This window comes from Rubinisphaera margarita (assembly GCF_022267515.1).
Classification (GTDB): Bacteria; Planctomycetota; Planctomycetia; order Planctomycetales; family Planctomycetaceae; genus Rubinisphaera; species Rubinisphaera margarita.
In genome coordinates, this window is the sequence record NZ_JAKFGB010000020.1 from 173,015 (window position 1) to 230,685 (window position 57,671).

At 58.5% G+C, this 57,671-nt stretch carries 43 protein-coding genes (2 of these 43 running past the window's edge); 25 read left to right on the forward strand and 18 right to left on the reverse strand.

Annotated features, from left to right (window positions below; all coding sequences use genetic code 11):
• Positions 1-1,249, reverse strand: partial view of an ATP-binding cassette domain-containing protein gene (locus L1A08_RS19355; protein WP_238758179.1) — the 5' portion only. It extends 557 nt beyond the left edge of the window; only the first 1,249 of its 1,806 coding nucleotides appear in the window; the start codon lies at positions 1,247-1,249; its stop codon lies beyond the left edge, outside the window.
• Positions 1,250-1,554: 305 nt separating this feature from the next.
• Here L1A08_RS19355 and L1A08_RS19360 point away from each other — a divergent pair, with 305 nt between their 5' ends.
• A complete protein-coding gene (locus tag L1A08_RS19360) occupies positions 1,555-1,956 on the forward strand; it encodes a hypothetical protein (RefSeq protein WP_238758180.1) in 402 nt (133 codons plus the stop codon).
• A 69-nt stretch (positions 1,957-2,025) separates the two neighbouring features.
• Here L1A08_RS19360 and L1A08_RS19365 read toward each other — a convergent pair whose 3' ends face one another.
• The 4 genes from L1A08_RS19365 to L1A08_RS19380 all read right to left on the reverse strand — a co-directional run bounded on the left by L1A08_RS19365 (position 2,026) and on the right by L1A08_RS19380 (position 5,168).
• Positions 2,026-3,039, reverse strand: a complete 1,014-nt coding sequence (locus L1A08_RS19365; protein ID WP_238758181.1) for an FHA domain-containing protein — start codon at positions 3,037-3,039, stop codon at positions 2,026-2,028.
• Between the two features lie 315 nt (positions 3,040-3,354).
• Positions 3,355-4,353, reverse strand: coding sequence for a hypothetical protein (locus tag L1A08_RS19370; protein WP_238758182.1), 999 nt, complete (start codon positions 4,351-4,353; stop codon positions 3,355-3,357).
• A gap of 180 nt (positions 4,354-4,533) precedes the next feature.
• Positions 4,534-4,833, reverse strand: a complete 300-nt coding sequence (gene gatC, locus L1A08_RS19375; protein WP_238758183.1) for an Asp-tRNA(Asn)/Glu-tRNA(Gln) amidotransferase subunit GatC — start codon at positions 4,831-4,833, stop codon at positions 4,534-4,536.
• Between the two features lie 26 nt (positions 4,834-4,859).
• Positions 4,860-5,168 (reverse strand): L28 family ribosomal protein, encoded by a 309-nt coding sequence (locus L1A08_RS19380; protein ID WP_238758184.1) that lies wholly within the window; start codon positions 5,166-5,168, stop codon positions 4,860-4,862.
• 460 nt (positions 5,169-5,628) lie between these two features.
• Between L1A08_RS19380 and L1A08_RS19385 the strand changes: the two genes are divergently transcribed.
• The 3 genes from L1A08_RS19385 (at position 5,629) to L1A08_RS19395 (ending at position 8,976) form a co-directional block, all read left to right on the forward strand.
• A complete protein-coding gene (locus L1A08_RS19385) occupies positions 5,629-5,943 on the forward strand; it encodes a carbon storage regulator (RefSeq protein WP_238758185.1) in 315 nt (104 codons plus the stop codon).
• Positions 5,944-6,391: 448 nt separating this feature from the next.
• Complete coding sequence (locus tag L1A08_RS19390; protein WP_238758186.1) at positions 6,392-6,673, forward strand: hypothetical protein; 282 nt, start codon at positions 6,392-6,394, stop codon at positions 6,671-6,673.
• Positions 6,670-8,976 (forward strand): BatA domain-containing protein, encoded by a 2,307-nt coding sequence (locus L1A08_RS19395; RefSeq protein WP_238758187.1) that lies wholly within the window; start codon positions 6,670-6,672, stop codon positions 8,974-8,976. Before L1A08_RS19390 ends, L1A08_RS19395 begins: the two co-directional genes overlap by 4 nt.
• Before the next feature lie 144 nt (positions 8,977-9,120).
• Here L1A08_RS19395 and L1A08_RS19400 read toward each other — a convergent pair whose 3' ends face one another.
• Entirely contained in the window at positions 9,121-9,924 is an 804-nt protein-coding gene (locus L1A08_RS19400; protein ID WP_238758188.1) for a biotin--[acetyl-CoA-carboxylase] ligase, read from the reverse strand.
• Positions 9,921-10,904, reverse strand: a complete 984-nt coding sequence (locus L1A08_RS19405) for a DMT family transporter (RefSeq protein ID WP_238758189.1) — start codon at positions 10,902-10,904, stop codon at positions 9,921-9,923. Before L1A08_RS19405 ends, L1A08_RS19400 begins: the two co-directional genes overlap by 4 nt.
• A 190-nt stretch (positions 10,905-11,094) precedes the next feature.
• Here L1A08_RS19405 and L1A08_RS19410 point away from each other — a divergent pair, with 190 nt between their 5' ends.
• The 3 genes from L1A08_RS19410 to L1A08_RS19420 all read left to right on the forward strand — a co-directional run bounded on the left by L1A08_RS19410 (position 11,095) and on the right by L1A08_RS19420 (position 14,698).
• Complete coding sequence (locus L1A08_RS19410) at positions 11,095-12,540, forward strand: bifunctional type I 3-dehydroquinate dehydratase/shikimate dehydrogenase (protein ID WP_238758190.1); 1,446 nt, start codon at positions 11,095-11,097, stop codon at positions 12,538-12,540.
• A 241-nt stretch (positions 12,541-12,781) separates the two neighbouring features.
• The gene (locus L1A08_RS19415) at positions 12,782-13,813 is read left to right on the forward strand and encodes a hypothetical protein (protein WP_238758191.1); all 1,032 of its coding nucleotides are present in this window, start codon (positions 12,782-12,784) and stop codon (positions 13,811-13,813) included.
• Between the two features lie 168 nt (positions 13,814-13,981).
• On the forward strand, positions 13,982-14,698 hold the full coding sequence (locus L1A08_RS19420) for a ZIP family metal transporter (protein ID WP_238758192.1): 717 nt from the start codon (positions 13,982-13,984) through the stop codon (positions 14,696-14,698).
• A 12-nt stretch (positions 14,699-14,710) separates the two neighbouring features.
• On the opposite strand, the gene L1A08_RS19425 is transcribed toward L1A08_RS19420, so the two are convergent.
• Entirely contained in the window at positions 14,711-15,367 is a 657-nt protein-coding gene (locus tag L1A08_RS19425) for an adenylate kinase family protein (RefSeq protein ID WP_238758193.1), read from the reverse strand.
• Between the two features lie 216 nt (positions 15,368-15,583).
• On the opposite strand from L1A08_RS19425, the gene L1A08_RS19430 reads away from it, so the two are divergent.
• From L1A08_RS19430 to L1A08_RS19440, 3 genes are all read left to right on the forward strand, one after another.
• Positions 15,584-18,637 (forward strand): PSD1 and planctomycete cytochrome C domain-containing protein, encoded by a 3,054-nt coding sequence (locus tag L1A08_RS19430; RefSeq protein ID WP_238758194.1) that lies wholly within the window; start codon positions 15,584-15,586, stop codon positions 18,635-18,637.
• A gap of 28 nt (positions 18,638-18,665) precedes the next feature.
• Positions 18,666-20,105 (forward strand): DUF1501 domain-containing protein, encoded by a 1,440-nt coding sequence (locus L1A08_RS19435; protein ID WP_238758195.1) that lies wholly within the window; start codon positions 18,666-18,668, stop codon positions 20,103-20,105.
• A gap of 81 nt (positions 20,106-20,186) precedes the next feature.
• A complete protein-coding gene (locus L1A08_RS19440) occupies positions 20,187-21,437 on the forward strand; it encodes a PDZ domain-containing protein (protein WP_238758196.1) in 1,251 nt (416 codons plus the stop codon).
• A 55-nt stretch (positions 21,438-21,492) separates the two neighbouring features.
• Here the strand turns inward: L1A08_RS19440 and L1A08_RS19445 are convergent, their stop codons facing one another.
• On the reverse strand, positions 21,493-22,578 hold the full coding sequence (locus L1A08_RS19445) for an acyl-CoA dehydrogenase family protein (RefSeq protein WP_238758197.1): 1,086 nt from the start codon (positions 22,576-22,578) through the stop codon (positions 21,493-21,495).
• Positions 22,579-22,952: 374 nt separating this feature from the next.
• Between L1A08_RS19445 and L1A08_RS19450 the strand changes: the two genes are divergently transcribed.
• The 3 genes from L1A08_RS19450 to L1A08_RS19460 all read left to right on the forward strand — a co-directional run bounded on the left by L1A08_RS19450 (position 22,953) and on the right by L1A08_RS19460 (position 25,767).
• Positions 22,953-23,507 carry a hypothetical protein gene (locus tag L1A08_RS19450; RefSeq protein WP_238758198.1) on the forward strand — a complete coding sequence of 185 codons (555 nt, stop codon included), beginning with the start codon at positions 22,953-22,955 and terminating at the stop codon, positions 23,505-23,507.
• A 13-nt stretch (positions 23,508-23,520) separates the two neighbouring features.
• On the forward strand, positions 23,521-24,231 hold the full coding sequence (gene bioD, locus L1A08_RS19455; protein WP_238758199.1) for a dethiobiotin synthase: 711 nt from the start codon (positions 23,521-23,523) through the stop codon (positions 24,229-24,231).
• 192 nt (positions 24,232-24,423) lie between these two features.
• Positions 24,424-25,767 carry a hypothetical protein gene (locus tag L1A08_RS19460; protein WP_238758200.1) on the forward strand — a complete coding sequence of 448 codons (1,344 nt, stop codon included), beginning with the start codon at positions 24,424-24,426 and terminating at the stop codon, positions 25,765-25,767.
• Here the strand turns inward: L1A08_RS19460 and L1A08_RS19465 are convergent.
• The 3 genes from L1A08_RS19465 to L1A08_RS19475 all read right to left on the reverse strand — a co-directional run bounded on the left by L1A08_RS19465 (position 25,755) and on the right by L1A08_RS19475 (position 29,591).
• Positions 25,755-26,597 carry a lysophospholipase gene (locus L1A08_RS19465; RefSeq protein WP_238758201.1) on the reverse strand — a complete coding sequence of 281 codons (843 nt, stop codon included), beginning with the start codon at positions 26,595-26,597 and terminating at the stop codon, positions 25,755-25,757. The genes L1A08_RS19460 and L1A08_RS19465 overlap by 13 nt on opposite strands.
• Before the next feature lie 56 nt (positions 26,598-26,653).
• Positions 26,654-28,693, reverse strand: a complete 2,040-nt coding sequence (locus L1A08_RS19470; protein ID WP_238758202.1) for a hypothetical protein — start codon at positions 28,691-28,693, stop codon at positions 26,654-26,656.
• A 184-nt stretch (positions 28,694-28,877) separates the two neighbouring features.
• Positions 28,878-29,591, reverse strand: coding sequence for a 3-keto-disaccharide hydrolase (locus L1A08_RS19475; RefSeq protein WP_238758203.1), 714 nt, complete (start codon positions 29,589-29,591; stop codon positions 28,878-28,880).
• Between the two features lie 446 nt (positions 29,592-30,037).
• On the opposite strand from L1A08_RS19475, the gene L1A08_RS19480 reads away from it, so the two are divergent.
• Positions 30,038-30,217, forward strand: a complete 180-nt coding sequence (locus L1A08_RS19480) for a hypothetical protein (protein WP_238758204.1) — start codon at positions 30,038-30,040, stop codon at positions 30,215-30,217.
• A 107-nt stretch (positions 30,218-30,324) separates the two neighbouring features.
• Here L1A08_RS19480 and L1A08_RS19485 read toward each other — a convergent pair whose 3' ends face one another.
• The 3 genes from L1A08_RS19485 to L1A08_RS19495 form a co-directional block, all read right to left on the reverse strand.
• Positions 30,325-33,078, reverse strand: a complete 2,754-nt coding sequence (locus tag L1A08_RS19485) for a c-type cytochrome domain-containing protein (protein WP_238758205.1) — start codon at positions 33,076-33,078, stop codon at positions 30,325-30,327.
• 51 nt (positions 33,079-33,129) lie between these two features.
• On the reverse strand, positions 33,130-36,093 hold the full coding sequence (locus L1A08_RS19490; protein WP_238758206.1) for a hypothetical protein: 2,964 nt from the start codon (positions 36,091-36,093) through the stop codon (positions 33,130-33,132).
• Between the two features lie 72 nt (positions 36,094-36,165).
• Positions 36,166-38,682 (reverse strand): DUF1549 and DUF1553 domain-containing protein, encoded by a 2,517-nt coding sequence (locus L1A08_RS19495; RefSeq protein ID WP_238758207.1) that lies wholly within the window; start codon positions 38,680-38,682, stop codon positions 36,166-36,168.
• Between the two features lie 471 nt (positions 38,683-39,153).
• Here L1A08_RS19495 and L1A08_RS19500 point away from each other — a divergent pair, with 471 nt between their 5' ends.
• From L1A08_RS19500 to L1A08_RS19520, 5 genes are all read left to right on the forward strand, one after another.
• Positions 39,154-39,609, forward strand: coding sequence for a hypothetical protein (locus L1A08_RS19500; RefSeq protein ID WP_238758208.1), 456 nt, complete (start codon positions 39,154-39,156; stop codon positions 39,607-39,609).
• A 103-nt stretch (positions 39,610-39,712) separates the two neighbouring features.
• The gene (locus L1A08_RS19505; protein WP_238758209.1) at positions 39,713-41,014 is read left to right on the forward strand and encodes an FG-GAP repeat domain-containing protein; all 1,302 of its coding nucleotides are present in this window, start codon (positions 39,713-39,715) and stop codon (positions 41,012-41,014) included.
• Entirely contained in the window at positions 41,011-42,399 is a 1,389-nt protein-coding gene (locus L1A08_RS19510; RefSeq protein ID WP_238758210.1) for a tetratricopeptide repeat protein, read from the forward strand. Before L1A08_RS19505 ends, L1A08_RS19510 begins: the two co-directional genes overlap by 4 nt.
• Before the next feature lie 174 nt (positions 42,400-42,573).
• On the forward strand, positions 42,574-42,987 hold the full coding sequence (locus tag L1A08_RS19515) for a carboxypeptidase-like regulatory domain-containing protein (RefSeq protein ID WP_238758211.1): 414 nt from the start codon (positions 42,574-42,576) through the stop codon (positions 42,985-42,987).
• A gap of 257 nt (positions 42,988-43,244) precedes the next feature.
• On the forward strand, positions 43,245-44,252 hold the full coding sequence (locus L1A08_RS19520; RefSeq protein ID WP_238758212.1) for a DUF1559 domain-containing protein: 1,008 nt from the start codon (positions 43,245-43,247) through the stop codon (positions 44,250-44,252).
• 385 nt (positions 44,253-44,637) lie between these two features.
• Here L1A08_RS19520 and L1A08_RS19525 read toward each other — a convergent pair whose 3' ends face one another.
• On the reverse strand, positions 44,638-46,167 hold the full coding sequence (locus L1A08_RS19525) for a YifB family Mg chelatase-like AAA ATPase (RefSeq protein WP_238758213.1): 1,530 nt from the start codon (positions 46,165-46,167) through the stop codon (positions 44,638-44,640).
• 172 nt (positions 46,168-46,339) lie between these two features.
• Positions 46,340-47,704, reverse strand: a complete 1,365-nt coding sequence (locus L1A08_RS19530) for an outer membrane protein assembly factor BamB family protein (RefSeq protein ID WP_238758214.1) — start codon at positions 47,702-47,704, stop codon at positions 46,340-46,342.
• Positions 47,705-47,984: 280 nt separating this feature from the next.
• On the opposite strand from L1A08_RS19530, the gene L1A08_RS19535 reads away from it, so the two are divergent.
• A complete protein-coding gene (locus L1A08_RS19535) occupies positions 47,985-51,428 on the forward strand; it encodes a pyruvate carboxylase (protein ID WP_238758215.1) in 3,444 nt (1,147 codons plus the stop codon).
• A gap of 127 nt (positions 51,429-51,555) precedes the next feature.
• Complete coding sequence (locus tag L1A08_RS19540) at positions 51,556-52,233, forward strand: DUF4328 domain-containing protein (RefSeq protein ID WP_238758216.1); 678 nt, start codon at positions 51,556-51,558, stop codon at positions 52,231-52,233.
• A gap of 5 nt (positions 52,234-52,238) precedes the next feature.
• On the opposite strand, the gene L1A08_RS19545 is transcribed toward L1A08_RS19540, so the two are convergent.
• A complete protein-coding gene (locus L1A08_RS19545) occupies positions 52,239-53,774 on the reverse strand; it encodes a hypothetical protein (RefSeq protein ID WP_238758217.1) in 1,536 nt (511 codons plus the stop codon).
• A 222-nt stretch (positions 53,775-53,996) separates the two neighbouring features.
• Between L1A08_RS19545 and L1A08_RS19550 the strand changes: the two genes are divergently transcribed.
• Positions 53,997-54,917, forward strand: coding sequence for an AraC family ligand binding domain-containing protein (locus tag L1A08_RS19550; protein ID WP_238758218.1), 921 nt, complete (start codon positions 53,997-53,999; stop codon positions 54,915-54,917).
• Between the two features lie 81 nt (positions 54,918-54,998).
• Entirely contained in the window at positions 54,999-56,672 is a 1,674-nt protein-coding gene (locus L1A08_RS19555) for an L-lactate permease (protein WP_238758219.1), read from the forward strand.
• A gap of 21 nt (positions 56,673-56,693) precedes the next feature.
• Positions 56,694-57,671 (forward strand): dihydrodipicolinate synthase family protein, encoded by a 978-nt coding sequence (locus tag L1A08_RS19560; RefSeq protein WP_238758220.1) that lies wholly within the window; start codon positions 56,694-56,696, stop codon positions 57,669-57,671.
• Positions 57,658-57,671 carry the 5' portion of a proline racemase family protein gene (locus tag L1A08_RS19565; RefSeq protein ID WP_238758221.1) on the forward strand. 940 nt of this gene lie beyond the right edge of the window, so 14 of the gene's 954 nt are visible here — the first part of the coding sequence; it begins with the start codon at positions 57,658-57,660; its stop codon lies beyond the right edge, outside the window. Before L1A08_RS19560 ends, L1A08_RS19565 begins: the two co-directional genes overlap by 14 nt.

Consider the following 57,671-nt stretch of genomic DNA (forward strand, 5'->3'; position numbering starts at 1 on the left):
GTTCGCCTCCCGAAAGATAACGGGCAGGGCGACGAGCTCGTTCCGGTGTGAACAGGAAATCCTGCAGATAGCCGTAGATGTGCCGCGAAGCCCCGTTGATGACCAGCTGTTCCTGACCCTCGCCGACATTCTCGATAACAGTCTTCTCTTCGTCGATCTGTTCCCGCAACTGGTCGAAGTAAAGCGTTTCCAGTTTGGTGCCGTAGCGAATCGAACCTTCGTTCGGTTCCAGTTTTCCGAGCAGCAGCTTCAGCATCGTGGTCTTGCCCGCGCCGTTCGGGCCGACGATGCCGATCTTGTCTCCCCGCGTGATGACTGTTGAAAAATCGTTGATGACGGGCTTTTCGCTGTAGCGAAATGAAACATCTTCGGCCGCGATGACAAGGAAGCCGGAACGTTCTGACTCGGCGACCTGCAATCGAACATTGCCGACTTTCTTCCGCCGGGCCGCTCGTTCTTCACGCAATTTCTTCAGAGCCCGAACGCGTCCTTCATTGCGGGTGCGTCGAGCTTTGATGCCCTGACGGATCCAGCGTTCTTCTTCGGCCAGCTTCTTGTCGAACAGTTCCTGCTGCTTCTGTTCGGCTTCGGCGGCCGCCTGTTTCCGTTCGAGGAACTTCTCGTAGCTGCAGGTCCAGTCGTAAATCTGTCCCAGTTCAATCTCGACAATCCGGGTGGCCAGCGACTTCAGGAATTGCCGGTCGTGGGTAATGAAGGCGAGTGCTCCGGTGTAACCGCTCAGGAACTTTTCCAGCCAGCGAATCGATTCGATATCCAGATGGTTCGTCGGTTCATCGAGCAGCAGCAGATTCGGCTCCTGAATCAGTGCCTGCGCGAGCAGTACGCGACGTTTCATTCCCGACGACAGAGCCGAGAAGTCCCACGTCGGATCGAGCTGCATTCTGGTCAGCACTTTGTCGACGCGATGGTCCAGTTCCCAGCTCTCCGCTTCGACCTGATTGCTGTCCTGCGAGATCGTCACTTCACGAACCACAGAATCGACCGTGCCCTGCATTCCCTGGGGGACCTCCTGCAGCAGACGAACCACACGGAGATCCGGCGAGCGGATAATGGTGCCGGTGTCCGGTTCCATTTCGCCGGCGATCATCTTCAGCAGAGTCGATTTTCCGGCTCCGTTGCGGCCAATCAAGCCGATGCGATCGCCGTCGGAGATGTCGAAGCTGATGTCATCAAACAGCGGCGGCTGCTCAAATCCGAACGTTACGTTGTTGAAACTGACAAGTGCCATGGTGAAAATAGCTGGTGAACAGATGGGGATACGGGCAGGAAGGCAGGACGCATACAGGCGGTAATGTATGGGAGAAGACCTTCAGCGGATAGTGTGAGCCGCCCAAGTCGTTCGCTTCCGCCGGGGCGTGAAACCTGAGTTCCCATCGCTCAGTCTGAGGGACGGGATACCTCAGACCGAATCGTAACGAACCGGAAGGACCCGCAGGATGCGGGAAAATGCAGACGTCGAGATTTCGGCGCGGGAGTTGCTCTACTGGTTGAGATACCAAGTGTCGAAATTCTTACGCACTCGGGGAGATTCCTATGAGTACTAATCAGCCTGCCAACGATTATTCCCGCCACTTCGATCGGGACTATTTTCCGCCCGATCCGCCGCTTGACGGAACCATGAGTCCGGCCATGCGTTCGACATTCGCCGCACTGGTGGCGCTGTGTGGCTTCTGGTTTGTCGGAGCAGGACTGTTCGAGCTCATGGGAGACGATTTCTCCTCCGCTCGGGTGCTGACATTTTCGGAGCCTGATATCACGGTTGAGTCTGTCGCCGATGGATTAACGACCACGACGAATCGGATTCATGGTGGATTGCTGATCGCTTCGGGGATCACGTGGTTTATCTGTGCCGCTGGAATTATGAGGTCCTCGATTCCTCTGACGGTGATCGCCGGTCTTGGAGCGATCGCGCTGAGCATTATGAGCAAACTGTAACGGGGAGGAAGCAGCCCCTTGATGATAGATGAGCCCCGTCCGGTTTTCCGGGCGGGGCTTTTCCTTTGCTCATCGTTCGCCGACCAAAATCTCACGGGCCGTCTGCAGGTGGTCGACAAACTGCCGCTCCTGAGGAGTGATCTCGTCAATTCCCTGATCAAGCATCACCGGCAGACAGTCCCGGATCGCCAGTCCGAGGTACGTATCGGCCTTGTTCGGATCCCGTCGAGCGGTATCGAGGTTGTTCTGGAGTTGGGGGAGTTCCGCATTAACGGTGGCCGCGAATGTGGACCATCGGGCTTCCGGCGCTCCGGAATCTCGCATCTCCTGCATGTCCGTATGAATCTCCACGAGTCGCACGAAGACCTTCCGGGCCTCCGCATTCGCGTCCGGCAACGACATGTAGTACCCGATTCCGACCGCGATCACGATCAGAATTACGAGCTTCTTCAGGATCTCCGGGCTGCGAATGGCTTCGAGAACCTGACCAGCAACGGGTGGGATCTCGATCGAGCGTTTTTGTCTCTTACGCTGCTTCCTGGGTTTCTCGTCATCTTCGAGTTCTGACTGCCGGACTCGCGCGGGCAGTTTGGGAGTGGCGACCGGTTCGGGCTCGATGTCGTCCTCGTCGTAGCTGAACCAGGCCATCTGGTCAGGAAGGAGTTCGTCGGAAAGGTCATTCCCGCTGACCAGATCCAGTTCCTCGTCGCTGGCGTCGAGTGTCGCCATTCCAGCGGACGATCCGGAGAGCGACGCTCCATCGTAGGCGGTCTTTCCCGCTTCCTGATCGGAGAGTCGCAGTTCGGCATTGCTTGTTGCCGGCACGAGCCGCAGAGCGATCGCCCCGACAACAATGCGGTCGTCGATTTTCAGCTTCGCGTTGGAGACATTCATCCCATTAACGAAGACACCGTTCCGGCTGTTGAGGTCCCGGATTTCAATTTTCTCTCCCGATCTCTCGATCAGGCAGTGTTTACGGGAAACACTGGCATGGTTCAGGTAGAGATCGGACTCGCCTCGGCGACGGCCGATAATTGTCACTCCATCGCGGAGCGGAAACGTACGGCCAGTCTTGCTGATCAACAACTCGACGTCGCTTGAGACGGAGTCGTCAGCAAGTGAATTCCGGGTTGGATCGCTGCCGTGGCCTGACATGAAATCCAATACTCAAAGCGAAGGATCGGAGTGAGTCGATCCTGAGGACACGATGAAGGAATTCCAACAGTGCCCCGAGATTGCCGCAATGAGACAACCCGGCACGGATGCCGACGGGGAACGATGGAGAAAGCCAACGCCTATTGTGCGCGATTTTATGCGCGTGTCCACTATGGAAGCAAAGTGAGCCGTGAAACTCGGCCAGGCAGGAACCCGCCGGCCGAATAACCGGAATCGCACCGGTCAGCTCCCGGTGATGACGCCCAGGAAGTTCTTCTTGGCGTTGCCTTCCCGAACCTTTGCCTGAATCTGGCTGATCAGCCGCTGGGCGCGACGCTCCCCATTTTGTGCTGCGTATTGCACGGCCGATTTGATGCTTGTATTCAATGTCTGCAGCGACTTGTGATACATCTGGTAGTCCCGGAAGGCCTGCTCCATGCCTTCGAACGGCAACTTCGTCTCTACGTAGGCCTTGTATGTTTCTTCGAACCAGGTTCGCTGACCGGCCGCGCTGGTGAAGCCGATATCGTAATCCTTGAGATTGCGGGACAGCTTCGTGGAACAGTCGCGGAGCCAGCGACGAGCGTCCTGCCAGTCTTTCTTGTCTTGCGAACTGGAATAGGTCCGTTCATCCGAATTCAGATCCCGGTTGAGCGTCTTCAGCTTGCTCTGCATGTCGACAAGCCGTTTCCGTTGACGGTGCAGATCGGCTTCGATGTTCAGGCTCGCATTCCATTCCGCGTCGATGCCGTCGAGCCATTCCAGCTCCTGCGGACTTGGCTGGCGGTTCATGCCCTGAGCCGCTCCGCGAGGGGCCATCTGCGGCATGGGAGCCGCGGCCATTGGCGGGGGGGCAACCGGCATCGGTGGGGCGACAGGCACAGGAGCGGCACACATCACGTAGATCTGAGGGTCTGCTCCCGGCATCGACGGAGGCAGCGGCTGATCGAGCAGCGGGTTCGTTCCCTGAGCCGCGTCGAACGTCATTCCGTTAATCGCCCAGGAAATAATCGAGGACGGTTCCAGTCGCATGGCATCCAGCAGCATCCGCATTGTCAACTGTGGGAACTGAGCCCGGTTCACTCCCTGAGGAAAGGCGAGGACAACACCCATTGGAAATGTGGCCGGCTTGAACCAGACTCCGAGGGTCAACTGGGGGACCGCGGAACACGTAACCTGTTCCCATCCGGCTGATGCCGGCCTGCTGGCAAAGTCGGTTCCCTTCTGGCGATCGTCTGACATGCGCTGCCCTCTCACGGAGAAGAATAAGTGGAAGGCAACTCAAAGCCGTCCATCTCCATTCTAATCAGGGGAAATCCACGATCCAAGACGGGAGCCCGCTGGATGTCCTGTTCAAATGATGAAAAACAGATGAAGAACGGGCAGAGGAGACGTTATCAACAGAGCGATGAAGACAGCCGGCTATTCCGCAGCGTCAAGAATCGCAGGCACGATGAAATAGCGTCCATCGGTCTTGGGAGCATTTTGCAGCGCCCGCTCGAGCGTCAGCATCTCGGTCGGCGTGTCATCCCGGAAGGCGTTCTGCACTTCGATCGGGTGAGCGAGTGGTTCGACATCAGCGGTGTCGACCTGCTGCAGGACATCGACGTAGTCCAGGATGGCGCGCATGTCGCCCTGCATCTGAACCAGTTCGTCGGGGGAGAACGTCAGGTTGGCGAGTTCGGCAACTTTCCGAACATCATCCAGCGATAGATCTGACATTCTCCCTCTCCGCAGTTGGCAGGTTATCAGGCGTTGTCCTGAACATCCGGAATCGTGAACGGTTCGCGGACAACTGGCTTCTGGATGAGGCCAGCGCGAATCATGCTCACGGGAACCCAGCGACGGACGACCTTGCCGTCTTCGACGACACGAATCCGCTGCAGGTTCTTGCGGAAGTAGCGACGCGTAATACCAGTCGTCTTCCGGCCGTTACCGCCGAGGTACTTGGGCTTACCGCGCTGAGACAGCGAATTGCCCTTGGCCGGGGTGTTGTCCCCGTAGAGCTCTCGCAGTTTGTCGCGTTTTTCCCGTTTGTGCTTTTTATGAGTACTCATGGCTGACCGTGCCTCTCGCTCCGCGTCGTCAACTATTTATGAATGGGAATTGTCCGTAGGTCGGCAGAATATAAAGCAATACGTCAAACTTTCAAGGCCGCGTCGCAGGGATCGTGCCGATTTTTGCCCGCCGCATTGTCCAAATTGCCATCCAGACGGCTTCGCCGCGTCCCAGATCTGCAATTCGAACCGCTGGGTTTTGTAAGAGGTACACTCTTCAACAGCTTTTGAACTTTTGCACGGGCTGGATTGAGTGGTCGCAAGATGTGTGGTGTCAGATAGTTGCGTCTTTATGTGGCGCATTTCTCGAAAATCTTCGAGTTCCTTGGCACGACGTCTGCAAAAGACATCTTTCGTTCCCGACGGGAAGTAAGGAGCCCCCGGGAAACTTGGACGAGAGACTTAAAAAACAGGAAGGGCGGGGCCCGAACGGCTGCCGCCATCGAAAAGGAGACGAAAGATGCTGGTTCTCACACGGAAAAAATCTCAGCTGATTCAAATCGGTGACAATATCGTGATCAAGGTCATCCGCACAGGACCCGGATCGGTCAAACTCGGAATCGACGCCCCCAGCCATGTCCGCGTGATGCGGGGTGAACTCGACGAAAAGCTCTCCCAGAACTACGAACTGGTCGAAGCGGGAGAAGCCGAGGGCGATGACTCGGCGTCGGCGACTACTGAAGTCGAATGCCGTCGCGGCGATCGCGTCGAAGATGAGGAAGTTGTCAGTCCTAAAGCGACGAGCCGCAAAAATTCCCGCGCTTCTGTCGTCTGATCGCTGAACGATACCCCGCGGGTCATCTGGAGATTTCCATGTGACCCGCTTTCGCTTTCTGCCAGGCTGCCCACTTGGCTGGTCGGCGCGTGCGACTCCTCGAGAACTGGCGTAATCCCTGCCCATTGGAACGGCCCCGATGCGGTAGCGATTCCCGACCCTGATCCTTCCGCCTGAGACATGCAGGCAGGGATTCGCCAGTTCGCCGCACCGCCGACTTTTTTCATGCGCTGACGCAACCGCTTCGCTGATGTCTTCACTACGGATCGTGAGCGGTCATGCGGGGGCGCGGCTTCGCCTCTTCCGGTCGACATCCCAACGAAACGACTGCGTGGCCCGTGCTTCTGGGGGCGAATCACCGATCGTTCGCTTCCATTTCCTCGCTGGATTGTGAGAATAAGGGAACCGTTGCCCTGTCAGCCGTTTCCACGAGTTCTCCCGGTTCCCGATGGACGATCAGAACGAATCTCTTCTGCAGCCATACCTCGGCAAAGAGGTCGTCCTCGACCTGGAGAGTATGTATGTGTGCGTGGGAACGCTTCTGGCGGCCGACCATCGGTATCTGATTCTTGAGAAGGCCGATCTCCACGACCTGCGCGACACTTCGACCACTCGGGAACGTTATATTCTCGACTCGAAGGTTCACGGTATTCGCGCCAACCGGGAACGTGTGCTGATCAATCGTCGGCAAGTGGTCGGGCTCTCGTTGTTGGATGATGTGATCGCATGACGTTTTCTCTGCTCAATTTCGGAATGCTGGCCGGCCTGATGGCAGTCACGATTCCGATTGTCGTGCACTTGCTGAATCGGCGGAGGTACGACGTTGTCGAGTGGGGCGCGATGCAGTTTTTGCAACTGGGCGAACGGACCCGTCAGCGGATTAAACTGAGCGACCTGCTGCTGCTCCTGTTGCGAATTGCGATGATCAGTCTGCTCGTGCTCGTCTTCACGAGGCCGTTCGTCAAAGGGAACACGTTTATCCGCAGTTTGTATCCAGAGCCAATCGATCTGGTGATTGTGATCGACGGTTCCTACAGCATGGGCTGGACTGGCGAAGCGATCACACCGCACGCCCGGGCGATTCAGTACACGCATAATCTGCTCGATAATCTGACGGCTGTGGATCGCGTCGCCATTATTGATGCCCGGTCGAGGCCTGATCTGCTCACGCCGGCTCCGTTGACCGACACCGCCACAGCGCGGCTCGAACTGGAGAAGCTACAGCGGCCCGACGGCACTGCGAATCTGATTGCCGGAGTGACGGAAGCGTGCAAGCTGTTGACGCAATCCTTCTCAACCCGTCGCGAAATCGTCGTGTTGACCGATCGGCAGGCAATCTCCTGGGAGAATCCCGACAGCGCCGCTTGGAACGAGTTCCTGAAACTCCGGCAGGCGGCTGCCGTTCCGATTGGACTGGCGGGAATCGATGTCGGTTCGCCGACGATGAATCAGTTCGAGAACTTCCAGGTTGGCAAGCTCAAACTGAATCGCGATATGACTGTGACCGATACCGTGGTTTCGGTCTCCACACTGGTCGGTTACAGCGGATCGAAAAGTGAAGCCGACGTGGAGCTCGTCTGGTCGGTCGATGGCCAGCAGTTGAGCCGCGAAACCGATTCCCTGCAGTTGAAGCCGGGCGAGGAAGTTGTCGCCGAGCTGACGACCCGATTCTCCGATGCCGGCTCGCATGTGATTACCGCGTCGGTGCCGGACGATTCTCTTCCCGGCGATAACGTTGCTCAGATTGTGGTCGATGTTCTCGAACAGATTCCGGTCGTCGTCGCTGTTCCCGGCAGCGAAGAACCCCAGCAAATCCAGGGGCAGGAACCGGAGTCCGACTTCTATCTGACCAAAGTCTTCGGTAATCCGGATGTGGAACGAGCCTGGGCGAACTCGCGACGGATTCCGCAGGGCAAGGTCGATGCGGCACTTCTCAGAGAAACTCGCGTCCTGTTCTGGATCGGGCCGGGTGATGAGAACACCGATTGGGACATGCTGACCGATTTCCTGCTCAACGGGGGCTCGGTTGTGCTCGTGCCGGATCATGATGCGACCGAGAGTGACTACGAGGTTCTGCGGGACAGCTGGCGTTTTGAAGATCAGCGCGTCGTCCCGGTTCGCTTCGCTGAGAAAGTGGTCCGTCGAGAGGACGGCGAGACTCGCTCGCATTTCGATTTGCTCTCGTTTTCTTCGGCCTGGCTCGAACCGTTCCGAGATGCGGAGAAGACCGATCTGCAGGACGTCTTGATTAGTGAGTACTGGCTGCTTGAGACCCCGGAGAAATTCGACGATGATTCGACCGCGGATACCGATGATGTGTTGAATCCTGCGGCCACGGGGGCGAAGTTCGACAGTGGCCGTCCCTGGCTGATCGAACGGAACGTGGGACGTGGAAAGCTGGTCGTCTCTTCAATGGCGATCGATGGTCAATCCTCGGATCTGGTTCGTCAGCGGGGATTTGTTCCGCTGATGCACGAGATGATTTTCGGTCTGACGCAGACATCTTCCCAACGGAATATCGAACTCGATGAACCGTTGATCGTCCAGCAGCTTCCCTGTCAGCCGTTGAATCTGACTGTCCTGGGACCCGATGAACGGAGACTGAAAGCTCAACGGGCCGGCAGCGGCGATCGTCTGACGTGGCGTCTGGGGAATCTCAAGTTGTCAGGCCTCTATCAGGTGCAGGTCGACTGTGATGGAGCAGCCGAGACATCGGCCAGCGAACTGCCATTCTATGCCTTTGCGGATCGGGATGAATCGGAGACGGCTCTGCTCACTGCTGAAGCTCAGCAGGAGTTTCGCGAAGCGTTCGGGATGAACTGGCGGGTCAACTCGGGTGAAGTCCTTGAAGACCTGGCCACGGCTTCGGGCGGCATCGAAATCTGGCCGTTCCTGCTGTTTCTCGTCACGGCCATGCTGATCGGCGAACTCTTCATCACCCGCCGAATGGTTCAGGGCGGACACCACCAGATCGAATTCGACCAGCAACCAGAGGCCGAGCCAGCCCCAGAACCGGCTTTCGCCGTCGAGTAAACCCAGCGAATCCCAACCCGAAGCGTCAGCGAGGGCATTTCGGTGCGTCCCTCGCTGACGTTTCAGGTTGGGATTATTGAGGCCGCGAAGCTCTTGCTGTTGTATTGCGTTCAGCAGTCGATGGCACTTTGAGTCTGGAACCGATCAGTTGGTCCACTGTTTGACAACGCCCGAAACAATCCGATGCGTTGTGAGGTGATCACGGAGGATGAGGGCTCCGGTTTCGTCGATACCTTCGCAGCGGCCCATCAGGAATTCTTCTTCGCTGCCGGAGCCGGTTTCGATGGTTACGAGCTGATCGTCGAGAAGATGGTCCCGCTGCCACATGCCGGGGAACATCTGCTGGCGGAAGTCTTCCTGCTCAAGAGCCCGCTGCATGGTCAGCAGAAGTTGACTCAGAATTGCGGTTCGGTCGAGGGGGCAGCCAGCCAGGTCGGTGAGAGAAATCGCCGACTCTCGGAGTTCCGGAGGCATCCCTCTCGTCGAGTTATTGACGTTGAGTCCAATCCCGATCACGAGTCGTGGCGGTTGGGAGCCGGTCTGTTCCAGCAGAATGCCGCTGAGTTTGCGGTTGCGAAGATACAGGTCGTTCGGCCACTTCAGCTGATAGTCGGACGCCGAGGTCAACTGTAGTGAGCTAACCGTTTCGCGGACGACAGCAGCGGTAACCAGCGAGAGCAGCGGCGTCTCGGTTGCGGTGATTCCGTACTGCTGCGGCTCGATCAGGATAGAAAACGTCAGCGAGCCGGTATGAGATCGCCAGAGGTTTCGACCGCGTCCCCGGCCCGCGGTTTGAGATTCGGCAATGATCACTGCGGGCGTCTGATATCGCGAAGCTTCTTCGCGGGCATGACGGTTGGTCGAGTCCAGCTCGGCGTGCAGGTCGATTGTCCAGTCGGGGCAGGCCTGCTGAAGCCGACCGGCATCGAGGGGATCTAACTCACTCACGACTGCTGCCTTCGCTCCATCAGAATCAGTCCGATCATGGTCAGAATCACGCCTGAGATCAGCCAGATGGTCAGTGGCTCCATGAAGATCATCACCCCGGCCAGAGAAGCCATTGCGATCTGTGAGGTGTTGATCATGTTGACCTGATTCACCGGAAGATGCCGATAGGCGAATCCGATGGAGTAAAACGCAATCGCATTGAAGAAGCCGGCGAGCAGCATGATGCCGGTCTCGCGGGGCGTGGTTGCCAGAAGTTCTTCCATCGGGATTCGCAGCACGGAAGCCAGCGTCATTCCGACAAGTCCCGTGGTGCTGATTAGAAACAATGTCGCCGAGACAGGGAGGTTGCGAACGTTTCGTCGAATGACGACGCCGGAGACGCCGTAGCTGGTCCCGGCAATCATCGCCACGGTAATTCCGAGAGCGATCTGGCTGCCGGATGCGGAAGAGAGAATCGCCTGCGAGGCTTCCCCGGCTCCGAAGCTGAGAATCGTGACGGCTCCCATCAGAAACGCGAGAGCAAGCAGGGTGCGGCCGGTAATTGGTTCTCCCAGGAAGAAGCGGCTTGCGACGGCTCCACCTGTCAGGATCATCGAGAAGCAGATCGGCACGGTCATCGCCAGACCGATCAGGCCGAGGCTGTACTGGAACATCATGTTCCCGCCGAATTGCATGGCAATGCCGGTGCAGATTAACGGTAGAACGAGGTGACGCGGTGGAAACGCGACCGCTCCGCGGAAGTAATTGGTGAGAACGAGCGACCAGGTCAGAAAGAAGGCCGGCACGGCTTTGTGAGCGGTGATCCAGATCGACCAGTCGATGTCACCGGGGCGGGCACTTTCTCGCAGAGCGATATTGGCGGCCGTATAGCCGACTGCGGCGACGAAGCCGAACAGCACTCCGATCCAGGCCTGAGCGGCTCCATGCGGCGGCGTGACAATCTCTTTCTCGACCGACGGAGATTCACAGACTTCAGACATCTGGCAGGCTTTGCAATTAGGCGGGGAACTCAGCAGCAGGGTAGGTAGTCGAGCTGGGAAAGTCCATTGTGAAGGTCGCGGCGATCAGACATATCGGCGTCGTAATCTGGTGAGAGTGGCCCGGGATCGGTAGAGTGTTAGCGCACGCGAGAATGCATTCTGGAACAGACCTCAGCAGGATTTCGAACTTATGCTCTGCATTTCTGTTACGCCGACCTCACGGACCCTCGCTCGTGTCGATCTGCTGAATGCATCCCGTCAGGGAGACATTATCGAGCTCTGCCTGGATCATCTTGCCAAAGAGCCCGACTTCAAAGAGCTGCTCGACGGCGTCAGCAAGCCGGTCATCATCTCCTGCAAACGCAAGCAGGACGGCGGTCAGTGGCAGGGGACAGAAGAGGAGCGTCTCACTCTGCTGCGGCAGGCGATTGTCGCCGGACCGGATTACATCGAGCTCGATCTCGACATCGCTCCCAAAGTGCCCCGCTTCGGGAATACGCAGCGCGTGATTTCCGTCACAAGGCTCGATCGTCCCGAATACGATATCGACGCGCTGTTCGAAGAAGCGGTCATGCACAAGGCCGATGTCATCAAGTTCCGCTGGCCGACCCGCACACTCGATGACGCCTGGCCGCTGCTGGCCGCTGTAAGTCAGCGACGCGGCCTGCCGATTGTGGGGCAGGGGATTGGCCGTCCCGAGTTGACGTTTTCTCTGCTGGCCCAGAAGTACGAATCGCCCTGGATCTACGCGGCTCTCGAGAAGGGGATGGAAGATCACCCCGGGCAGGCGACCGTGGAAGAACTGCGGGAGATTTATTCCGTCAACGAAATCGACCGGCAGACGAAATTCATTGCCGTGGCCGGATTCGGCGAGTTGGAAGAAGAGACGGTCCGCGTGCTCAACGCCGGTTTTCGAGCCGTGTCACTCAACATGAGGTGCCTGCCGGTTGAGATCGACAGGCTCGATCGACTTGGCAAAATGTTCGACATTCTCAAGGTTCGCGTCCTGCTGGCGAACTCCGAGTTGGGGACACGTCTGCGTTCCTTTATCGATGTCGCCAACGAAGCGGACGCCGCGACAGGATTCTTCGACGTGCTGCTGAAACAGGCGGACGGCTGGCATGGGTTCAACACGCTGCGTCGCAGCACCCTCCGCCGACTGGAGCCGAAGCTCCGGGAAGCCTTCCCGCATGAGACAATGCTGAACCGGCGATCGGCCCTCGTGATCGGAAACGGCGGGCTGGGTAGAACAGCGGTCAGCATTCTGAAGGAACGTCAGGCAGTGATCGGCTTGAGTGGTCCGGACGAAAAGCAGGCCCAGGCCGAAGCGGCGGAACTTGGTATCCGGCATGTGCCGTTTCAATCGCTCTATGATACCCACCACGACATCGTGGTCCTCGCCGACTCGGCCCTGCAGAAAGGCTCGGGCCGGATGCAGTTTAATCCGTCGTATCTGCGTCCTGATTTGTTCGTGATCGACTTCGCCAGCCTGGGCAGCGAGCATCCACTGGGAGCCGAAGCCCGCGAACGGGGCTGTTACGTCGTCGACGGCCGCCAGATCTGGACCGACCTGCTTGCTGCCCGCTTCAAGGCGATTACCGGTGAAAACCTGAGTGTCCATGCGGACAATTCCTAAGGTTTTGAGTCGGATAAATCCTGGTGTTCACTGCTGTGTTCATTGTATGCCGCTTGATTCTGGGAGAATGGGCGCCTTCACTTAGGAAATTCCTCACGCCGGCAACGCGCAATCGTATAATTATGTGTTTAATCATGCGGTCGGCAGATGGGACTCGGATTCGGGCATGGCTATTGCTCCGTTCCAATGAATGAAACGGCCGATTCGGTCCACATGCCGAGCATGTCCCAAGGGAGGATTCATGTTCAAGATCTCCATTCTCGCAGTCGCGTTTATGTCGACGCCCATGGAAGTTGATCTGGTTAATCGATTTGATCAGCTTCAACTCGATAACGGTCTGTTCCTCGATCGGGCCAGTGATCGCAGTACGGTCAGTTCGGCTGCAACCGGACTGGGGTCCTTTGCGCTCGCTCACGCAGCGACCCGAGGGCTTCGCGATCCACGTGAAGTGAGTGAGCGACTGTACAACGCATTTCATACGACGGTGAACGCGAATCCCGTGCAGAATCGGGGCTGGCTCAGCCACTTTACGGATGCTGAAGCCACACCGAAGTCTTATTCAGAAGTTTCGACGATCGATACGGCGCTGTTCTATCTGGGAATGGAACGAGCCGCTGAGCTGCTGGGGGAAGAAGACCTTCTTGCCGAGATTCGAGCTGCGCGGAATCAGATCGATGTCGACTACGTCCTGCGGAACGGGCAGTTTCTGCACGGGTTTTACTGGCCCGACGACGATGCTCCGGCCGAGAGTCGGAAGCCGGTTTTCATTCGACATCGGTGGAACGATTCCTCCGAAGGCTTCGTGATCTACAAGCTGTTCGGACTCGACTTTCAGTTTGAAGTTCGTCGCATCGATTACCCTCTGTTCGTCTACCTGTACCCGTTGATGTTCTTCGAAGACGAAACCTATGTCGCCCTGCTGGGAGAAGCCCTTCAGTTTCAGATTCAGGAGTACGGCTACAGCGGCGTGACAGCGACCGACGGTCCCAAGGGGTATACGATTTACGATCAGAATCTGATCTCGCCGCTGCTCCTGTCGGCGGTCGGGTCCCGGTTCCCTTCGGCGTTGGAAACGATCGAGAAGTACTCACTCGACCCAGCGGTAGCGGCTTATTACATCCCGAGCGGATGGGTGACGACCGATGATCTGACCATTGACCTGGCCAGTGCCTACGTGCTGCTCGTGAAATGGAAGGCGTTTGACGCGGTGACCGAAGTGACTGAATCCACGAATCCGGCCGTACTTCGCATTGCCCAACAGACTGCGGACTGATGGATCTCCTTCTCCCCCGGGCGGGCTGAATTTTCTTTCGCCCCCCGGGGCCTGCTTTTGCTGTTGCGGCGGCCCGGGGTTGTCGCAGATGTCGGACATGGTATAAGCGCTGGACTGTCTCCCTGTGCAAATCCGCGCTGTCCGATCATCCGCTGAGGCACCGTCACGATGACTGAGTTCTGGATCATGATCCTCCTGGCCACACTCGCGGGAGCGGCAATGCCCCTCGGAGGACTCTTCGCGTCCGTGGAGCGAATTCGGCCGAAGTGGCTGGAACAGGAGTTCCGGCATTCGGTCATTGCCTTCGGTGGCGGAATCCTGTTGTCAGCGGTGGCACTCGTCCTTGTCCCCGATGGCATGGATCGGCTCTCGGTGATTCCGGTGGTCCTCTGGTTTGCCGCCGGCGGGATTGCGTTTCTGGGAGTCGATGTTCTGCTGAGCCGCTCGCAGAGTTCCGCCAGCAATCTGGTCGCAATGCTCACCGATTTCATTCCCGAAGCGATGGCCCTTGGAGCGGGATTCGCGAGTGGAGACAGCACGGGCTATCTGCTGGCGCTGCTGATCGCATTCCAGAATCTGCCGGAAGGCTTCAACGCCTATCGCGAAATGATCTCCGGCTCATCCGGCCAGTCGTCCCGCAAAATTCTGCTGTTGATGCTGTGTCTGGTCCCGCTTGGCCCGCTGTCAACGCTGCTCGGCTACTTCGTCCTGGCGCCGTTTCCCTCGGTGGTGGGAGCGATCATGCTGTTCGCCGGCGGTGGAATTCTGTATCTGACCTTCGAAGACATCGCTCCCCAGGCCCGATTGAAGAATCATCGTCCGCCCGCACTTGGCGTAATTGCGGGGTTTCTCATCGGCATCGTCGGACACATGCTGCTCTCGTAACGAGGCGGCTGGTCAGGACTTGATGCGATACTTGGCCAGATTGAGGTCGCGCTGAATATCCGCCTGCACTTCGGTGATGGGACGGTCTCCGCGGACGGAAATTACGAGTTCTTTGCGACGGAAGAGGTTCAGGGCCGGCAGAGTCTTGTCCTGATAATCCTGCAGTCGTTCACGGATCGCGACCTCGTTGTCGTCCGGGCGGCGAATCAGTTCTCTGCTGCCACAGGCATCACAAACGCCGGGGACGGCCGGCGCAGCCGAGACCAGATTGTAGGTTGCCCCGCAGTTCGCACAAACGCGACGGGAACCGAGCCGTTCGACAATCAGATCAGCGGGGACATCGATGTAGATGACCGCATCGATGTCGTAGCTTTCGAGGAAGAACTCGGCCTGAGCCTCGTTTCGCGGGAAGCCATCGAGCATGAAGCCGTAGTTCCAGTCGTGGTCCTGAAGTCGCTTCTGCACGATGTTCTCGACGAACTCGTCAGGAATCAGCCGTCCCGTGCTCATGAGCCGCTTGATGCGGGCAGCGAGTTTGGTGTGGTTCTTGATATTCCAGCGGAGGATGTCGCCAACGCTGATATGCACGAGATCGAACCGCTTGCACATGATTTCGGACTGGGTTCCTTTTCCACATCCGGGCATTCCCATAATCACGTATTTGTGCATCGACGGCTTCCAACAGCATTCAATCTCAAGTGGCGGAACAGCGGCATGGCATCGGTGACGCCAACCCGGATCATATCGGCAAATCAATTTGCGGTTCAACTCCATCGATTTGATCGGCTAACGGAAAGCCTTATAATCAATGAACTTGAATGTGTTCATTCCTTGGATCCCACCGCGATTCTCAGGCACTGTTCCCGCCGCAAGGACTCGAAGTCGATGCCGCTCGCCGACCCCCTGCGATTGTTCCCGCAAACCCTCCTGCTCGCTTTAAGTCTGCTCCTGGTGAGTCTGGCTGAAGATGTGCGAGCGGAAAGTCCGCTCTCGTTCAATCGCGATATCCGCCCGATTCTGTCGGAGCACTGCTACGCCTGCCATGGACCCGACGCCGAAACCCGCTACGGTGAATTGCGGCTCGATGACCGGAACGATGCGGTCCGTGACCGCGATGGTTACCACGTGATTGAAGCCGGAAATGCCGACGAGAGCGAGTTAATCGCCCGCGTGTCGTCCGCGGATCCGGATATCGCGATGCCTCCGGCCGATCATGCCGAGCCGCTTTCCACAGAGCAGATCGAAACGCTGAGACGCTGGATTAACGAAGGCGCTTCCTACGAGGTGCACTGGTCGTTCGCTCCGCTGCAGGCCGTTTCTCCGCCGGATGTCGAGGATCGCGAGCATCCGATTGATGCCTTCATCGCAGCTCGATTGCAGGAGGAAGGCTATGCGTTTTCTCCTCAGGCCGATCCCCGCGTTCTCATCCGCCGGTTGAGTTTTGATCTGACAGGGCTTCCGCCGGAACTGTCGGATGTGCAGACGTTCGCCGAGAATCCGAGTGACGAAGCCTATCAGGCGTTCACACGAAAGTACCTCAGCTCGCCACATTACGGGGAGCGTATGGCGATCTACTGGCTCGATCTGGTTCGTTACGCCGATTCCCTCGGGTTTCACGGAGATCAGGAACGTTCCGTCTCGCCTTATCGGGACTATGTGATCCGGGCGTTCAACGACAACAAACCGTTCGATGAATTCACCATCGAACAGCTCGCCGGCGATCTGCTGGCCGAGCCGACGCTCGAAAGCCGTGTCGCTTCGACATACAACCGCCTGAATCGAGCTTCGGGAGAAGGAGGCGTCCAGCCGAAAGAGTATCTGGCGAAATACGCGGCTGATCGCGTTCGTACGCTGGGAACCGTCTGGCTGGGAACGACGGTCGGATGTGCTGAATGCCACGACCACAAGTTCGATCCTTACACGATCAAAGACTTCTACAGCTTCGCCGCGTTCTTCGCAGACATCAAAGAACAGGGAATCGTTTCCGGGGCTCGATACATCGAGCAGCTTCCGGTCCCGACGCCGGAGCAAAGCGAGCAGAAGCAGAAACTGACGACACGCATCGCCGCCGCGGAGAAGAACTATCGAAAGGCACGCCCGGACCTGCAGGCGGGCTTTGAAGAATGGCTTGCCACGGCGAAAGACGCCCAACCGCAGTGGACTCCGGTCGTTCCCTCCCAGGCAACGTCGACTGGCGGGGCCACTCTCAGCGTCGATGACGAGGGAAACGTTCTCGCTTCCGGGAAATCTCCGGACAACGACACTTATCGCATTGTCCTGCCGTTGAATCAGGCTTCTGCTTCCGTGATCCGGGCGATTCAACTCGAGGTGCTGCCCGATCCATCGCTGCCGAGTAACGGACCGGGGCGAGCAGGCAATGGCAACCTGGTTCTGCAGGCCGTTAAAGCGACCGTGGGCGGCAAGCCTGTGCAATGGAGTCGGGCGATGGCCACTCATGCTCAAGACGGATTCCCGGCTGAGAACCTGCTCAAGGGGAATCGCGGCTGGGCTCTGTTGCCTGAGACGGGGAAACGTCAGGCACTGACCCTGATTCCGCAGCAGCCGATTGTTGCTCCGGACGATGATTCCAGCGAAGAACTCGTCCTCGAACTCGTGCAGAATCACGGGACTTCACACTGCATCGGCAGGTTCCGCGTGCTGGCAACTTCAAACGATCTGACCGATGGCCTGGCCTTTCCGGACGCGGATGTGGTCAAACTGTTGGCCGATCCTTCCGAAGGGAAACAGGCTCAGTTGCTGGAGTACTACCGGACGCATACGCCACTGTTGAGGAAGGAACGGAACGAACTCGCGCAGCTGCGACGCGAACTGGAAACGCTGGAAAAGGCGATTCTCACGACACTGGCTGTGACGGCCACCGAGCCTCGCGAGATGCGCGTATTGCCGCGTGGGGACTGGATGGATGATTCGGGAGCGGTTGTGACGCCGTCTGTTCCGGAGTTTCTGCCGGCGATTTCCGTCCAGGGGAATCGGGCAGACCGACTCGATCTGGCCCAATGGCTGGCTTCAGCCGAAAATCCTCTGGTGGCCCGGACGTTCGTGAATCGAGTCTGGATGCTGTTCTTCGGACAGGGACTGTCCCGGTCCGTCGATGACCTCGGCGCACAGGGCGAGATGCCGAGCCATCCGGAACTCCTCGACTGGCTGTCTGTCGAATTCATTCGCAGCGGCTGGGACGTGAAGCGGCTGGTAGAACTGATTGTCACTTCAGAGACGTATCGTCAGGCCTCGTCGGTCAGCCCGGAACTGCGGCGGAACGATCCGTTCAATCGACTGTATGCCCGACAGTCGCGGTGGCGACTCGACGCCGAAATGGTTCGCGACAATGCGCTTTCCGTGAGTGACCTGCTCGTCGAGACGGTCGCGGGTCCGAGTGTGAAGCCGTATCAGCCCGCCGGTTACTGGGCTCAGCTGAACTTTCCGAAACGGGAGTACCAACATTCCGATGGCTCCAGTCAGTATCGTCGCGGCCTCTACACGCACTGGCAGAGAACCTTTCTGCATCCGAGTCTGCTGGCGTTTGATGCGCCACCTCGCGAAGAATGCACGGCTCGTCGGGAACGGTCCAATACCCCGCTCCAGGCCCTCGTTCTGTTGAACGATCCGACGTATGTGGAAGCCGCGCGGGCACTGGCCGAGAACATTCTGCAGCAAGGTGGAGACTCTTTTGAGAGTCGACTGGAGTGGGCCTGGAATCGCGTGCTCGCCCGGACTCCGACCGAGTTGGAGCTGACGACTCTGCGTACCCAATGGGAAAAATCGCAGAGATACTATGAGCAGAATCCCGATCAGGCAGCTCAGGTCGTCAATGTCGGTCTCTCTCCGGTTTCCAAGAATCTGCCTGCTGCCGATGTCGCGAGCTGGATGACAGTCACGCGGACGTTGCTTAACCTTCACGAAACCATTTCGCGGTATTGATCGCGAACGTGTTACATCGAGGCACTGTATGACTCCTCAGGAAATGGCCCAACTGGCCGCATTGCGGCAGAACCGCCGCAGCTTTCTTCGCCAGAGCGGAGCCGGCATTGGCGGGCTTGCCCTGCTGTCGATGCTCAATGGCCAGCAGACTTCTGAAGCGGCTTCCTCACTGACGAGTGGCGTGATCAAAACCCTGCACCATCCGCCGCGTGTGAAACGAATGGTCCATCTCTGCATGGCCGGCGGCCCGTCGCATCTGGAAACGCTCGACGACAAACCCGTACTTCGGGAGAAACATGGCCAGCCGATGCCCGAGTCGATGACAAAGGGCCAGCAGATCGCACAATTGCAGGGGAAGGAACTGAAATGCTTTGCCCCGCAGTTCGAGTTTCAGAAGTTCGGTGAGAGCGGTCAGTCGATCAGCAGTCTGTTCTCGAATATCGGTTCGGTCGCCGACGATATCTGTATTGTTCGGTCGCTGCATACCGATCAAATCAATCACGATCCGGCTCACACGCTGTTCAACACGGGCAGTGGCAACTCGGGGCGTCCCAGCATGGGGGCCTGGCTGTTGTATGGGCTCGGTCAGGAAACGGAAAATCTGCCAGGTTACGTGGTGCTGACTTCCGTCGGGAAGGGGGGACAGGCTCAGCCTATTGCGGCCCGGCAGTGGCATAGCGGATTTCTTCCGTCGCGTTTTCAGGGGGTGCAGTTCCATTCCACAGGAGCACCCGTGCTCTACCTGAACCGGCCCGAGGGGGTGCCGCTGGAACACCAGCAGAATCTGGTCGAGACCATCAATACACTGAATGGGGAGTTCAATACGCTGGTCGATGATCCGGAGATCGCCACCAGGATTCAACAGTACGAAATGGCGTTCCGTATGCAGACCAGTGTGCCGGAACTGATGGACTTCCGCGGGGAAACGAAAGACACATTCGACCGCTACGGCACTCCGGGTGGCGATGGAACGTATGCCTCGAACTGCCTGCTGGCCCGTCGACTGCTCGAAAAAGGTGTGCGGTTCGTGCAGGTCTACCATCGCGCCTGGGATCATCACGGCGGCATTAAACGATCGATGGAAATCACAGCCGATGAAGTCGACAGGCCGACCGCCGCACTGATTCAGGACCTGAAAGATCGCGGACTGTTTGAGGACACGCTCATCGTCTGGTCAGGCGAGTTCGGTCGCACACCGATGGCGCAGGGATCGGGCCGCGATCATCACATCAAGGGATTCTCGATGTTTCTGGCCGGCGGAGGAATCAAACCCGGTTTTCACTGGGGCAATACCGACGAGCTGGGATACAATGCCGTTGAGAATCCGGTCCACGTGCGGGACTTTCATGCGACGATGCTGCATCAGTTCGGAATCGATCACAAGAAACTGACGTATCGATTCCAGGGCCTCGACTTCCGATTGACCGGCGTGGAGGAAGCTCACGTCGTCAAAGAGATTCTCACGTGAGCCGACACTGACAGCCGGCACGGGAATGACGATAGGAACGTGTCTAAGAATCTACCGGAACGTGATATGCGGAAGACAGGGATGAAGCGAGTTCTTCTTGGGCTAGTACTGACTCTGTCAGGCCCGGTGATGGCCATCGGGAAGACACCGCCGCCGGCCAGTTCCCCGGAGTTGAGTGAGTCGCTGCGAAAGACAGCTCTCGAATCGCTCGACGCTCCCGAGTTCGTGCGGCGGGATGCGGCTCAGAAGCTGCTCGAACAGGGGGGGCTGCAGACCGCCGAAATGCTGCCAGGGTACGTGCAGGCGGCCAGTCTGGAGGGACGCATTCGAGCCGTGCAGATCATCGAGCAGATCGCACTTCGCATGTTGCGAAGTCAGGCCGATAACAAGTATGAACAGCTGATTCCGATCATGGATGAAATGCGGCTGGTCGGTGAAGCGGTGATCGGGTCCCGGCTCGAAGAGTTTCGTTCCATTCACTCCCGCCTCATCGAAAGTGCGAACATTCGAGCGCTGATTCGGCTCAATGCCATCGTCGATTTTGAGACGTCGATGGAGACGATTCCTGGTTTGTCGCAGCGGTTCAATACCGAGTTCATGGTCCGCATTTATCTGGGCGACGACTTTGCGGGAACCGAGGATGATCTGCGGCACATCAGTGATCTGCTTCTTCTGGGAGAACAGCAGTTCGGGAACAGCCGTGGCGTTTATCACATCGGGGATTGTCCAATTCCACTGAAAACGTTGCAGGAACTCGTCGCCGGGATGCCCGGTGTCCAGGTGGTGCATCGAGGGCCCGCCCGCATCGGCATCATGAGTTCAAACAGTTCGCTCAACAACGGGAACGAGAACTGGCATATCCAGTCGGTGCAGAATGGATCCTCGGCGAAGTATGCCGGACTGCAGATCAACGATGTCATCGTTCGGCTCGATGGCAGAAATGTCGGAGGCTTCGACAGCTTCGTGACGGCACTCGAAGCTTACGAGCCGAACCAGACCGCCGAGCTTCACGTTCAGCGAAACTTCGTCGAACCGGAGAAGATCACACTGACGCTCGGAGAGGATTTGAAGACGGGCCTCGAGGTCGACGAGGACTTTCAGCGATTCGTTCTCATTCGCAGCGTAGAAGCGGACAGTCCGGCAGACAAAGCGGGACTTTCCAACATGTACCGCATTGATCGGGTGGAGAATCAGCCGATGTTCAATCTCGCGGACTACGAACTCGCGATGGATCGACTGCGGCAAAACAACGTGCAGAACATCACCCTGCATGTCCGACGGTTGGAAGAAGTCCCTGTCTTACTCCGAGGCTGGGTCGGCCCGTATCGTTAACGAGATGCTCTTGAAGATGTAGCCTTCAGCGTTTCAGGCGAACACTTGCGCGGGCCTACGACCAGCTGGGGGTGCAGGCGAATTCCCGCAAGGCTGACTGGGCCACCGGAGCCGGGCAGGACCAGACCAGGAAGAACATCGACTCCCGAATAGTTCGTTCGGCCAGATGCCCGCTGACGAAGCCGCTTCCCTTCGCAGCCGTGAGATACGCCTGAGCGGATCGAAGCACCAGCGAATTGGCTCTCGTCCGAATCGACTGCGGCGTGCATTGCTCACTGGAGCCGGTCGACCCCGTTTCCGTGGCCAGGATGTCGTCGACAAGCCGATCGCATTCGCGCTCAAACTGTTTCGCTTCGGGCTCAAGATCGGAACGCGACTCGGCTTCATCCAGCAGGGCTCGGACCGCCCGCACAGCAACGCCGGTGGCGATGACGCTTGTCGTCAGCGATCCGGTTCCGCCTCCCCCCGATTTCATCACCTGTTCCACGGGGCCGGCGACAACCTGCCATTGCTCAACAAAGACATTCTCGAGATTCAGATTGCCGGTCGCCGAGGCGGTTAGCGCGAGCATCTCGGCTGTGCCACCGTATTGGATTCCCTCGGTTTCGGATGGAAGCGCGACCAGAACCTGGCGACCATCCTCCAGCGTGCCGCCCGAGACCAGCACGTCGGCATGGCGAACACCGGTGACCCAGGGAACGAATCCGTTCAGCACGTAACCGCCGGCTACTTCCCTGGCTGCCACCGAAGGAGTTCCCAGATGCTGCCGGGAGGTCGAGAGATGCGAGATCCCAACCGTTGCCCAGGTTTCCCCGGCCGCGAGTCCCGGCAGTAATCGCTCTTTGAGTTCTTCATTCTCAGCGGCCACGATTCGCTGAACAGCGGCGTTTCGTTGTGAGAGGACAAACGAGGTCGTCAGGCAGGCCGCCGAGACATCGAGGTACATCCGCGACATCTGTGTCGACTCCGTCGACAGGCCTCCATAGTGTTCCGGAATATCCCAACGCGAAACACCGGCCTCCGTCAGGGACCGCAGTTGAGCGGCTGGCCAGCAACGTTCCTGATCGGTTTCCGCAGCCAACTCGGCAATCTGTTCGAGGGTCTCGGTGTCGATCGACTCAGAGAATTTTTCTTCGGGCATGGGAGAAACCTGCGGGACTGTAATCGGGAACGAACGTGATGAGGCGCGGACGATGTACAAACGGGGCTCGGATTCAGTCCCGTGACTTCTATGATCCAGTGTAGTCGCAGTCCAGGCTCTCTCCTAGAGGCGCGGAGCCGATCCTCGTTCAGCGTGCAATGCCGATCCGGCAGAAGGATGTTTCGCTCACCGCGCGGGGGATTCTGAGGTCGGACAATTGTAAAGGCGATGATGGAATTCTACCCTGATGCTGCATCGCGGGGTTTCGAAGCCTCCGAATCCCCGAGACCGACGAACCAGGCACCAGTGAAGTTCCTTCCTGATCCGGGCAGCGAACTGCCCCTGCCAAAACTTTTCCGCACGAAAGTCTCACCATGAAACTCCTGTTTCCTATCCTCTTTGCCTGTGGTACCGCACTGTGCTGGGGACTTTACGGCCCAACAATTCAAAATGCTCGCAGCACAACCGGCGCCTGGAGCCCGTTCAAACCGTACGTGTTTATCGGTGTGGCTTATCTGGTGTGGGCCTGTGGGGGCGGACTGGCCGGAATGAAGATTAAGGAGGATCTGTTCACCTTTGGCGGTGTTCAGAGCCCGGCGATGATCTGGGGCTTTCTGGCAGGAACCCTGGGAGCCATCGGGGCCCTCAGCCTGACCTCGGCAATGTTGTCGGGAGGAAAGCCAATGTTCGTCATGCCAATTGTTTTTGGCGGAGCAGTGACAGTGACGGCGATCGTTTCCATCATCCAGTTGCGAGATGTCAGGCATACCAGTCCGCTGCTGTGGCTCGGTATGCTGATGGTGATTTCCGGAGTCGTGCTGGTCGCGAAATACACGCCGCACGGACATCCTCCCAAACCAGCAGCGGCTGCGGTGGAACAGTCTGGCCAGTCGGACGTCTCATCTGCGGTGACCCCCTCGGATCACTGACACGGGCGGTTTCATGCGTGGTCTGTTTATCACCGGAACCGATACCGGGGTCGGAAAAACCTGGATAGCCTGCCAGATTCTCCATGCGATGAATCAGGCAGGTTTTTCCGTAGGCGCTTACAAGCCGGTCTGTTCCGGAAGTTTGCGGGACGAGTCAGGTCAGCAGCATTGGGAAGACCTCGACGAATTGGCCGCCGCTACGAGATATCGCTTTCCGCTCGAACTGATTGGGCCGCAACGTTTTGCAGCGGCCGTTGCTCCCCCGCGGGCTGCCGGGCTCGAGGGCCGCTCCGTCGATGAAGATCTGCTGGTAGGGGGCATCGAACCCTGGAAAAAGCAGGTCGATTATTTGCTCGTCGAAGGAGCAGGGGGCCTTCTGTCTCCGGTTTCCGACACTCTGAGCAATCTGGATCTGGCCCTGAAACTTGGATTTCCCCTGCTGATTGTGGGCCGGGCGGGACTCGGGACGATCAATCATTCGCTGCTTACCATTGAAGTCGCCCGGTCTCACGGGGCGAGCCTCGCCGGTCTGCTTCTGAATGAAACGACAGCAGAGGGAAGCGATCTCTCCCGGCAATTTAACGTCGAAGATCTGTCGGCCCGCACGGACTGTCCGGTCCTTGGCTGCTGGCCATTTGGTGGATCAGCGACTATTGATACGAATGGGTTAACAGTCTCGGTAGATTGGTGGAACCTGTTCGACTTATCGCTCAAAGTCGGGTAAAGTGGATGGCCCGGTCAGACCCGAGTGAAGCGAGGTCTGGATTGGCGCTGCATCGGACCAGGCTCTTCGGAGTGCCTTTCCCTGCAATTGTCACGGCTGCTGTACCGTGGCTTTCGGAAGGGGCCCCCAGTGCAAACTCTGCCGATGTTCCCGCCCCCTGATGAACGAAAATGACTTTGGAGTTGCGTGTTTATGGCGGATGAGAATCCTGATTTCAGCTTCCTCGACCAGAAAAAGACGGCCAATCCTGAAGCGGCCTCTGGAATCACCAAGAAATCGGAAGAGACCGAACCGTCCGAGGCTGAAGACACCGATCACGTAATGTCCGAGCCGGAGACGCCGACCACTTCGGAAAGTCCCTCAGGGCTGAAGTGGATGGATGGTCCATTGCTTTATCAGGAACCGGACAGCAGCACACGGTTCGCGACTTCACTCGGAAAGTCGTCCGAGCCTAAGTCGGCGACCGACCATCTCCGCAATATCAAGCAGGAATCAAAAGACGAGACCGCCGAGGCGGAGCCTGCCGCGTCGGCGACGGAATCTTCTCCTGAAGAATCCAGTACGTCCAGTAAGCCTGAGGCAGTCTCGGAACCGCAGCGGGAAGAAACGGCCGAAGCACCGTCGGAAACGGTCGACGAGGTCGCCATTACGCCGCCGGTCATTCCACCTGCTTCTGACGAAACGTCGAGTTCGCCAGCCAAAGTTCCGGAAGAGAAATCGAAGTCGGCGAAAGAGAAATCGAAGTCGAAGCCGACTCCGGCGAAGAAAGCCGATTCGCGAAAGTCCAATCGGAAAACCGTCTCTGGTCTCATGCTGACGTTGCTTGTCAGCTACGCCAGCGCCGTGACGTTGATCTGTGCCTATCTCGTGATGCAGTCTTTCAGTGGCAAGCCGCATGACCTGGAGAGTCTCCCGGATCTGAAGCCGCCGATGAAAGACGATGAAATCGCCTACCGGCTGGTCCCTGAAGGAGCAACGCTGGCTCCCGGACATACCCTTCGGCTGGGTGAATCGCGTCGGTATGGAAATTTGCTGGTCACGCCTCTGCGCGTCGAAACGAGCGATCTCAAGTTTGAACATTACACCGGCGATCCGGCCCGGAAACGGGAGTCGGTCTCCGACGTGATGAAGCTCTGGATCCGATTCGAGAACGTTTCAAAGGACCAGAAATTCGCCCCGCTCGATCGCACGCTGGTCCTCAAGCGCATCGTCGACCCGGATCAACCGGGCCGTTTGCGGTCCAATCAATTTCTCACGACCGTAAGCGATAAAGGCAACCTGGATCGGACTTTCCTGCTCTACGATCTCGAACAATACGGCGATTGGAACTTCGCCGGCATCAAGGACGAGCCAGTGCTCGGTCCCGGTGAGTCGATCGAGACGTACCTGCCCGCCGCCGCGGTCGCTGATGAAGAACTCGACGGCACGGTTGTCTGGCGAATTCAGTTCCGCAAAGGATATCACCCGACTTCGAAACGAGGGGTCACGACGCTGATCGAGGTTCGTTTCAAGAAGAACCAGATTCAGTCGGCCTGATCGTTTCTTTGATCTTGCGGATGTGAAATTTCCGGCACGATCCGGGGGGCGATGTGTCGCTCCACGAAAACGCGGTTCATGCAGCTGAGATGGCCGCCGTAGTGCCAGTCGCGGATCATCGAGAATCGATACGGCACTTCCACGTACTTCTGCCGGTAGATCTCGAATCGCTCGCGGTCGTTCTCGCAAGGCACTCTGAAGCCGCGATTCCCGCCCGAGGTGCCGAACCTCCGATCGAGTGTTCCCATGGTCCACGTGCCGAACCCCAGGAAGTACCAGTCCAACCGCGATCGGTAACAGAACAGTTGCCTGCGGATCCGCTGCAGAGCGGGAGCGAGGTCGTAACCGGGACTGAGAGCGGGAGCGATCATCACGGCACTCTCGATTTCAATTCCGGGGGCAAGTGCCTCAAGTGTTTTGGGGATCATGGCTCCACCGCCGGAGTGACCGATGATTGAAACCGGCCGGTCGGGATGCTGAGCCTTGTAGTCGGCAATATGCTCAGCAATCCGGGCGGCCAGTCGCGAGCTGCGGTTGGGCAGCCAGAGATTAAAGACACCCGGTTTGACGGTCACGGTCCAGTCGAAGATTTCCAGCGCCTGAGAGACGCCTCCATCGTTCAGTCCGTGGACCAGCGAATGGGATAGCGAGCTAAGTCCCTCGATTCCCGGCAGAATCAATACGAGCCCCCGCGCGTACCGTTCTTCGGTGACGTAGGGCAACTCCGGCAGCCGATAGTTACCGAGCAGGGCCCGGGGATAGGAAAGTGTCGTCCTGAAGCCTCGACGAAAACGTGTCTCGACCTCGGCGCTCCTGCTCGCATCTAACATTCGTTGCTCAATTCCATTCGTTCCATCGCTTCGGTCAAATCCATTTGTCGACCAGATTATTCAGCAGCAGCTTCTTTGGGAGGACTGGTCTTCCCGATCTCTATGACTGGAGAAATCGCCGACTGAAGCACTTCCTGAGAGCTGTCGTCCTGGACGAAGGCGACGACCCGAAGTTTCGAGAAATCGTCGGGAACGACATCGAACTTGAAGTTGCGGTTCTTCTGGAAGGCGTCCATTTCGGCGAGAATCTCTTTCTTCAGCTCGCTTACATTGCGGCTCGTATTATAGCTCCCGTTCGTGCCGCTGATGGCGACGCCGTCCGCACCGGTCGGAATATCGCGGACCACCATTTCGTGGAGACGAATGCCGTTCGGGGCGACGAAATGCACGAGCGGATCGACGATGAGCACGCGGAGCTTGACGTCGTTCCGGTTCTCGGAAACGCCATCGACTTTGACATCAATCTTGACCGAGTCCCCTTCGGCGGAGGCGTTCAGGGCAATCGAGATCGGCGAGGTCTGCGTGAGCAGTCCGCGAGTTTGAGATTCCAGGTTCTTGTAATGATCTTCGGCATGGAAGACGAACCCGCCCACTGGATCGGTGGGGCGTCCGTTGACTCTGAGAGCAGGCGTTCCCCCTTCTCCGTAATAGCCGAATCGGGCTTCGCCATCGGAATTCGTGAGCGGATCAGGCCGAGGAATGTGCTGATGGTAACGAACGGCGATCAATTCGGGAGCGGGGAAGGTCTTCTCCAGTCCACCGAGAGCCAGGTCGCCGGCGACACAGGGAGGGCAAGCTGAACCGGTGAAGAGTTCGATCAGCGGAATTCGCCGGTTCTCAGGCAGATTCGGTTTTTCTGCGGACTTGCTGACGAAGTAGAACGCGTTCTCTTCATAAGCCTTATCGAGCATCTCCTGCAGAGCCTCGCCTTCCAGCGAGCTGAGGGCCTTTGTCTTTTCGAGCGGGCTTTGCGATTGTCCTTCGGTCTCGGTCGGGATCTGCACCATTCGGTTCAAACCGGGCAGGACGGCGAGACGGGCATAGATATCCGTCGCCTTATCCTTCTCGCCGGAGTCCTCGTAGTGCTTCGCCAGTGAAACCCAGCCGTTGATTTCAAACGGCCTTTCTTCCAGCAGCGTCCGAAGTTTTTCGGCTCCCTGCTTCTGTTCTTCGGCCTGGTCCGACGAGAGCAGATACTGGCTTTCGAACAGATCGAGCCGCTGTTTGTAGACCTCCGGCATGTTCTCGCCAACCAGGCTCTTCACCTTGTCCATGCTGCTGCGGGCGATCGAGCGATACTCAGGCGCTGTCTTCGTCAACTGCGCGATTTGAAAGAGTGTGTCCGGCAGCAGATTGCTTCCCCAACGCTGTGCGGTCTGGATCGCTTCAGCAGCGATCGCATCGACTTCGTCGGTCGGAAGCTCATTCTTGATCGCGGTATCGAGCAGCGTGAAGTAAGCCGTGTTCGCGAGCGGCAGATCGGGATGGGCTTTCACGAAATTCCGCAAGGCGGCGACACGATCTTCTGCCTTCAAGGCGGCTTCGAGATCCTTGGTGCCATCGGTGATCTGAGGCGTTTCGATATCGGACATGCTCGTCGACGAAGTCTTGATCAGGCGAGCCGGCGAGACCTGCACTTCGCCTTTCGGGAAAATGCCCCCCAGAATGACATCGCCATGTCGTTGCCCTTCGAAGTTCAAAGTGACCTGGCCGGTTTCGATGTTGAGGAGGATGTTCTCATCCCGAAACACAGCCTGATTGACGTGCCAGCTCTGGAACTGCTGCATCGAAGCGGTATCGACCTGCTTTACAGCTTTTTTGCCGTCGATTTCGGCGATCTGAATCAGCAGAGGATGGAAGTCGGTGGTTTCTTCGGTGATGACGAGCATCCAGCGGCCAATCCACGGAGGCAGTTCTTCGACATTGGCCGCGTCGGCCGTCTGAGCACCGGCTGCTGTTGTCGAGGTCCCTTCTGGTGAATTTTCAGTAGTCGTCTGCGTCGGTGCCTCGCCCGATTCGCATCCCGACAGAACACCGAACATGAGACTCGCGCACAGGCATGTGCTGAACAGGACAATCCCTTGGAGATATTTCATGGTGAGTAGCTTCGTTTAGAGGAGCGTTTTTTCTGGGCTCGTTTTTTATGCGACCGCGACGGATGGTTTGTCGGTCGCATCAGACCCATAAGTTCATTGTAGAGGCGGAGTCGCGGAGTGGCAGCCGTCCATTTGAGAAATCTTCTTCATCTCACTTCCGGCTCGCGGAGCGACAACGGCGAGGTCAATCCTGCACTGCAATACGTACTCGGCGGATCTCGAGCGGGAAGCCTTCGGCCTGAAAGCCGACGAATCCCTCTTTTCGAGCAGCCGGCTGGCTCTGGCAGATCTGCGTACCGTTAATGTAGGTGGTCAAAGCGCCATCCTTCGACACGGCTTCGATGACGTTCCACTCCCCAACCGGCTTCCGGGCCATTTCGCGAGCGGACTGGTTATCCTGAATCACGACATCCGGGACGCCGCCATTGGCTTTGACGGACGCCATCTCGCTGAACTTCCCCTGAACTTCCACCGACTCCGGCCAGATCTTCTGTTCAGGCGCGATGTAAACCAGCAGCCCGGTGTTGCTGAGCGGTTTCTTCTCCTCACTCAGTCCCTTACGGGGCAGAAAACGGTACTCGAATCGAATGGTGAAGTTACGGTAGGATTCTTTCGACTGCAGATAGCCTTTGGGTTCCCCGGTGGTAACGATCGATTGTTCGATGCCTTTCCAGGTGTCCTCTTCGGCGAGGACCGGCTCAAAATCGGCAAAGGAAAGGGCCTGGTATCCCTCTTCGGGAACAAAATCATCAGGCTCGATGATCGGCATATCGACTTCCGGCTCAGTTGCGGAGGTCGATTCCGGAGCTGAGGTGGCGGATTCGGACGGCGGAGCGGGGGCTTCACAACCGGCGGAGATCAGAAGTCCGAGCACGAGGGAGAGCATCCCGAATCGCATGATGATCCTCTTGTCTGGAAGGGGTGAACTGAGAGTGCGGAACGGGAATTGATCCCGAGCCGTCGAGGCTGTTGACCGGAGTGTATCGGTTGCGATCCTCAATGAGCAAACGACCCCTGATGACGTAGTCCTGATAACCCGAACCATTGTCAGGATTGATGCAGAAGTTTCACTCCCCGGGCCCTTGCTGGAGTTCGCAGATTCTCCGTTCTTCCATTGCGAGGGACCGGGCCCGCGTGGTCGATACCAGTATTGGATCGATACACCAACGCAGACGGGGTCAACCACCCCGTCGCCGCTCCGTCCGTGAAGTCTGCTGGAGTAGACTTCGACGAACATCGATCTTCACTCCTGAGTGCAGTCTAAGAGCGATCCCATTCTCCCCCCTGGCAGCATGACGATGGCGATGCGTAGATGCGTCGCGTCGGCGTGAGGAGTTGTCGAACATGCAATGCGAACATGGAATGCAGCTTCGAATCGCTTTCCTGGAAGCCCTGAATGAGCAGCTTCGTCGTGAAGTCGCTCAGAACACGCGAATCGCCAGAACTCGAGCCCCGTACTGGCCGATGTTTCTGGTAAGCGGTCTGGTCAGCCTGTCCGCGTGGACGCTGAGCTGGATTAGTTAAGCGGCAGCTTTCTGTCGGAAACGCGAACGCGAATGACGAAAAAACGACGGCTGCGATTGCTCGAAGCGATCGCAGCCGTTTCTCGTTATTCGCTGATAAAGTCCGTCTTACTCCGCCGCCTTCGCGGGCGGAAGCGTCTGAAGCAGCTTGCCGTCTTTGCCGTTCCAGATTCGGACCACGCCATCGTGCCCGGCTGCGATGACCAGCCCTTCGTCGTCGGTCACGGCGACGGCATTCAGGAACTGTTCCGACCCGGACATGCTGCGGTAGTTGCGACCGTTACTGGCGGTCACCATTCTCACGACCTTATCGCCACTTGAAGTCGCCAGATTGTCGCTGACGCCGATGTACTTCACGCCGGTCACCTGTTTGCCGAAGCTGGTGATTGTGCGAATCTGCGAACCATCGAGCCGGTTCCAGACCTTGACCGACTGATCAGCAGAAGCGCTCGAAAGCGTGAGTCCGTCGGCGGCCCAGTCGACATCCAGCACGTGCTCGGTGTGCCCTTCGAAGGACGCGATCTGATTCCCGTCCGGCACGCGGAAGACCTTCACGAACTTGTCCGCCGAACCCGAAGCGAGGTGGGTTCCATCTTCGGAGAACGCCACCGTCAGCACGACATCGCTGTGGGCGCCTTCCAGCGTCTTTGCAATCTGTCCGGCACTCCAGTTCCAGAGCTGCAGTTCGCCATCGCGTGACGGGTCGCCTCCGCCGGTCGCGAGTAGTGTGCCATCCGGTGAGAACGCCAGAGCCGTCACGCGGTCGATGAACGGATTTGGCTCCTGATTCTCCCCGAGTCGAGCCTGCAACGTCCACGGAGCGTCAAGCGTCACCACCGTGAGTTGCCCCTGCTCCTGGATTCCGCAAAGCAGTCCGCCTGGCAGATCGAGAACATCTACGACCGGCTGCCACTCTTTGAGAGAGGCGGAACCGATCGGTGCCCCGGTCGCCAGATTCCAGATGGCGACTTCTCCCTGACCGGTCGTGACCGCCAGGCGTTGTGGATCGAGAAAGCATGCGGCGATCGACTTGGCGAGTTCTTCGTCCATACTCTTCTTCGCCGCGGCCAGATCAGCCGTGAGTTGCGTGAGACGCTCGGCCGTTTGCTTGACGTTTGCGTCCCGTTCTTTCAGGAGAGCTTCGGCACGAGTCAGAGCGTCCTGTTCAAGCTTGAGGGTCGTCTCGGCTCGACGGTGTTCCTCTTTCGCAGTGTTCAACTTCGCAAGTGCCTCATCACGGGCTTTCGTGGCGGCTTCCTGCTTCTTTTTCAAATCATCAGCGTCGGGTGTCTTCGCGAGGTTGGCGTCCGCGTCAGCCAACTCTGTGACTGTCTTCTCATGAGCTGTATTCGCTTTGGCCAAATCCATCGCGGTCGTTTCCAGAGTTTTCTTCGTGGTTTCGACTGATGTCTGCCGCGTCTTCAGATCATCCGTTGCGGCCTTCTGCAAGGTGGTCGCGTTCGTGGAAAGCGACTTGGCGACTGCGACCTGTCGTTCCAGTGATTTGTGATCGACGACGCGGCCGATCTTCTGTTTGAACTCGCGAACCTGTTTGCCCTGATCGTCCCAGACGCGCACGCTACCCGATTCATGAACGGTGGCGAACGACTTTCCGGTTGAGTCGACCGAGACCGCGACGGCGTCTCCGCCTGCAGCCCAGCCGCGGTTGGCGGCTCGCTTTTCGAGGTCCCAGAGTGTCGCATTGCCGTCGTCAGAGAGAGCCAGCGCCGCGGATGGTCCGGTTACCTGCAGAGCCACGATCGGCGAGTCGTTCTTCTTGAACTCGGCTCCAGATGCGGTCCACTGAGGTTGATCGGCCGGTTTCTCCCAGAGTTGCAGAGTGCCATCCGCATGGGCTGTCAGGAGGCGCGATGCGGCGAAAGCGATTTCGACACACGGTTTTGGGGGAGTAATCTGAACCGGCTGGTCGGGAGTCGCGGCAGGAATCACGGTAATCCCGGCCGCATGGGCGACGGCAATGAGGCCCGCCGCATCATCGATAGCAATGGCGACGGCTTCGGCCAGGCCGCTATCGATCGATTTGAAACCGGCATCACTGCGATACACGATTCGTCCCGATGGACCGATCGCGACAATCGCGTTTCCACTCGCGGAAACTCCCGATGCGGAAACCGCTTCGTTCAGCGAGCCCTGGTCAACGAGCTGGTAGGGTTCCTGCTGCCAGATCTTGACGTTGCGATATCCGGCGGAGGCGATGACGCGGCCCTGCGGATGAATGGCGACCGCATTCACGAAGTCCCGGTGTGCGACCGAAAGTTCCGGATCGACCAGTTCGACAAGCTGCTGGGGATCGGTCAGTGAAATGACCTGCAGCCGATTCCCCCGGCCGAGAGCGATACGATCTTCCCGTGGGAATAGAGCCATCGAATAGGTCGGCTGCAGATGCGATGGCATGCCCGTCCAGATGATCGACTTGTGACCAGCCGCTTCGCCTTCAGGGGCGCCGAGTTCGATCCATCGCTTCAGCTTCCAGACTTCAGCTCCGGTCAGCTTGTGAGCATTCATGTTGTTGGGCAGCGGCGGCATTACAGGCTCACTCTCGCGGCTGGCCACCAGATACAGATAGCTGGCATCGGGGTCGCCCGGTTCGATGGCAGCTCCGCTGTCGCCCCCTTTCAGCATTCCGGCAACGGTCTCGAGGTTGAGAGCCCCTTCGGACTTCGTGGTGTTATGACAGGCCAGACAGTTCGCCTTGAGGACGGGAGCCACGTCCTGGTCGTAGGTCACTTCCCGTCCCAGTTCGACCGGGGTTGGAGTGATGGCGTCCTCGGCCAGCACAGCCGTGCCGCAGAGAGTCAACAGAAGTGGAACAGATCGCAGGCTGTTGAGGAAAGCTGTCATTGGTCCGCAGTTTCTGTGAAAGTGACGTGTTCAGGCGGGGCGTCGAGTGGGTCACGGGATAGTAATGGTGATCGGGGCATCGACGGCAAGCGTCTGTTCTCCCTGCTGACAGACGGCTCGCACTGTGCACAGCGAATGTTTCCCGCTTGGTGCATCAGCTCCCGCCATGAGACGGATTTTTGCCGTCTTGTCCTCGGGACCGACTGAGACCGGTGCCCAGCTGAGCCCCGAGAGTCCGGGCGGCAGTGTGAAGGTCAACTCCGCAGGAAACTTCTCGTCCCCGTCTCGGGCCAGTTCGACTTCGACTTCGAGCGATTCGCCTTTCGAGAGTTTGACCTCGCTGCCCGATTTGGAAGTCAGTTTCAGCGGGGCTTTCTGCACGAGGAAGACAAGGCGCCCGCAGTAGTCCATCTGTTTCACGGCCGCTGGCTTCTGGTCGTTTTTGGCTTTGTCGAGAGCTTTCTTCGCGGCGTCGAGTTTCGGCTGAGTGGCTGCCAGTTCGGCTTTCGCCGTTTCTGCAGCTTTCTTCGTTTCGGCCACGCGGGCCGTCAGGTCTTTCACCTGCGCTTCGATCTGCTGGATCGCCGTATTCGCTTTGGTGACTTCCGCCTCGGCGGCTGTCCGTTCGGACTGTTTTGTGTCTTTCGTTTTCTGAAGTTCCGCCTTCGCGGCGTCATCAGGAGCAGCGCCGATCTTCTGGTCAATCTCGGCGATCGCACTGGTGATTTCAGAGACAGTCCCTTTCGCTTTCTCCAGGGCGTCCTTCTGCTGGGCCAGTGCGGTCTGCTGAGCTTTCAAACCTTCCTCAGCTGTCTTCACGCCTGCTTCGGCAGCTTTGCTTTTCTCGGCGGCTGTCTTGACGAGTTCGGTAAGCTTCGCGAAATCGTCTTCGGCTCGCTTCAGAGCAGGAGGATTGCGTACGAATTGGACCGTGGCTTCTCCGAGAAGATCGCAGGTGTGCCAGCCGGCTTTGGTGTCGGCATTGAACTGGAAACGCACCTTGCTCGATGTTGCGTCCTTGGCGATTTCCGGTGTCTCGACGACAACCTTGGCGTTCTTGTCCAGCCCCTCCGCTTTGAGCGTCACTTTGTCGGCGAAACCTTCCGCTCGCTGGATGGTCACAGGAGCCCAGACCTGTTGAGACTGGGTAACCACTTGGACAAGTGGAGCATTCTGAGGCTGATAGTGAGCTCCGGCCGGAGGTTCGATCACCGAGGCGACCAGCTGGTGCCCCTGTCGCGAGACAGCCGGATCGTTGGCCTGGCTGGGGGCGACGAGTTCAACCGGAACTACCGACTGCGCGGCGACCAGTCCTGTATCTTCCAGTGTCTGCGGATCGACCGATTTCGCGATCAGCTGTAATTCGGCGAAGCCCACGGGAGCATCCGGGGAGGCGTAGAGTACAAGATTGGCCGTCGTTGTTCCGGGCGGAATCAGCACCGCGGGAATCTGAACGCCGGGCGGCGGATGCGGTGCTTCGACCACGATTCCCTGGTTAAAACCATGGGTAGTGCTGACCGCCAGTTTGATCAGTGCGGTGCCGCCGCGGCGGGCGACGCATCCTGCTGGAGTATCCGCGGCAAGTTTCCCTACCACCGGCGGTTGTGAGTAAGCGTAAATCTGAAACCCGGGCTCGGGCGGAGAGACACGCAATCGATAGTGCGATGATGACTGTTCATCGAGAACGGCATATCGATTCCTCACAGTCAGATCATACCAGCCGGCTTCCGGAGCGGTCACATTGAAGTCGGTGTCGTCGGTCAGCGTGTCGAAGACATTGGGGACAAGGTTCGTCGCGATGTCATCGGGGACGTTCACGGCCTTGCGTGTTTCTTTCCCATTGGCATCGACCGTGACGTGCTCAAGGAGAGCGAGCGGGTCGAGCAGCTGGCCGTCGCGCTGGGCGAACAGCTGAAGCCAGAGCACATCGCCTTTCTGAACCGGGATGCGATACCGGTCGATGTCGTCGATCTCATTGAAGTAACCGACCACTTCGCAGTCCCCGCTGATCTCCTGCGTCTGCGCCAGTTCGTTGTTCGGTTCCTGTTCGGTGACCAGTAACTTGCCCGTGATCGGGAGAGATCGAAGAACGGTCGCTCCTTCCGGCTCCGTCAGCTGAACGGTTTGTCGTGGGACCAGAATCTCACGAGGATTGATGAATCCAGCCAGGACGGTCTGATTGGCTGAACCGACCGGATTCATCTGGAGCGGCACGGCAGGCTGGTCTGTCGGAGCCGACTTCCCACGATATTCCGTCGAACCTTCGGTCTGCATCACAGGCGGCTCAACCGTAGTGGGCGCCAGCTTGCCAGTCGCCAGCAGTCGATAGGTGTGCGAGTTGGAGCCGGCGTAGAGGAAATCGAACACGCGGATGCGGTAATCCCCGGCGACGGCGGCCTGGAAACGGATCCGGGGCTCAAGGTCTCCGGTGCGACGGCTGTAAGCGATTCGCCTCCCACTGGGATCAAACAACTCAATCGTCGGAATCATCGGCGAGTCGAGGGGCAGGCAGTCGAGCTGGATCTCACGCCATTCGCCGGCGGGAACGGTCAACAGATACTCATCGATATCGGCGCGCCCTTCACAACGACTGTAGACAACCGTATCGATAGCCAAAACGAGCGGCTGATTGTTCTGCCAGTCCTTCTCTTCATGCGTGACGACCGGCTGCGATTCGACGCGAAACATTCGCGAGTTACTGACGCCGAAACGTCCTTCGACCCTGACACTGTGATAGCCAGCCGGCACGTCTCCGGCGATCTTGACCGGGAAGGACCGCGGATTGGTCGTCGGATCGGGACGTTCAAGTTGGGTGATCCCGCGATGCGAAAACACGATGCCGGAGAGCTCATCGAGATCGGTGCCATCGACGATGTTGATCGTCGCCTCAGTACCCGCCTGTCCTCCCGGAGGAAAGACGCTCTGCAGTTGCGTAATCGGTAGTTGAGCGAAAAGCGGTCCTGCTGTTCCGAAGAAGAAGTCCAGCAGGACAGTCAACCGTCGAAGTTGTCGCATGGAAAAGCCCGCGTCAGGGAGGTGGGAATGAGAGTCAACACTTAGGGAGGGGTTGCGGTGTGGCTCCGAGGGTCAATGGTTGAACATGAACTCCTTGGAGTTAACGAGCGCCCAGATCACATCCTCATAGGAGACCTTCGGCTCGATACCGTCGCGTTTGACGTAACTGACCGCTGCGTGAAGTTCTTCCTCCCGTGGCTGTCGGGCGTACGCCCACAGGTACAGTTCCTTGATACGTTCCTCGTGCGGTCGAGACTCGTCGGACGCCAGCTTTGCCGCTCGGCCGCGACCGTCGGAAATCTTGCTCTGCACTTCCTGACTGTTCAGCAGGTGCAGCGACTGGGCCAGACTGGCATCGCCGGAACGCTCGCACTCACAGGCCGTTTCTCCCTGCGGCTGTCCGAAGACTTTGAGGAAGTAGGGTGCACTGCTGACATCCCGCATCTGCAGAGCCGAGTAACCAGCCGGCAGTCCGTTCATCTGAGACGGAACGTCCGCGATCTGATGCAGGGCATCGTAGAGGCTTTCGGCAGAGAGCCGCTTCGGGTAGTACCGGGAAAAGTTCTGTTTGTCTTTCAGGTTGTACTCGTTCGGCAACGCACTCAACTGATACGTCCGCGAGTTGCAGATCAGTCGGACGAGCCCTTTGAGATCGAAGCCAGAGTCGACAAACGACTGAGCGAGACTGTCGAGCAGTTCAGGATTCGCTGGAGGATTCGTGGCCCGCATGTCATCTTCCGGATCGACAATGCCGCGACCAAAGAAGTGTTTCCAGTACCGGTTCACCAGCGTGCGGGAGAAGAACGGATTGTCCGGTTCCGCCATCCAGTCAGCCAGGGCGACGCGCGGATCCTGGTCGGGAGCCAGTTCGAGAGGTTCGCCGCCAAGTCCACAGGGCTTCATCGCCGTGCCGGATTTCGGGTTCTTGGCCGTGGCCGTTCCGAAGTTATGGAACACGCGGCGATCCCGTCCCTTGGCATTCACGTTGCCGGCCTGAGTCTTCTTGCCGATCCGGCTGAAGAAGGCGGCCATGCCGTAGTAATCATCCTGGCTCCATTCCTCGAACGGATGATGGTGGCAACGGGCACACTGAATCCGCACGCCCAGGAACAGTTGGGCACAGTCTTCGACAAGGCCTTCGGCGTCGGTGATTTCGCGATACCACGTCACCGGGGGATTCTGATCGATGCTGCCGGACGCGGTGATCACTTCGCGGACCATCTCGTCGTAAGGCTTGTTGTTGTAAATCGAATTCCAGATCCATTGATAGAACGCATAGACGCCGTACAGATCTTCCGGACGCTGCTTGCGGTTCCGCAGCAACAGACTCCATTTGTTCGTGAACAGGTCGGCGTATTCGGGAGTTTCGAGCAGGCGGTCGATCAACTCGCTTCGCTTGTTCGGATTGGAATCGGCCACAAACGCTGCCGCTTCTTCGGCTGTTGGCAGTGTGCCTGTGATGTCGATGTAAACACGACGCAGGAAGGTCTCGTCGGTGGCCGGAGCGGAGGGCGGGATTCCGAGTTGCTTGAGCTTCGAGAAGACCGCTTCGTCGATCAAATTGGCCGGGGCGGGGATCGACTGCGTGTCTGCTCCCAGCGGAATGGTGGAACGGAAGGTGTCGACATACCCCTGGTAACGGGCCATCACAGCAACTTCCCCACTCAGCTGACCGGTTGTCACGAGCCCGGTCGGTGTGACTTCGGCCATTTCGGCGACGTTCGGTTCGAACAGAGCCGTGCGGGTGACATCCTTTGTGTGTCCGTCACTGTACGTCGCGATCACGGCGACCTGCTGATTGACGTCGGTTCCCATGATGCGTTGTTTTGGGAAGCATTCGATGCCGGTCAGGACCGGATCGGACTCGCTGCCGTAGGGCATCCCCTGTTCGATCCAGCGATAGAGCAGTCGATATTCGTCGCTGTCCGGCTTCAGAGGACTTCCACCGCCGTGAGGCACCTGACCGCTTGCTTTCGCTAAAAGCAGACTCTCTGCCGGAGCAGCGGGAGAAAGTCGACGCGCCCGGCTCTCGTAGACGAGGTATTCGTAGTCATCTTCGGGATAGAAGCCGAGCAGGGAGAGTTTGAAACCGTTCTGTCCACTCGCTTTGCCGTGGCAGCCGCCCCCGTTGCAGGCAAGCTTGGTGAAAATCGGGACAATCTCGTGCTTGAAGTTAACTGCCTGCGTCGTTTCCAGTCCGGAGACGACAATGGGCCGCTCCGCCTGCACGCCGAGAGTTGTTCGAATGGTCAGCTTGCCGGTGCCGTTTTCGAGGGGCAGGATCAGCCCGTCGCCCAGGACCCGTGCCAGCGAAGGCGGTTCGATCGTCCAGGTCACATCCCGGGTGTAGTCGATGTTCCGACCGTCCCGCATTTGGGCGGTGACGATCAATTGTTTACGATCGTCGGCTCCGCGAAGGGTTACCGCCCCGTTGAGATCATCAATCAGATCCGGGCCGATACGGATTTCAGCAATGGTGAGCGATTCTCCAGCAGGCTCGTTGCCATAGGCAGCGGGCAGAAACACCAGAGACAGGGAGAGTGTGCAGACCGTACGGAGCAGTCGTGCAGACAGAAGAGCATTCGTCATAGGGACATCCTAATCAACCTGCGAATACATTTGTCGAACCGATAGTAGTCGGCTGGTTATGGAGAACAGCAGTTGGCTACTGTTCCATTCAGGCAGGTTCCGCAAAGGTGTGGCACCAGGCGGGAACGGCTGTGGTTTTTGGGCTGGTCGAAACGAGGTCTCAGGAGAGCGTGCACTTCGGGTAAACCGAAAATTCGGTCTTATCTCACCCAAAGAACATATCAATAATCACTTGACTGTCAATATTGAATCGTTTCTCACCGCTGAGGGAGCGGCAAGGCTCGTACGAGCGCGACCGAGGTACGAGGATGTCTGACAAGGCAGGAACTGTATCTTATACCGCTGGCGGGAGCCATGAAAAGTTATCAGGATGAAATGTCGGGATTTTTTCGCATTCCGGAATTAACCGACGATCGAACCGATTTCGCGATCTTCAATGACAATTCAGGTGTCTACAGGAGTTGATATCTGGTGAGTGAGTCCACTGAAGTGAATCCCGCTACGGACTTAACCGGTCGCGAACGAATCGCGGCGGGCATCCTGAGGTTGATTGGCTGCGGCGGCCTGCTCGCTCTGCCGGCAATTGTTTTGCCGCTTGAAACGCTGACATTAATCCATGCCTGGCTGGGACTGGGAACCATTCCTTCCGATCCTGTCGTTGAGTATCTGGCACGCACAACATCCCTGTTTTACGTCGTCGCCGGAGTGATCACGCTGGCGATTTCCGCCGACCTCGACCGCTATCGCCCTCTGGCCCGTCTCTGGGCCTGGTGTGCAATCGGGAAAGGGGCAGCCGTGCTTCTGATCGATCTCGACGTCGGATTGCCGCTCTGGTGGACCGTGATTGAAGGGCCGTCTTCAATTCTGATCGGCTTTCTGCTCCTCGCGTTGTTGTCCCGAAAAGCGCCTGCGAAGGGGCAGAATTGACGCAACTCGGAAACGCTCGCTTCTCGCTGGTCGGTTGCGGTCGTAGAATCTCGCAAACCGAATCGACCCGCTTCCGATCTTCGACCCCGACACGGCGGTGCCTATGTCCGCGCGATCTCAACTGATCCTGCTCCTCGTTCTCATCCCGGCGATCCCGTTGCTCGCCTGGGCCAGTCGGCCGTATCTCGCTCCCCGGGAACCGGTCCCTGTGATCTTTTCCGGAGGCAAATCGTACCCCGCTACCGAACAGCCGTTCCTGAAGACGAGGATCGGCCCGGAACCCCGGGGGCTCCCGCTGATCACCAACGTGCAGATTGTCGATGAAGATGGTGACGGGCAGAACGAGATCCTCGTCTGCGACGCCAGTCTGAATCAGGTGACCGTTTACCGTCGACAGGGAGAACAATGGAAGGAAGAGGTACTGATTCCCCTCGTCTCCGCACCGGCTCATGTGACGCCGGTTGATGCGGATGGCGACGGCGATCTTGATATGGTCGTTTCTGTTCTCGGGAACATCATGCCGGACGACTCGGTGATCGGCCGCGTTGAACTGTTCGAGCGAACCGAAGAGGGATTCGAGCGGCACGTCATTCTCGACACTGTTCGACGGATCGCCGATGTCCAGCCGGGAGATTTCGATCAGGATGGCGACATCGACTTTGCCGTCGCTGAGTTCGGATACAGTCGTGGCGCGGTTCGCTGGCTGCAGAATGAAGGGGACTTTCAGTACCGCGATCATGAACTTCTGAATGCTCCGGGGACGATTCACGTTCCGGTTGCCGATTATGATGGCGATGGCGATCTGGATATCGCGGCGATCGTGTCTCAGGACGAAGAAGAACTCTGGGCGTTCGAGAACGCCGGCGACGGAACCTTCACGCCGCGACGACTGTGGTACACCGTTAACCTCGATCTCGGCAGCGCCGGGCTGGTGAGTGCCGACCTGGACGGTGATGGAGATCAGGACCTGATTCTGCCGGCCGGCGATAACCTCGAAGACTTCGACGCCTACCCTCAGCCTTATCACGGCTGCTACTGGTTCGAGAATCAGGGGGACTGGACGTTCGAGATGCATCGCATTTCCGATCTCGGCGGAACGTATGCGGCAGCGGCGGGCGATCTGGACGACGACGGCGATCTGGATGTTGCGCTCGTCAGCATGACGAACGACTGGTACACCCCGGGCACGGCCAGCGTGATCTGGCTGGAGAACGATGGCGAGCAGAACTTCACCAGCTGGCAGATCGATACCGATCCGATTCACCTGGTCACAGTCACCATTGGAGACATCAACGGGGATTCGCGGCTGGATGTGGTCGCCGGAGCTCTGAACTTCCGCAAACCTTACGAACGGGTTGGCGGTGTCTCCGCGTGGCTCGGTCAGGAGAAAGGAGGGGGCCGATGACAGTCATCTTGCGCCTTCTGACCGTCCTCGTCGCCCTGGAAGTGGTTGGGGCGGTTTACTGGGTCAGCAGACCCTCTCAGGAAGTTCCCTCACTGGTTCCTCCCGTCAGTTTCAGCGATCCTGTTTATGAATCGGAGTTGCGGGAGCTTTCGGCAAACTCGAAGCCCGCCGATCCGGAGGCGGCACGACAGTTGGCGGAAGCTCTGGTGGGTCACGGGTTCTATGCCTATGCCGAGCACGCCTATCGTCGCGCCCTGACCGCCGACGAGAATGATATGTCTTCGCAGTTCGGACTCGCCTTCTGCCTCGATCGAACCGGACGCATCGCCGAAAGTACCGAAGCCTACCGCAAGGTCACGGCGATGGAGCCGCGAACGGAGAGCGAACAGAACCTGCCCCTCTTCGCGTCCTATTCCATTGGTCGAAACCTGCTGCGTGAACAAAATGCCGAGGCGGCGGAGGCGCTGTTTCGACAGAAGATCAGATTCCCACCCGCTCGTTATCAACTCGCCAAGTTGCAGATTCGCTCCGGCCGAGCAGCGGAAGGCCTGCAGACACTGGGGCCGGGGCTCGACGAGCTGCCCTATTCGCTCGGATTGCATCACCTGCGTTTCCGGGCACTGCAGCAACTCGATCAGCCCCAACGGACGGCGGAGGCGGCTCGACTGGTTGAACGCTCGGCCTATCTATTGCCAATCAACTTCAGCACCGATCTCGTGCGACCGTTTACGGAAGGGTATGGTTTCCGACGGGACCTGGCCGTGATTGACCGGGAAATGCGGGAAGGGCAAACTCAATCTGCGGAGCAGCATTTGCTCGAACTGCGTGACAAGATCGGCGAACGGAAGATTCCGCAGTACGTCACTGTCCGGCTCACGCTTGGCGACATTTATCTCCGCTCGCAGCGTGCGAACGAACTGGAGCAGCTCGCCAGCGAACTGGCAGCCTTCGAGGTTCGTCCCCCCGAACTATTGCTCTGGAACGCCGGGGCGGCAGCGTTTCAGGATCGACTCGACGAAGCGGCCGACTACTGGCATCAGGCACTACTCATTGATCCCGACATGCAGGTGCACATGAATCTGAAAGACTATTTCCGCAATCAGGGAGATGCGGAGAAATCGGCCTGGCACTCTTCCCGGGCTCTGGTTCTGCAGGGAAGGGCGTTGTACCGCAGCAATCGCCCCGAACAGGCTGATGCTCTCTTCCAGCAGGCCGTTGAGGAAGATCCGCAGAACGCCGAGGGCTGGTTTTTTCACGCGGAGATGAACCACGATCTCGGCAACACCGAGGTCGCACGCGCGGCTTATCAGAAGTGTCTCGAGATCGATCCACTCCACGGCCGCGCTGTCCGGGCGCTCGGAACTCTTCGCGACGATTCTCCCTGAAACAGGAATGTTGAAGCTGCATGCGACAGTCGCGTTTCTCGCAGTAGCTTGACACCCATTAGTGAGACTGCATAATTTCGCCCACCCCCATCCGATTAAAACTGTCGACGTGAGTTGTTTTCTGTCCAGTGTTGTCGGGTGATTTGCGAGACACTTTTGATCGAGGATGCTCTCTTGTTTCGACCAGCCGCTCTGCTGATGTTTTTGGCTTTGACCAGTCCCGCGTTGCTTGTCGGTTGCGGCGGAGGCGGCTCGTCCGATCAGCCGGAACTCGGCAAGGTGTCGGGCACAGTGACGATGGATGGACAGCCGTTGTCCAACGTGACCGTGACGTTCGTTCCCCAGTCCGGAGCTCCGTCGTTCGGCGTGACGGATGAGTCGGGCAAATACGAACTGACTTACAGCGGAAGCGAAAAGGGAGCCGCGATCGGAGAGCATAAGGTGTCCATCACCACCCCGACCGAAGGGCCGCCCGAACCCGGATACAAGGATCCCGTGCCGACAAAGTACAACGAAAACACGACGCTGACTGCGACAGTCGTCGCGGGAGACAACCCGTCGATCGACTTTGCTCTGGACTCCAAGTAGCTCCAGCCGCGTCTGGAACCATTCAGCGGAATCGGCGCAATCCAAGGCTGGGGAGCGATTTTCGTGAAATTACGGAAATTCCCCCAGTCAATTGTTGATCTGTGTCTAGAGAACGCTATTGTTCCATATCAACGGGTCTGCATCAGCTGATGCAATGAAACCGTCGCTCCAATCGACAGGGCCGTGCTTTTTCTGAGGTGCCTCAGAACTGTCGATGTCCAGCACTCTCACCTTTTTCGGAAAAGGACTGCGCTTACATGCGTACCATCTCCCTCCCCGTCTCTCCTCGGAATGAATCACGCAAGCGGGCCTTCACGCTGATCGAACTGCTGGTTGTCATTGCCATCATTGCCATTCTGGTCGCGCTGCTCCTTCCGGCTGTTCAGCAGGCTCGGGAAGCCGCCCGTCGCAGCTCCTGCAAGAATAACCTGAAGCAGATCGGTCTGGCTCTGCATAACTATCACGACGTCCACAATGTCTTCCCGCCGGCCTTCATTCACGGCGGTGGCGGCAGCTACTCCACCAGCACCACCTACACGGCTGCTCAGCTGTCAAACGGACTTGGCTGGCAGACTCACATCCTGCCCATGGTTGAACAGCCTGCTCTGTACGATCAGATCGGCAGCCAGACAAACGGTTACGCCGTTCACTGGATGGACAAGAACTTTGACGGCACGATCAACGACCCGATCGACGCTGCCAAGCAGATTATCTCCGCCTACAACTGTCCGTCCGATCCCATGGCTGGACTGAACAGCAAGCGGACCGCCGCTGGCACCGCCGTCGGTAAGACCAACTACCTGGCTGTCTCGGGAACCAGTGCCGCCACAACCTTCAACGGAACGTTCTTTGTGAACTCGCGGATTGGGTTCCGTGACATGACCGATGGTACGACCAACACCATGATGGTGGCAGAACGCTCGACGATTGCCGATCGTTCCGACCTGCTCACCTGCGGAACCGAAGCCTGTAACTTCACTGGCGGTGTCTGGATCGGACCCCGTTACATTTCGCTGGCTGGTGGCGGATGGCACCCGGGTGTCAACCCGCAGGACGTCGCTGCCTTCGGCGGTGCGAACACCTATCAGGTCGCACGATCGACGCAACCGTGGGGCGACGACTGGATCTTCTCCAGCCCGCACCAGGGCGGCATTCAGGCTGTCATGGGCGACGGCTCGGTCCGCTTCCTCTCGGAAAACATCTCGCTGGTCACCTACTCGGCCATCGTGACCCGCAACGGCAACGAAGTCGTCGGCGAGTTCTAATCACGATCGGCGTAAAGAAATCAAACCCGGCCGTTCCCCAGGAACGACCGGGTTTTTCTTTTGCGCTCATCCAACAATTGCGGGGGCAAAATAAACGCGATTAAGGGGTACCCCCGGTTGCTCTGCTACCGGGGCCGACGAAGTCGGCAAGAGGTCTGGGAACTGATCGTTCAGTTCATTGAACAAGGTACTCGAAGTACGACCTCTTGTGGCTGCGCTACCCCGGTTGAATCAACCAGGGCTACCCGCACACTCATCGTGGACGTTCAAGTCGAACGGCACTTCCCTCATCGTTCCAGAATAATCGGCCATCCACTGGCATGCTTGCCCTGCCTCTTTGAGGCGATGCAGGCATGGCACCCGTTTGTTGGAAACGGTCTTTCACTCACGACCAGTACTTGCGGTCCAGGCTTCGGTAGTTCACCGCTTCACTCAGGTGGATCTCGGTGATCAACTCGCTCGCTTCGAGGTCGGCGATGGTGCGGCAGACTCTCAGGATGCGGTCGTGAGCCCGGGCGGAGAGGCCGAGTTCTTCCATGGCGGCTTTGAGGAACAGCTCGGCGTCCGGCGTTAGTTTGCAGTGCTCGCGGATCTGGCGGGTCGTCATTCGCCCGTTGATGCGATTGGGAGCGGATGCGAAGCGGCGTTCCTGAATCTCCCGGGCCTGCAGAACCTGCTCTTTCATCTGAGCCGAGTTGGTCCCCTCCTGCTTGTCGGCCAGTTCCCGGAACGGCACCGCCGGGACTTCAATATGGATATCAATACGATCCAGCAGCGGGCCGCTGATCTTGCTCAAATACCGCTCCATCGCCTGGGCATTCACACGATGGCCGCCGTCCGGTCCGTAGCCGCTGGGACTCGGGTTCATCGCGGCGATCAGCATGAAGTCGGCCGGGAAGGTCGTGCTGCCAATCGCCCGGGTGATGGTCACGTTCTGGCTCTCGAGCGGCTGCCGCAGCACTTCGAGTGTCCGTTTGTTGAACTCGGGAAGTTCATCGAGGAAGAGAACGCCGTTGTGCGCGAGAGAAATCTCCCCCGGCTTCGGCACACTTCCGCCCCCAACAAGACCGGCTTCACTGACCGTATGATGCGGCTCGCGGAACGGACGCTTCAGAATCAACGATTCACCGTTCGACAGCAGCCCGGTCGCCGAGTGAACCCGCGTCGTTTCCAGACTCTCATCCTGCGAGAGTGAGGGGAGAATCGTCGGAATGCGCGAGGCGAGCAACGTCTTTCCCGATCCCGGCGGTCCGATCATCAACAGATGATGACTTCCGGCCGCGGCGACGGTCAGCGCTCGTTTGGCGAACTCCTGTCCTTTGACATCGGCGTAGTCGATCTGATACCGGCCGTATTCTTCGACCGCCTCTTCCCAGCGGAAGGGAGCCGGTTCGATCGGCAGCTGTCCGTTCAGAAAGCCGACCGCTTCGGTGAGCGACTGGATCGGAATGATGTCGACTCCTTCGACCACGCTCGCTTCGCGAACGTTCTCGGCTGGAACAAGCAGACCCCGCTGCTGATGATTCCGAGCTTCCATCGCCATCGAAAGGGTGCCGCGAGCCGGGCGGAGCGAACCATCGAGCGCCAGTTCGCCGACAGCCGCATACTGCGACAACTGCTCCTGATCGAGCTGCCCACTGGCGGCGAGAATGCCGAGGGCAATCGGCAGATCGAGCGAAGCGGCTTCCTTCGGCAGATCAGCCGGCGACAGGTTGATCACGATTCGATCGATACAGCGAACGTAACCACTGTTGACAATCGCCCGTTCAATCCGATGCGTACTCTCCCGCACGGCGGCCTCGGCGAGCCCGACAAGAATCGTCTTCGGCAACGCCCCCGGCGAAATATCAACCTCGACCTCCACGGGCCGCGCATCGATGCCATACAACGTAAAACTGAGAAGACGCGCCAGCATGAGAATCGAGAACGTTCGCAGAAATCAAAGTGGTCGGACAACAGCAAACTGACGGGAACACCCGTCAATTGCTATCCTGCCACAATTGTTCAGCGATTGCCAGCCAGCAACCATCACGGCTTCGAAGTACGGGTGGCCCGACCGTTCCGGGCGGGCCACCCGTAAAGATCTCTCACGGCACGGCTCGAATACAGACCACCTCTTCCTCATTCTTCAGCAGCACGTATCCGTTCGAGATCGCCGGGGCTGAGAAGGCGGGTTCGGCCAGCAGGGGTTCGGTGGGTTCCTGGAGTTCGGTCAACTCGTGGGGATTGGTGCTGATGACGGAGATCTTGCCGGATTCGCCGTAGAGGAGGATCGAGTCGCCGGAGATGACGTGGGTGCCGCGGCCGAGGCGGCCGTTGTATTTCCAGAGCAGTTCGCCGGAAGCCAGGTCGACGCAGCGAAAGCTCTTGTCGAAGAAGTGCCAGCCATACAGGTAGCCGTCGCGGCACGTGAGCGGGTTGAACTGACTGACGAGGGTCCGCTTGTCCTGGCGGATTTCTTCGAAGCCGCGATCAGGCAGAATGCGGAGATACTTCGTGCCGGCCTGATAGGCGGTGAAGATGACGACATCGCCATAGATGACCGGCGAGGTCGCATTCACGAAGTCCTCTGCGATTGCTTTGAATGGGAACGACCAGTCCTCGGCTCCGGTGTCGGGATTCAGTGAAACGGCGGAGTCGGCGGCGAGGACGAAACAGAACGGCTGGCCGTGAATCGTGGCCAGTTGCGGCGTAGCGTACGACGCCGTGTGAGCGGTGCTCGTCCAGCGGGTTTCGCCGGTCTGCTGATCGACGGCGATCACACCGGCTTCCGGTTCTCCACCGACGTTGAGGAGGAGCATGTCCTTATAAACGGCGGGGGTATGTCCGACGGCGAAGACGTTCTCCGGGACCTTGTAGTCTTCGCTGAGGTTCCGTTCCCAGATCGTCTCCCCGTTGGCAAAGTCGAGGCAGCGAAGCATGCCTTGTGCGCTCTGGACATAGACGTGGCCGTTGAGGATCAGCGGCGTGCTGTATGGTCCACTGCTGTGGGGCGGGTTCGGGCAGACATAACTGGTCGGATCGCGGCGTTCCCAGATGACATCGCCGGTGACGAGGTCGTAGACCGACGTCAGTTCTTCATCGCCGATCCGATGCAGCACGACCGCTTTCTGCTCGGCAATCACTGGAGAGCTGTACCCGGTGCCGATCGATCTCCGCCAGACAACTTCAGGGGCGGAACCGTTCCAGCCGAGTGTTTCTGCGCGATCGGTCGGGACAATGCTGTCAGAAAGAGGGCCGAAGAGTCGGGGCCAGCCTTTCATCAGCTCCGCGGGGGCGGCTCGGTCGACTTCTCCGACTTCGATCGGGGCGAGTTCGTCGAGCGTATTGGGGCCGGGCGGCCGGGAAATGAGGAACGGCGTCAGCGAGCCGGACCCGATGGCGGCGATCGTTCCCAGGCCGAGACCGAAAAAGACCAGCATGGCGGAACGGAACGTGCGCGAACGACTCATTTTCTGGCAACTTTGCTGTGAAGAGTTGGGATCTGTGCCATCTTTCGAATCGAGGGTGACGGCGTCAACGACCGCTGAGTTTTTCGCCGAATCTTCATGAAATCAGAGAGACGCCCTCGCTGACGGACCGATTAACTCACTTTGAAACAATCTCCGTCGCTCAAATTGCGAATTCGTTTTCGTTTCACTATCGTCAGGACGATCTTATCTGAGTTCTCGGATGTTTTACCTGATCAATGATTCCGTACGAGTCCGACAATACGAAAGCTGCCGCTGACTTATGAAACCGATTACCAAGCTGCTGGTTGCCAACCGGGGTGAAATCGCGATCCGTATCTTCCGTTCCGCCACGGAGTTAGGCATTCGGACGGTGGCCATCTATTCCTACGAAGATCGCTATGCGTTGCATCGCTTCAAGGCCGACGAAGCCTATCAGATCGGCCGGGAGGGGGAGCCGATCCGGACGTATCTCGACATCGAGAGCATTGTTCGGCAGGCGAAGGAATGTGGAGCCGACGCCATTCACCCGGGTTACGGGTTCCTGTCCGAGAATCCCGATCTCGCCAGAGCGTGCGAAAAGGCGGGGATCACGTTCGTCGGCCCCTCGATCGATTCGCTGGAACAGCTCGGCGACAAGACAACCGCCCGCCAACTCGCAAAGAAAGCGGGCGTGCCGGTCCTTTCCGGCAGTGGAAAAGCGATCGCCACGGAAGAAGATGGCCTGAAGCAGGCCGAGAAGGAAGGATTTCCGATCATCCTGAAAGCGGCCAAAGGGGGCGGCGGACGCGGGATGCGGGTCGTGAACAAGGCCGAAGATTTCAGCGGGGCGTTTCAGTCGGCTCAACGGGAAGCACTCACGGCGTTCGGCAGTGCGGATGTCTTTATCGAGAAGTTCGTCGAACAGGCCCGGCACATTGAAGTGCAGATTCTGGGCGACCGTCATGGCAATCTGACGCATTTGTATGAGCGGGACTGCTCGGTGCAGCGGCGGCATCAGAAGGTTGTTGAAATCGCCCCGGCTCCGAATCTGTCGGACAAGGCGCGGCAGACGTTGCTCGAATCGGCTCTGAAGATCGGCAACGAAGTCGGCTATTACGCAGCCGGTACGGTCGAGTTCCTGGTCGACGCGAAGACCGACGAGGTCTACTTCATCGAAGTCAACCCGCGTATTCAGGTCGAGCACACGGTGACCGAAGAAGTGACCGGGTTCGACATCGTGAAATCGCAGATCCTGATCTCGTCGGGCCACAAGCTGACCGATCCGGAAATTGGCATCGACCCGGCCAATCCGCCGAAGCCCAACGGGTTTGCCATTCAGTGTCGTATCACCACGGAAGACCCGACCAACGGCTTCATGCCGGACTACGGCCGGGTGTCGCACTATCGTTCGGCCAGCGGGATGGGAATTCGCCTCGACGCCGGCAGCGCGTTCTCAGGAGCCGTGGTGAATCCGTTCTACGATTCGCTGCTGGTGAAGGTGACCGCTCACGGCCGCACTTATCGCGAGACGGCTCGACGGATGCTGCGTTCGCTGCAGGAGTTCCGAATTCGCGGCGTGAAGACGAACATTCCGTTCCTCGCCAAAGTGGTCACGCACGAGACCTTCCTGGAAGGAAACTGCACGACCCGCTTCATCGACAAAACGCCGGAGCTGTTCGAGTTCCCGAAACGCCAGGACCGGGCGACGAAGGTTCTGAAGTACATCGGCGAAACGATCGTGAACGGCAATCCGATCGTGAAGGATCGCCCCAAAGCAGTGCGTCGCATTGAAGCGCCGGTGCCGAGCTTCGACAGCACGCAGCCTCGCCCGGAAGGAACCCGCGACAAGTTCCTCGAACTGGGAGCCGAGAAGTTCTCGAAGTGGATCACCGAGCAGAAACGGCTGCTCATCACCGATACCACGTTCCGCGATGCCCACCAGTCGCTGCACGCGACCCGCTTCCGGACACGCGATCTGGTGAATATCGCCGAAGCCTATTCGTATCTCTGCCCGTCGCTCTTCTCGCTCGAAATGTGGGGCGGAGCGACCTTCGATACCAGCATGCGATTCCTGCATGAATGTCCGTGGCAGCGGCTCGCCGACATGCGGGAAGCGGTGCCGAATATTCTGACGCAGATGCTGCTGCGTGCCTCGAACGCGGTCGGGTACACGAACTACCCGGACAATGTGGTCGTCGAGTTCGTGAAGGAAGCCGCTCAGACCGGGATGGATGTCTTCCGCGTCTTCGATGCCCTCAACTGGGTGCCGAACATGAAACTGGCGATGGAAGCAGTCATTGATTCGGGCATGATCTGCGAAGCCTCGATCTGCTACACCGGCGACATCCTCGACCCGAAACGATCGAAGTACAACCTGAACTACTATGTCGATCTGGCGAAGCAGCTCGAGAAAATGGGCGCTCATATTCTTGCCATTAAGGACATGGCCGGTCTCTGTAAGCCGGACGCCGCGACTCTGCTGGTGAAGACGTTGAAGCAGGAAGTGGGGATTCCGATTCACTTCCACACGCACGACACAGCTGGAATTCAGGCGGCAGCGATCTTCAACGCGGCTGAAGAGAACCTCGACATCGCCGACTCGGCCATGGCTCCGATGTCGGGCGGAACGTCTCAGCCGAACCTGAATACGGTCGTCGGCGCACTGCGATTCAGCGATCGTAATCCGGAGCTCGACGCCGATGCTCTGGATGACATCGCGACGTACTGGCGAGCCGTCCGCGAGTTCTATGCTCCGTTCGAGAGTTCGGTTCTGCCGGCGACATCGGACCTGTACCGGCACGAGATGCCCGGCGGCCAGTACACGAACCTGTTCGCTCAGGCACAGGCGTTGGGGCTTTCCGATCGCTGGTCGGATGTCTGCGACGTTTACGCGACGGTCAACGAGCTGTTCGGCGACATCGTGAAGGTGACCCCGACATCGAAGGCGGTTGGCGACATGGCCCTCTTCATGGTGGCCAACGACCTGACGGCCGAGGACATTCTCGATCCCTCCCGAGAGCATGCCTTCCCGGCTTCGGTGATCGACCTGATCGGCGGCATGATGGGACAGCCTCCGGGGGGCTTCCCGGAAGAGATCAAGAAGATCGTGCTCAAAGACAATCCGGGGCTGAACGATCGTCCGGGAGCCAGCCTGCCGCCGGCCGACATGGACAAAGCCCGGGAAGAACTGACCAAGCTCCTCGGCCGGGCACCGCAGAATCGGGAAGTGATCAGCTATCTGCTTTATCCCAAAGTCTATGCCGACTATGCCCGTCATGTGATCGAGTATGGCGATGTCAGCATTCTGCCGACGCCTGTCTTCTTCTATGGCGAAGAGCCGGGTGAAGAGGTCGCGGCGGAAATCGAAAAGGGTAAGACGCTGATCATCAAATACCTGACGAAGTCGCAGCCGCATCCGGATGGCACGCGAACGGTCTTCTTCGAGCTCAACGGTCAGCCGCGCGATGTGACGATCATCGACAAGTCGCTGGAAGGGGACGCCGTCCAGGCGGTCAAAGCCGATCCGAACGATCCCAAGCAGGTCGGAGCCTCGATGCCGGGCATGGTGGTCACCATTGCGGTGAAGCCGGGCGATAAGGTCAAGAAGGGCCAGAAGCTGTTCAGCCTGGAGGCGATGAAGATGGAAAGTACCATCAACGCCGAAACCTCCGGCACGGTCGCCGCCGTGCATATGAAGCCAGGCAGCCAGGTCAACACGGGCGACCTGGTGGTCAGTTTCGAGTAACGACCGGCATTGCGGTTGAAATCGTACTGCGGGACAGGGCAGTAAGGGGCCAGTTCGCCTGCCACATCCACGAACTGGCTCAACGTGACTTTCTATTTCGCCCCCTCCCACTGCGAACAGGTTTTCAATGACCCTCAAGCCACTTTCGCGACTGGCTACACCACTGCTGGTCCTGCTCAAACTTCAAATCGTTCTGTTGGTGATCGCTGTCATCTTCGACATCACTCAGGTTTATCTCTTCCAGCAGGCCAGCGAGGGTGTCGATGTTGTCGAGTCCCTCGAGTCCGTACTCTTTGGAAACGGCATCGTTGCGCTGGTTCAAGTCGCTTTCTTCGTGATCACCGGAATAATCTTTCTCCGGTGGAAGTATCGCGCCAATAAGAATCTGCGAGAGTTGTCGACCCAGGAGTTTGAGTACACGCCGGGATGGGCGGTCGGGGCTTACTTTGTCCCACTGGCCAATCTCGTCATGCCCTATCGAGCGATGAAAGAGATCTGGACCGCCGCTCATCGGCAAGAAGAGGAACAAACCAGATTTCTGGGGCTCTGGTGGGGAGCCTGGATCATTTCCGGAACTCTGGGGCAGTTGTCTTTTCGGATCAACCAGGGGGCGGATGACCTGGAGTCATACACTTACGCGGCCGCAGCTGATTTCGCCTCCGATGGGTTTGATATTCTGCTGACCTTGATCGCCATCGTGCTGGTGTCGCGGATCACCACGGCCTATCAGGAGAACTATGCGGATGTCGGAGGACAGGATTGCGAGAGAACCGATGAGTTCGCAGATGATGCCCCCGGGTTCTGAGGAACCTACTTCTCACTCTCACTCACATCTCGAAGCATTCTGACAGCCGAAGTCTCAAACAACTCCTGCCATTCGGGGGCGACCAGGGTGTCGCAGTCTTCCTGGGCATAGCCGGTGTTTGTTCGCTGGATCACCGTGGGTGTGTAGTAGATGTAGCCGTTGGTGTAGCCGGCGACGAAGGCGGCGGGATCGTCGATTTGTTTTTTGATGTTGAGGCCGACTTCGACGGTCAATTCGCCGGGGAAGGTGACGAGTTTGAAGTCGCCAATGCGGAGGGCGCACATCTCGACCGACAGGGTGCTGCTGTCGGCTTCCTGGGTTTCCTTTTGATGCCGCTTCAGTAACGCAAGGTTGGCGTTGAGGCGTGTCAGTTCTTCCATGACCTTGATGTTCGCCAGATAGGCTTCGACCTGGGCCCGGTTTTCTGCATCGAGCCGCTTGAGGTCGTCGCGGCCGATCTGTTCGTCGTGCAGATACCCCTGCGCATAAGCCGAGGGGAACTCGGGGTTCATCTTCTGTTGAATCAGCAGTGGCATGAACGTCTTGAAGTTGATGTTCGTACGACGCAGTGAGTTGACCAGCTTGTCGCGTTCGGTTTCGATGGCATCGATTCGCTGCTGATAGTCGGTCGCCCGGGGAATGGTGAGCACCTGATGGTCGATCTCAAGCGATTGACTGTCTGATCGCGGCAACTCCTGGGCGGCGTCCAGGACACGAGTTCCGAGGAAGTAGCCGAGTGTCTCGGCGTCGGGTGGCTGATGGACCTCCTTGTAGCGGACCGGATTGATGTCGCCGCCGCAGCCCTGAATGAAGAAAGCCATCGCATCGCCGTCGAAAGCGGTCTCCACCAGAGTGGACGCATAGCCGGGGAAGTCGGCTGACGAGCCTTTGCTCGGCGGGTTCATGATCGGGTGGCAGGCGAAGTTGTAGACAACCGCGAGCGGGCGACCATCTTCGCGGTCGAGTCGCAGCAGCCCCACTTCCGGATCGATCGGACCGACTTTGGCGATGTCCTCATCCCAGGCGAATGAATACGCCCGTCGCATATCGACCTGACTCCCATCCTTGAGGAAGACTCGACGATTCTCGCTGATTCGCGGCTCGTGAGCCGTGCCGACCGAAACGCGCACCGGCTCCATCTGTTTCGCGGCTTCGCGAACGATCTTCACCACCAGTTGGTCAGAATCGGAACGGACGCTGCCGTGGCAGTGACTCGCATTCACGACCAGATTCTCAGGCGAAATGCCGGGGTCCTGACGCAACTCGTCGCGGACGCTCTGCATGAACGAATCGGGAATCGCTCCAATGCCGCCAATGGCGACCGCATCGACCGTAATGAGCACGGCCGTCGTGTCGCCCTGCTTGAGCACAAGAGCTTTGGCGTAACAGGGATCGTTAACGCGGGCGACGTCCGGATTCGTAATCTCAATCCGGGCGACCCCGGCGAGCAGGGGCTCCGCTGCAGTGGACTGCGAGAAAGTGGAGAGGCAAAGCGTGAGAACGAGAACAAGAATCGCAACTGGCTGTCGTCGAACGGGCATCGTGATTCCTTGCGAAGGTCAGCATCGGGGAGAGCACTTAGGCGTATTCGTTTTCAGCCTACAGAATCGAACTTGAAGAAACGAGCGCGACGGTCTGATTTCAGTTTCTCAGGCGCGTGACCCCTGCAAATCTGCTAGATTGAGGAGGTCGAATGAAACGGACGAGCGGCGTCTGAAGGACGCCCGCAAGGCATTTCGGAATGGACAAGAGGGGGACAAGCCATGAGCACTGTCGAAACCCATTTGAACAAAACCTGGGCGACTCGGGCGATCAGCTGGGAGTACGGAGCAGCCGCCAGTCCTGATCTGGTTGATGTGCCGATTGAACCCTTTCCGGCGAGTCTGCATGAGATCGATGAAACGAGCATCATTCCGCTCGATCTCTCGCGTGTGATCGGCACGCCGTGGCAGGCGACTACGCCGAGTCTGCTGGCGCACTTCATCGCGATTAAGTCGGCAGAGTCGATCCAGCTGGCGGAGAAGACATCGTCGGAAGTGTTCTTCGTGATGCGGGGAGCCGGGAGACTGGTGACCGATCAGGGAACACTCGAGTGGAAGCAGGGTGATGTCTTCACGTTGCCTCGACACGATTCCGTCGTTCTGGAAGCCGATGAGAACTCGGCGCTCTACTGGGTGCACGACGGTCCCCTGTTGAGATACCTCGGCTCGGAGCCACAGCAGAAGCGGTTCGAGCCGGCGTATTATTCCCGCGAGTATCTGCAGACTGAAGTCGACCGGATTCGCCAGACGGGGATTGACGAGCAGCGCAATCGCAACGGGATCATTCTTGGCAACCCGGCCAGTTCCGATACGAAGACGCTGACGCATTGCATGTGGTCGCTCTTCAATGTGCTGCCGGCTCGATCGGTGCAGAAGCCGCATCGGCACAACTCGGTCGCCGTCGATCTGGCGGTCTCCGCTGCTCCCGGCACCTACACGATGATCGGCAAAGAGATTGACGCGAAAGGGAATATCATCAATCCGGTTCGAGCCGACTGGAATCCGAACTCGGTCTTCGTCACGCCGCCCGGCTGGTGGCATTCGCATCACAATGAATCCGATGAAGACGCGTATGTCTTCCCGGTTCAGGATGCAGGATTGCAGACATTCCTGAGGACACTCGACATTCAGTTCGTTTCTTGAGACAGACCGCTCGACCGCATCTCTGCGGATGACACGGCAACACCATTGAGTCCACTGCATTGACGCCGGAGGCGACCCAGGTTGATCGCTGTTTTACTCTCGCTCTTGCCGCTGCTGGTGGTCGGCATTTTGTTAATCGGCCTCCGCTGGCCCGCGGCTCGGGTGATGCCGCTTTCTTACATCACGATTCTGCTGGTCGGCTATTTCTACTGGCAGTTGCCGCCCGCTCAGCTGGCTGCGGCAACCGTTAACGGATTGATCGTCTGCGCGAGTCTGCTTTACATCATCTTCGGGGCGATCCTGCTGCTCAACACATTGAGCGAATCGGGCGGACTGGCCCGGATTCGCGCCGGCTTTCTGGCGATCTCGCCCGATCGTCGTGTGCAGGTCATTATCATCGCCTGGCTGTTCGGTTCGTTTATGGAAGGGGCGGCCGGCTTTGGCACGCCTGCGGTCATCTGCGTCCCGCTGTTGATTGGCCTCGGTTTTCCCGCCCGGGCAGCCGTGATAGCCGGCATGATGATTCAGTGCACGCCGGTTTCGTTCGGGGCGGCCGGTACGCCGATTCTGATTGGGGTCGATAAGGGACTCGCGGCGACGGAAACGCTGCAAAGTGAACTGAGTGCCATCTACGGAACTCTCGAACGTCGCGAGATCCTGGAGCAGATTGGTCTGCGGGTGGCTCTCCTGCATGGAGTTATTGGTACGGTGATTCCGCTGGCGATTGTCGCTACGCTGACGCGATTGTTCGGTGAGGAACGCTCGTTCAAGCAGGGGTTGCGAATCTGGAAGTTCGCGATCTTCGCCGCCCTGGCGATGATCATCCCCTACGTGACGATTGCCTTCCTGCTCGGCCCGGAGTTTCCGACGTTGATTGGCTCGCTGATCGGACTGGCAATTGTCATCCCGGCGGCCCGCAGCCGGTTTCTCTGTCCGGAGGAGCCCTGGGACTTCCCGCCGAAAGAAACATGGTTGGATGGCTGGACCGGCGACTATGCGATCGAGCCACAACTTGGGACTCAGATGCCGCTGGCTGTCGCCTGGGGGCCTTATCTGCTGACGGCCGCTCTCCTCGTGCTGACGAGACTTCCCGGGCTGGGGCTCGATGCCTTTCTCAAAACGTTCACGCTGCCTCCGACGGGAGAGCCCCTTCAGAATCTGTTCGGGTCGAACATCTCCGCTTCGCCCATTCCGTACCTGTATCTGCCGGCTGCCGTGTTCATTGTGTCGAGTCTGTTCGCGGTGATGCTGCATCGCATGCCTGCAGCCGCGTTCCGCACGGCTCTGTTCCGCTCATCCCGGCTGATGATTCCGACGTCAGCCGCTCTTGTCTTTACGGTTCCCATGGTGCAGATCTTTATCAACTCCGGTGGAGGCGCCGGGGTGGAGCAGGATATGCCGACTGTGCTTGCCAACGCAGCCGCTCAGGCGTCCGGGACCTGGTGGCCCCTGTTCTCGCCGGCCATCGGTGGACTTGGCGCCTTCGTTGCCGGGAGTAATACGGTCAGCAATATGATGTTCGCCCAGTTCCAGTTTCAGACGGGCGTCCAGATTGGCGTCAATCCGTTGTGGATTGTCGCTGAGCAGGCGGTTGGCGGGGCGGCTGGAAACACGATTTGTGTGCATAACGTCGTCGCCGCGTGTGCGGTTGGGGGGCTGTTTGGCCGCGAGGGGGGAATTCTCCGCGTGACATCGTTTCTGTTTCTCTACTACGTGACTGCGGCCGGGCTGATCGGCCTGTTTCTGGTCCGCTGATTCGCAACGGAAGGTTGTCCGATGAACGAAGCTGCTCAGGTTTTTCGAGGCTGCATTCCGGCTCTGATGACGCCCTGCCAGGCCGATGGGACGCCTCACTACGAGGAACTCGTGGCGACCGCACAGCGGTTGATCTCGCGTGGAATGCAGGCGGTCGTCTATTGCGGCTCCATGGGAGACTGGCCGCTGCTGACTGACGAGCAACGCATGGAAGGCGTCCGGCAACTCACGGAAGCCGGCGTGCCGGTTGTTGTGGGCACGGGGGCACAGAACACGAAACAGGCGGTCGCACACGCGGCTCATGCCCTGGAAGTGGGAGCGGCCGGGCTGATGGTCATTCCCCGCGTCTTGTCGCGAGGTTCATCGGTCGCCGCACAGCGGGCTCACTTCGCCGAGGTTCTCAACGCGGGTGGAGACCTGCCCGCAGTCATCTATAACAGTCCGCACTACGGATTCGAAACGAAAGCCGATCTGTTTTTCGATCTGCGATCGAGCCATGAGAATCTGGTCGGGTTCAAGGAGTTCGGCGGAGCAGACTCGCTGACCTACGCGGCTGAGCAGATCACGAGTGGAGATCCCGATCTGGTCCTCATGGTCGGCGTCGATACGCAGGTCTTTCACGGTTACGTGCGTTGTGGCGCCCGAGGTGCCATCACCGGAGTCGGCAACGCGTTGCCCCGGGAAGTATTGAGACTGGTCCAGCTCTGCGAACGGGCCGCCGAGGGGGATCCCGACGCCCGACGTCTGGCTCATGAACTGAGCGATGCGCTGGCTGTCCTCTCGAAGTACGACGAAGGTTGCGATCTCGTGCTCTATTACAAGCATCTGATGGTGCTCGAAGGGCACACCGGATACACACTGCATTTCAACAGTTCCGACCGTCTATCGGACAGTCAGCGGAGTTACCTCGAAGCCCAGTGGGCCCAGTTCCGCAGCTGGTGGAGTACCTGGCCGGGGGCGTCCGATCAGCCGAGCGAGGTCGCTGATGCGGTTCATTGA

Excerpts from the sequence above, each read along its gene's own strand:
- L1A08_RS19510 (WP_238758210.1), top strand. The coding sequence starts at position 41,011 with ATGACAGTCATCTTGCGCCTTCTGACCGTCCTCGTCGCCCTGGAAGTG.
- L1A08_RS19470 (WP_238758202.1), bottom strand. The coding sequence starts at position 28,693 with ATGAAATATCTCCAAGGGATTGTCCTGTTCAGCACATGCCTGTGCGCG.
- L1A08_RS19485 (WP_238758205.1), bottom strand. The coding sequence starts at position 33,078 with ATGACAGCTTTCCTCAACAGCCTGCGATCTGTTCCACTTCTGTTGACT.
- L1A08_RS19425 (WP_238758193.1), bottom strand. The coding sequence starts at position 15,367 with ATGCACAAATACGTGATTATGGGAATGCCCGGATGTGGAAAAGGAACC.
- gatC (WP_238758183.1), bottom strand. The coding sequence starts at position 4,833 with ATGTCAGATCTATCGCTGGATGATGTTCGGAAAGTTGCCGAACTCGCC.
- L1A08_RS19505 (WP_238758209.1), top strand. The coding sequence starts at position 39,713 with ATGTCCGCGCGATCTCAACTGATCCTGCTCCTCGTTCTCATCCCGGCG.
- L1A08_RS19520 (WP_238758212.1), top strand. The coding sequence starts at position 43,245 with ATGCGTACCATCTCCCTCCCCGTCTCTCCTCGGAATGAATCACGCAAG.
- L1A08_RS19480 (WP_238758204.1), top strand. The coding sequence starts at position 30,038 with ATGCAATGCGAACATGGAATGCAGCTTCGAATCGCTTTCCTGGAAGCC.
- L1A08_RS19405 (WP_238758189.1), bottom strand. The coding sequence starts at position 10,904 with ATGTCTGAAGTCTGTGAATCTCCGTCGGTCGAGAAAGAGATTGTCACG.
- L1A08_RS19530 (WP_238758214.1), bottom strand. The coding sequence starts at position 47,704 with ATGAGTCGTTCGCGCACGTTCCGTTCCGCCATGCTGGTCTTTTTCGGT.
- L1A08_RS19560 (WP_238758220.1), top strand. The coding sequence starts at position 56,694 with ATGAACGAAGCTGCTCAGGTTTTTCGAGGCTGCATTCCGGCTCTGATG.
- L1A08_RS19450 (WP_238758198.1), top strand. The coding sequence starts at position 22,953 with ATGAAACTCCTGTTTCCTATCCTCTTTGCCTGTGGTACCGCACTGTGC.
- L1A08_RS19410 (WP_238758190.1), top strand. The coding sequence starts at position 11,095 with ATGCTCTGCATTTCTGTTACGCCGACCTCACGGACCCTCGCTCGTGTC.
- L1A08_RS19440 (WP_238758196.1), top strand. The coding sequence starts at position 20,187 with ATGAAGCGAGTTCTTCTTGGGCTAGTACTGACTCTGTCAGGCCCGGTG.
- bioD (WP_238758199.1), top strand. The coding sequence starts at position 23,521 with ATGCGTGGTCTGTTTATCACCGGAACCGATACCGGGGTCGGAAAAACC.
- L1A08_RS19535 (WP_238758215.1), top strand. The coding sequence starts at position 47,985 with ATGAAACCGATTACCAAGCTGCTGGTTGCCAACCGGGGTGAAATCGCG.
- L1A08_RS19420 (WP_238758192.1), top strand. The coding sequence starts at position 13,982 with ATGACTGAGTTCTGGATCATGATCCTCCTGGCCACACTCGCGGGAGCG.
- L1A08_RS19390 (WP_238758186.1), top strand. The coding sequence starts at position 6,392 with ATGGACGATCAGAACGAATCTCTTCTGCAGCCATACCTCGGCAAAGAG.
- L1A08_RS19430 (WP_238758194.1), top strand. The coding sequence starts at position 15,584 with ATGCCGCTCGCCGACCCCCTGCGATTGTTCCCGCAAACCCTCCTGCTC.
- L1A08_RS19360 (WP_238758180.1), top strand. The coding sequence starts at position 1,555 with ATGAGTACTAATCAGCCTGCCAACGATTATTCCCGCCACTTCGATCGG.
- L1A08_RS19415 (WP_238758191.1), top strand. The coding sequence starts at position 12,782 with ATGTTCAAGATCTCCATTCTCGCAGTCGCGTTTATGTCGACGCCCATG.
- L1A08_RS19380 (WP_238758184.1), bottom strand. The coding sequence starts at position 5,168 with ATGAGTACTCATAAAAAGCACAAACGGGAAAAACGCGACAAACTGCGA.
- L1A08_RS19445 (WP_238758197.1), bottom strand. The coding sequence starts at position 22,578 with ATGCCCGAAGAAAAATTCTCTGAGTCGATCGACACCGAGACCCTCGAA.
- L1A08_RS19545 (WP_238758217.1), bottom strand. The coding sequence starts at position 53,774 with ATGCCCGTTCGACGACAGCCAGTTGCGATTCTTGTTCTCGTTCTCACG.
- L1A08_RS19540 (WP_238758216.1), top strand. The coding sequence starts at position 51,556 with ATGACCCTCAAGCCACTTTCGCGACTGGCTACACCACTGCTGGTCCTG.
- L1A08_RS19395 (WP_238758187.1), top strand. The coding sequence starts at position 6,670 with ATGACGTTTTCTCTGCTCAATTTCGGAATGCTGGCCGGCCTGATGGCA.
- L1A08_RS19465 (WP_238758201.1), bottom strand. The coding sequence starts at position 26,597 with ATGTTAGATGCGAGCAGGAGCGCCGAGGTCGAGACACGTTTTCGTCGA.
- L1A08_RS19370 (WP_238758182.1), bottom strand. The coding sequence starts at position 4,353 with ATGTCAGACGATCGCCAGAAGGGAACCGACTTTGCCAGCAGGCCGGCA.
- L1A08_RS19385 (WP_238758185.1), top strand. The coding sequence starts at position 5,629 with ATGCTGGTTCTCACACGGAAAAAATCTCAGCTGATTCAAATCGGTGAC.
- L1A08_RS19490 (WP_238758206.1), bottom strand. The coding sequence starts at position 36,093 with ATGCGACAACTTCGACGGTTGACTGTCCTGCTGGACTTCTTCTTCGGA.
- L1A08_RS19475 (WP_238758203.1), bottom strand. The coding sequence starts at position 29,591 with ATGCGATTCGGGATGCTCTCCCTCGTGCTCGGACTTCTGATCTCCGCC.
- L1A08_RS19550 (WP_238758218.1), top strand. The coding sequence starts at position 53,997 with ATGAGCACTGTCGAAACCCATTTGAACAAAACCTGGGCGACTCGGGCG.
- L1A08_RS19460 (WP_238758200.1), top strand. The coding sequence starts at position 24,424 with ATGGCGGATGAGAATCCTGATTTCAGCTTCCTCGACCAGAAAAAGACG.
- L1A08_RS19495 (WP_238758207.1), bottom strand. The coding sequence starts at position 38,682 with ATGACGAATGCTCTTCTGTCTGCACGACTGCTCCGTACGGTCTGCACA.
- L1A08_RS19435 (WP_238758195.1), top strand. The coding sequence starts at position 18,666 with ATGACTCCTCAGGAAATGGCCCAACTGGCCGCATTGCGGCAGAACCGC.
- L1A08_RS19525 (WP_238758213.1), bottom strand. The coding sequence starts at position 46,167 with ATGCTGGCGCGTCTTCTCAGTTTTACGTTGTATGGCATCGATGCGCGG.